The sequence below is a fragment of the Streptomyces sp. NPDC091281 genome, from assembly GCF_044757425.1.
Taxonomy (GTDB): domain Bacteria; phylum Actinomycetota; class Actinomycetes; order Streptomycetales; family Streptomycetaceae; genus Streptomyces.
Genome location: NZ_JBIVUY010000002.1, coordinates 551723 through 608466, shown reverse-complemented (window position 1 = coordinate 608466; position 56744 = coordinate 551723). Strand labels below are relative to the sequence as shown.

Below are 56744 nucleotides of genomic sequence, written 5' to 3'. Positions count from 1 at the left end.
CCTGGCCTCCGCGCCCGCGGCGACGCGCCGCACCCGTTGCCCGGAAGGCGGCCGACCTCCGCGTTGTTTGCCGGTGGCGGAGGCCGGTAAGTGCATAATCGCACCGAGCCGCACAACGGGAGGAACAGCACATGGCGTGGCTGCTGGTCATCGTCGCGGGACTGCTCGAGACCGGCTTCGCCGTCTGCCTGAAGCTGTCGCACGGGTTCACCCGGCTCTGGCCGACGGTCGCGTTCGCCGCGTTCGCCCTCGGCAGCTTCGGCCTGCTGACCCTCTCCCTGCGCAAACTCGACGTGGGCCCGGCCTACGCCGTCTGGACCGGCATCGGCGCGGCGGGCACCGCGATCTACGGGATGATCTTCCTCGGCGACCTGGTCTCGGTCCTGAAGATCGTCTCGATCAGCCTCGTCATCATGGGCGTCATCGGCCTCCAGCTGTCGGGTTCGGCCCACTGAGGCTTCGCGCGCCGGGCGTCAGGGCCGCCGCAGGCTCGACTCGATCCGGTCGAGCATCGCGTCGAGCGCCACTTCCAGGGGCCTGACCCGGCGTTGCAGCTGGGTGAGGAGGAGACCGCCCTGGAGGGCGGCGAGGGTGGCGAGGGCGAGGTCGTCGGGGTCGGCGGTGAGTTCTCCGCGGGCGTGCATGGCGTTCAGGCCCTCGCGGATGGCGGACTCCCACCGCAGGAACCCCGAGGCCACCGCGAGCCGCGCCTCCGGGTTCGTCTCGGCGACCTCGCTGCCCAGGGAGCCGAGCGGGCAGCCGCCGCGGCACTGCAACCGCAGCTGGTACTCCACCAGGGCGTCCCGCCACTGCCGTAGTCCCGCCAGGGTGTCGAGGCGGGGGAAGAACGGCTGCTGGAGGTCGAGCACCGCCTCCGTCTGGTACTCGATCACCGCCAGCAGCAGGGCCTGCTTGTCGGCGAAGTAGTGGTAGATCTGCGAGCCGCTGACCCCGGCCGCGGCGCGGACGTCCTCCAGCGTCGCCTCGGTGACGCCCCGCTCGTACATGAGCTGGGCGGCCGCGGCCACGATGCGCCGCCGGGTCTCCTGGCCCTTACGGGTCAGCTTCTTCTCGCCGCTGCGGGGGAGGGAGGTGGGCATGGGCCGAGCCTAACAAATTCTGGATTGGACAACCCATTTTTTGCCGAGCAGGGTGGGTCGCACAACCCATTCCGGGCGCCGTGCGCGACCGGACCTCTCGCAGGAGATCGGCATGGAATTCACTGACAAGGTCGCACTGATCACCGGTTCGACCGGCGGCATCGGCGCCGAGACGGCCCGGTTGATGGCAGCGGCGGGCGCCGAGGTCGTGGTGTCCGGGCGGAGCGCCGAGCGCGGGACCGCCGTCGTCGAGGAGATCATCGCGAACGGCGGCCGGGCGCGCTTCGTCGCGGCCGACCTCACCGAAACGGACGCCGTCCGCCGTCTCGCCGAGGCGGCGGGCCCGGTGGACGTCCTGGTCAACAACGCGGCCACCTTCCCCGTCGCGCCGACGGTGGACCAGGCCCGCGAGTCCCTCGACGCGACCCTCGCCGCCAACGTCCGAGCCCCCTACCTGCTCACCGCCGCCCTCGTCCCCGGCATGATCGCCAAGGGGTCCGGCAGCATCGTCAACGTGAGCACCATGGCGGCCCGGGTCGGAATGCCCGGCATCTCCGTCTACAGCGCCACCAAGGCGGCGCTGGAGTCGCTGACCCGCACCTGGGCGGCCGAGTTCAGCCCGGCCGGGGTCCGGGTGAACGCCGTGGCGCCGGGCCCCACCCGAACCGACATGGTGCTGGCCACCATGGGCGAGGAAGGCGCCGCGCAGATCGCCGGGACGACCCTGCTCGGGCGTCTCGCCACCCCGCGCGAGATCGCCGAGGCGATTGTCTTCCTCGCCTCGGACCGGGCGAGCTACCTCACGGGCGCGACCCTGGCGGCGGACGCCGGACGCACCGCCGCCTGACCGGCGCCGCCCCCACGCCGACGTACGGCCCAGCGAACACCGATCCCCCTGGCCCGCTCCGGCGACCGGCCGGGCCGCTAGCTGGGCCGCGGAAGGATGCCGTACAGGACGGTGTCGACCATGGTGGTCAGTTCGGCGGTGAGGTCGAACGGGGCCGGGTCCTCCACGGCCCACGCGGTGAGGATGACGTAGTACGAGGCCGAGAGGTACAGGCCGGCGCGGTCGGCGTCGATGTGCGGTTCCAGTTCGCCCGTGTCCTTGGCGGCGCGGACGAACTCGGCCAGTTCGGCGGCGATGGGCGACCTCCGCCAGATGTCGGTCGTGTGCACCGAGCCGATGATGACGGCGACGCTGACGTCCCGTGAGCCGTCGGCGAGCCGGCCCATCTCCGTGAAGTAGCGGAGCAGGACGTCCCGCAGGGACGAGGCGGACGGATCGCCGGAGCGGGCGGCCGTGGTCGCCCGCTCGCGGCGCCGGACGGCCCACTCCTGGAGGAAGGCGACCTTCCGGGGGAAGTAGTTGAACACCGTCGCCCGTGCCACATCCGCCCGCTCGGCGATGTCCTCCATGGTCGTCCCGTCGAAGGTCTTCTCGACGAACAGTTCGATCGCGACCTCGTACAACTCGGCCCGCCGCCGCTCGCGTTGACGTGAGCGGCGGTCCGTGCCGGGCGTGCCGGCCTGCGAAGTGGTGGGGGCGGGGCCGGACACGCTGGGGCGATCGATCATTACCGGTTCTTTACTTCCCGAGGTCGAGGGGTGTGCTCTACTTTCGCTGGACGCGGGTCCAGAAATTCTACCCGGATACAAAGTTTGGACTCGCGTCTACCCTATTGCCCCCCTGCCCGCCGTGCCCTCTCCTGCGAGGGCAGGCCTCCCCCGAGGAGAAACCCGTGACCCATGATGCGCCGTCCCACTCCGGAGGCACCAGTTCCTCACGCGCGGCCGACGTCTCCCACCTGGACATCGACGGCGGACGCATCGCCTACGAGTCGACGGGCCGGGGGCCGCTGATCGTCCTCTCGCACGGCATCGGGGACCTGCGGCAGTCCTACCGCTTCCTCGCCCCCCTGCTGGCGGAGGCGGGCTACCGCGTGGTCTCCGCCGACCTGCGCGGACACGGGGAATCCAGTACCGGATGGCCGTCGATCTCCAGATCCGACGTCGCCTCCGACCTGATCGCCCTGATCCGCCACCTCGGCGGTCCGGCCGTCGTCGTCGGTCAGTCGCTCTCCGGCGGGGCGGCCACGATCGCCGCCGCCCAGGCCCCCGAGCTGGTCACCGCGGTCGTGGAACTGAACCCCTTCACCCGCGTGCCCAAGACCGACGTCGGCGCCATGCTGCGCGTCGGCCGCTACCGGCGCGGCGGCCTGCTGATGGGGGCCACCGTGGGCCTGCGCAGTCTGCGCATGTGGCTGCGCTACCTCGACGTGGCGTACCCGACCAAGCCCGCCGACTGGGCCGCGTACACGGAACTGCTGCGCGCCAAGCTGTCCGAGCCCGAGCGGATGGCGCAGTTCCTGCTGACCATGAAGACCGACGGCTCGGACGCGGAGGCGCACCTGCCCCGCGTCACCGCGCCGACCCTGATCGTCATGGGTTCGGCCGACCCCGACTTCCCCGACCCCGTGGCGGAGGGCGAGGCGATCGTCGCCGCCCTGCCCGCGGGCATCGGCACCCTGAAGGTCGTCGAAGGCGCCGGGCACTACCTGCACGCGGAGACTCCCGCCGAGGTCGCCGCCCTCGTCACGCGCTTCCTCGCGGACCACGCCGATGCCTGACCACGCCCCCGGCGCGGCCAAGCCGGGTCACGACTACGTCCGCGGCGGCCTGCGCTTCGCCACCGAGCTGATCGCCTGGGTGGCGACCCCGTGGGCCCTGTGGTCCCACTCCGTCCTGCTCGCGATCCTGGCCGACGTCCTGCTGATCGGCCTGCCCGCCGTCTTCTCCACGCCGGGCGACCGGCCCGGCGGCGACGCGCCCGTGGCGGTTCCGGGCATCGTCACCATCCTCCTGCTGGTGATCCAGCTCGTGGCGGCGACGGTGTCCGCGTGGGTGCTGTGGCCGACCTGGATCGCCCTGGCGGTGACCGTCCTGTGCCTGATCGTCCCGGTGACCGAACTGCCCCGCTGGCGCTCCCTGCTGCGCGCGACCGCCGGGTGACGGCTGCCGCCCGGACGCGGACGGCCACGGATCGGCGTGGCCCGTGGCGCCGGGCGGCCGTCAGGGAGAGGAGGGGCGTGTCTCGGTCCAGTCGACCATCAGCCGGCGCTCGGCGAAGAGCCACGTCCCGCCGGGCTGCCTGACGAACTCGTCGAGATAGCGGATGGAGGCGACCATCAGCGTGCGCCGGCCCCCCGCGTCGACCGCTATGTGGTGGGCCAGGCAGTAGCTCTCGCCGTGCGCCCGGTCTCCGTCCAGCGAGACGCTGCTCTGCCCGTTGAAGTGCGTCGTCGTGCGATAGGTGCGGAGATTGTCGAACACGGGAGCGAGCGCCGCCCGGCCGTGCAGCACCTGGGTCGGCTCGACCGCGGCGGCGTCCATGAACACCAGGAACCGGGTGTCCTCGGTGAACAGCGCCATCTGCCCCGCGGCGTCGCGCCGGTCGGCGCAGAACGCGTAGGCGTCGATCAGCTCACGGATCGCCAGCCGGTCGGCGGCCTCCTGGGGCGAGACCGCGGTATGGGGACTCATCACGTACACCCTTCCATCTATTTGACAGGTGTATAGAAACACCGGGTCGATCGTGACGCAACATGGGAGGGAGACGGGGCCGACGGGCGCGCCCGGAGAGGGCGGGCGTCGGCCCGCCGACAGGAGGGCGGCACCTTGACCGGCAGGACGGACCCCCGTGTGGCCCGGACCGTCCGGGCGTTCGAGCAGGCGGTCGTGGAGCTGGCCTCGCAGCGGCCGGTGTCCCGGATCAGCGTGGCCGAGCTGGCCGACCGCGCCGGGGTCACCCGGGCGACCTTCTACAACCGCTACAGCACGCCGCTGGACCCGCTCGTCCAGGTCCTGCGCGCCGACCTGAAGCGTCGGCAGGGTTTGGCGGAACACCGGGTGCGCGAGGGCCACCCGCCCGCGGAACTGCTGCGTCTCGCCACGGCGGAGATCGCGGACCACGTCGAGGACTTCCGCCCCGTCTACGAACTGTCGCTCCAGGACCCCGCCGACAGCGGCGTCTACGGCGCGCTGGTGCGCCACTTCGACGACTACGCCAGGGCGTTCATGGAGGACCGCGCCCCCGTGGGCCTGCCCGAGGCCAACCGCCATGTGATCGCCCAGTTCGTGGCGCACGGCTTCGCCGGAGCCATCAGGGCCTGGCTCGGGGACCCGGCGATCTCCAAGGACGAGATGGTCGAGGCCGCCGTGGCCTGCGCGCCCGCCTGGTGGACCACCCGCCACCGCCCCCGGACCGGTTCCGGCGGCTGAGGCCTCGCGCCCGGCCCGCGACCGACGTGCCGGGCCCGGCCCCGCTCCGGCGGCTGACACGGCGGCCGACGCGCCGCCCGGCCGACGTCGCGTACCCGGCCGGTGCCGCTCACGCGGGCCAGCGGTACAGGGCGCCCCGCACCAGATCGGCCGCTCCCCCCTCCCCCGGCGGGGGCGCGGCGACGCAGGAGAGCGCGAGGCGGGCGGTCAGTTCGCAGACGCGAGCCAATTCGCCGTTGTCGGCGGGGGTGCCGGGGCCGGAGAGTGCCGCCACGGCCCGGTCGCGGACCCCGGCCACCAGGTCGGCCGGTGAGGGCAGCGGCCCGTCGGCCCGCCGTTGGGCGGGCGCCGAGGTGGAGGAGGACACCGCCGCCAGCGGGGGCGCGGGGAGCCGATCGTTCCAGCAGCCGGTGAGGGCGGCCCGTACGAGCGCGTTGCCGCGGGCCACGGACGCGGTCCACTCGGCCGTGGCGGCCAGCCGGTCGCGGGCGTCGCCGTGCAGGGACAGCGCCCGTTCGATCCCGGCGAGATAGGCGTCGGTCTCCCGGCGGACCAGGGCGCGGGCGAGGCCGTCCTTGCTGCCGAACTCGTTGTAGAGGGTCTGCCGGGAGACCCCGGCCGCCGAGGCGACGTCGACCATCCGGACCGCCGACCAGGACCGGCGCGCGAGCGCGGCGAAGGCGGCGTCCAGCAGGGATTCCCGCGCTCCAGGCATCATCGCCTCCGGGGACGAGCGGCTGTCCGCCCAGATTTGACGCGCCCGCCCGCACTGTCAAGGGGTCGCGGGGCCCCGGCCGCCGTCGGCGGGCGTCCCGTCCCTCGGTCCGCTGTGGCCCCACCGCCACCTCGGCCGATACGGTTCGTCCCATGCCGGACTACCTCGACGACCTCCGCCTCGCGCACGTCCTCGCGGACGCCGCCGACGCCGCGACCATGGACCGTTTCAAGGCCCTCGACCTCAAGGTCGAGACCAAACCGGACATGACGCCGGTGAGCGAGGCCGACAAGGCGGCCGAGGAGCTGATCCGCGGCCAGCTCCAGCGGGCCCGCCCCCGGGACGCGGTGCTGGGCGAGGAGTACGGCATCCAGGGCACCGGCCCGCGCCGCTGGGTGATCGACCCGATCGACGGCACCAAGAACTACGTCCGGGGCGTCCCCGTCTGGGCCACGCTGATCTCGCTCATGGAGGCCGCCGAGGGCGGCTACCAGCCGGTGGTCGGCCTGGTCTCGGCCCCGGCGCTGGGGCGGCGCTGGTGGGCCGCGAAGGGGCACGGCGCGTTCAGCGGGCGCAGTCTCTCCTCGGCGTCCCGGCTGCACGTGTCGCGCGTGTCCCGGCTGTCGGACGCCTCGTTCGCGTACTCGTCGCTGGGCGGCTGGGAGGAGCAGGGGCGGCTGAACGGCTTCCTCGACCTGACCCGGGACGTGTGGCGCACGCGCGCGTACGGCGACTTCTGGCCGTACATGATGGTCGCCGAGGGCGCGGTCGACCTGTGCGCGGAGCCGGAGCTGTCGCTGTGGGACATGGCGGCGACGGCGATCGTGGTGACGGAGGCGGGCGGCACCTTCACCGGGCTGGACGGCCGCCCCGGCCCGCACAGCGGCAACGCCGCCGCGTCGAACGGTCTCCTCCACGACGAGCTGCTCGGGTACCTGAACGACCGCCGCTGAGGGGCCACGACCGCGCAGGGCAGCCAGGGCGTGCACGGATGAGCGCATGCGCCCTCAATTGGTGACGCGCGCCCCTTGTTGACCCGCCTTTTACCTGCCACTCTGGGAGCAGCCCCGACTTGTGAACATGTGAATCCCCGCACGAGCGGTCGCGCGCCCCGCGGCCGCCGGCGGATTCCCAGGAGGTGCTCCAGCCCATGCTCGTCCGCGACGCCATGAGCACGGTGGTCCTCACCATCGGCCCCGCCCACACCCTCCGACAGGCCGCCGCCCTGATGTCCGCCCGCCGCGTCGGCGCGGCCGTGGTCCACGACCCGGACGCCGTCACCATCGGCATCCTCACCGAACGGGACATCCTCAACTCCGTGGGTCTGGGCCAGAACCCGGACACGGAACGCGCCCACGCCCACACCACCCACGACGTCGTCTTCGCCGCCCCCACCTGGACCCTCGACGAGGCGGCCCGCGCCATGGCGCACGGCGGCTTCCGCCATCTGGTCGTCCTCGACCGGGGCGAGCCGGCTGGCATCGTCTCGGTCCGCGACATCATCCGCTGCTGGGCCCCGGTACGGCAGCCCGCCCCCGCCCTCTGACCCGGACCACCCGGCCGGTGACGCGGGGACGGGCACGGCCCGCCGGTCCCCGCGTACGGCCACCGGCCGCTCAGCCGCGCAGGGCCCGGACCGCGACCTCCAGCCGCTTGCCGAAGTCCTCGTCCGCGCGCCGGAAGTTCATGATCGCGCGCGCGGCGATGTCCTCGCGGGTCACCTTGGCGATGAAGCCCGCCAGGTTGGCGACGAGCCGCTCCTTCTCGTCCTCCGCCATCAGCCGGTAGAGGGCGCCCGCCTGCCCGAAGTCGTCGTCCTCGGCGTGCGCCGGGGCCTCGTGGTTGCCGGTGCCGCCGCTCACCGCCGTCGCGGACCAGAGCGGGCGGCCGGTCTGCGCGGGCCCGCCGAAGCTGTTGGGCTCGTAGTTCCGGGCCCGCCCGTGGCGGCCGTCGTACAGGGCGCCGTCGCGGGAGTGGGTGCGCGCCTCGGTGGCGTGCGGGCGGTTGACGGGCAGGTGGTCGGCGTTGACGCCGACGCGGTAGCGGTGGGCGTCGCCGTAGGCGAAGAGGCGGCCCTGGAGCATCTTGTCCGGCGAGGGGCCGATGCCCGGCACGAAGTGGGCGGGGCTGAAGACGCTCTGCTCGACCTCGGCGAACACGTTCTCGGGGTTGCGGTTCAGCTCCAGGCGGCCGATCTCGACCGGCGGGTAGTCCTCGTGCGGCCAGACCTTGGTGAGGTCGAACGGGTTGAAGCGGTACGTCGCCGCGTCCGCCTCCGGCATGATCTGCACCTGCACGGTCCAGGTCGGGAAGTCACCGCGCTCGATGGACTCGCGCAGGTCCCGCTGGTGCGAGTCGGGGTCGGCACCGGCGAGCCGGTCGGCCTCGGCCTGGGTGAGGCTGCGGATGCCCTGGTCGGTCTTGAAGTGGTACTTGACCCAGAAGACCTCGCCGGCCTCGTTGTTCCACTGGTAGGTGTGCGAGCCGTAGCCGTTCATGTGCCGGTAGGAGGCCGGGATGCCGCGGTCGCCGAAGAGCCAGGTCACCTGGTGGGTGCTCTCCGGGCTCAGCCCCCAGAAGTCCCAGACGTTGTCGGCCTCCTGGCTGCCCGTGTACGGGTCGCGCTTCTGGGTGTGGATGAAGTCGGGGAACTTGACGGCGTCCTTGACGAAGAAGACCGGGGTGTTGTTGCCGACGAGATCGTAGTTGCCCTCCTCGGTGTAGAACTTCAGGGCCCAGCCGCGCGGGTCCCGCACGGCGTCCGCCGACCCGAGGCTGCCCGCCACGGTCGAGAACCGCAGGAACGTCTCGGTCCGCTTCCCCACCTCGGACAGGAACGCCGCCCTGGTGTACGGCGTCACGTCGGCGGTGACGGTGAAGGTCCCGTAGGCCCCGGCGCCGCGGGCGTGCACCACCCGCTCCGGGATGCGCTCACGGTTGAAGTGGGCGAGCTTCTCCAGCAGCAGCTGATCCTGGACGAGCACGGGCCCGCCGGGGCCCGCGGTCTCGCTGTTCTGGTTGTCGGCCACCGGCGCACCGGCCTCCGTGGTGAGCGGCCCCTGCGTCACGTGCGTCTCCTGCGTCATTCCCGACCCTCTCCTACCCCCGAACCAAACTTGTCTCCGATCCTACATTGGACTCAATCCAATTCAAGCGGGGCTCCAAAGTCACACCTGTTCGGGATTCGGTCGTTCCTGCTGTTAGGCTGGTGCGCATGAGTGACCTTCTGGAACGGCTGCGCGGACGCGGATGGCGGATGACCGCGCAGCGGCGTGTGGTGGCCGAGGTCCTCGACGGCGAACACGTCCACCTGACGGCCGACGAGGTCCACGCGCGGGCTGTCGCCAAGCTGCCCGAGATCTCCCGGGCGACCGTCTACAACACCCTGGGCGAGCTGGTCTCCCTCGGCGAGGTGCTGGAAGTCGCGACGGACAAGCGCGCCAAGCGCTACGACCCCAACGCGCACCGCCCGCACCACCACCTGGTCTGCGCCCGGTGCGGCGCGATCCGCGACGTCCACCCGAGCGGCAACCCGCTGTCCGACCTCCCCGACTCGGAGCGCTTCGGCTTCACGGTGTCGGACGTGGAGGTCACCTACCGCGGCGTCTGTCCCGACTGCGCGAAGGCCTGACGCGGCACAGACGGAAGCCCTGACACACACCGCCCGACACACACCAAGGGCCGGAACCCTCTTCAGGATTCCGGCCCTTGGCCTTGAGTAGCGGGGACAGGATTTGAACCTGCGACCTCTGGGTTATGAGCCCAGCGAGCTACCGAGCTGCTCCACCCCGCGTCGGTGAACCAGACACTACGCGAGGGCAACGCCCCCAAGCAAATCGATTACCCACACCCCACACCAACCAGCCCGTCTGGGGGTCCCCCCTCTGGGGGAGCTTGAGGACGAGGCCCGTCCAGGGCCGAAGCGGGGGTCCGGGGGCGGCAGCCCCCAGGTTCGGGACGGGAAGGTGGCGGCGGGGGCGACCACCCTGGCCGGATCCCACCAGCACCCCACACCGGACACCCCACCCCCGCCCAAGCGCCGCAGGCTCACGCCGACAACTCCTCCCGCAGAGCGTCCCGCAACCGGGCCGCCCGCTCCGCCACCTCCCCCGGCCCGAGCGCGACCGCCCGATCCGCCCACCGCTTCCCCTCCGCCAGCTCCCCGCGCCGCGCGTACACGAGGGCCAGCCGCAGCGCCGCCCGCCCGTGCCCCGCGTCGGCGGCCCGCGTCCACCACACGGCGGCCTCGGGCTCGCTTCCCTCGCGGGCGAGGAGCAGCCCGAGGTTGAAGGCGCCGTTGCGGGACCCTGCCTCGGCGGCCGCCCGGTACCAGCGCGCGGCCTCGACCACGTCACCGCGGGCGGCGGCGAGCATGCCGACGCGGACCTGGGCGCGCCGGTGCCCTTGCCCCGCCGCCCGCTCGTACCAGGCCTCGCACTCGGTCTTCTCGTGCGTGATCTCGCCCAGTTCGTGCGCGGGCTGCGGCGGGCGGCGCGCGTCGAGGACGGCCGCGAGCCGGTACGCCGCCTCGGCGCTGCCTCCGCCCGCGGCGCACCGCAGGTGCCGTTCGGCCTCCTGCTCGTCGCCGTCGCGCAGCCGGGCGATGCCGACCTGGAGGGCCGCCTCGGTGTGTCCGGCGGCGGCGGCCCGCTCGTACCAGCGCAGCGCGACGGGCTCCTCGCCGCGTCCGGCGAAGAGGATGCCGAGGTTGAACGCGGCGTCGACGCTGCCCGCTTCGGCGGCCTTGGAGAACCAGGGCTCGGCCCCGGCCGCGTCGCCGACCTGGAGGAGCAGGACGGCGAGCGCGTTGGCGGCCTCGCGGTGCCCGGCGTAGGCGGCGCGGCGGTACCACTGCTCGGCCTGCGGCGTGCGGCCCTGTTCGGCGCAGAGCAGCCCCAGGTTGTAGGCGCCGTTGTCGTCCCCGGCGTCCATGGCGGCCCGGTACCAGCGCTCGGCGGTCTGGGTCTGGCCGCGCTCGGCGTAGAGCGCGCCGAGGGCGTTGGCGGCGTTGCCGTCGCCGTCCTGGGCGGCGCGCAGCCACCACACGGCGGCGTTCTCGGTGTCACCGGCGTCGCGCAGCAGGAAGCCGAGGGCGCAGGCGGCTCGGGCCTCGCCGTCCTTGGCGGACGTCAGGTACCAGCGCCCGGCCTCCTTGAGGTCGCCGCGCCGCTCCAGGATGGCCCCGAGTTGCAGGGCGGCCCGGCGGTGCCCGCGCGCGGCGGCCTGCCGGTACCACTGCTCGGCCTCCGGGGACACAGGGCCGCCGAGGCCGAGGGCCGCGCGGCGGCCGGTCTCGCCGCCGTCGGCGCCGTCGCGGTCGCCGCCGTCGACGGAGCGGGTGCGGCTGCGGTCCAGCGCGCGGGCGAGGCGGTACGCCGCCTCACGGTGCCCGCGTTCGGCGGCGGCCCGCATCCAGCGGGCGGCGGCGGGGTCGCCGCGGTGCTCCAGCAGGTCGGCGAGGGCGTAGGCGCCCAGGGCGTGGCCCTGTTCGGCGGACTGGCACAGCCAGTACTCGGCGGCGGGCTCGTCGCCGCGCTCGCGGTGGTGGCGGCCGAGGGCGTGCGCGGCGGCGGCGGACCCGGCGACGGCGGCGACCCGCCACCAGCCGGCCGCCTCGTCGGGGTAGCCGCGCTGGTGGAGCAGGACGCCGAGGTTGTTGGCGGCGGCGCGGTCACCGGCGGCGGTGGCGGCCCGCAGGTGGGGCTCGGCGCCGTCGAGGTCGCCGCGGCGCAGCAGGAGCGCGCCGAGGACACTCATCGCCTCGACGTCGCCGCTCTCGGCGGCACGTCGGCGGCGGGCCTCCTCGACGGCCTCTCCGGCCTCGACACCCTCTACCGTCTCCCCCGCCTCTCCCGTCTCGTCCCGGCGCGCGGCCGAGGACCCGGCCGCGCGTACGGCGGGGTACAGGGCCGCCGACGCCGCTGCGGACGTCTGGGCCGGGGTCGCCTCCCCATGGGAAGGCTGCACAAATCGCCCTGTCTCGAACAGAGTTGCCTTGTCCCCCATAACGTCCATCGTCGCACCACCTGCAACCCGGGTACACCTGGTATACCGCAGCCCGTGAAGTCACTTCGGCGTTTTGTCGACATGCCCACAGAGAGACAAGTCAAACACAGTTCGGCCCAACTGCCGTAGGCGGCACGGCCGTCCACCCCGCAGGTACATGCGTTCGCACACACGAAGGCCCGGATTCCTGATAGGAATCCGGGCCTTCGTCTTCAGTAGCGGGGACAGGATTTGAACCTGCGACCTCTGGGTTATGAGCCCAGCGAGCTACCGAGCTGCTCCACCCCGCGTCGTGTTCCACAACCGTACCACGACGCGGGGTGGGCCTTGATCACGGACCGACTCAGCCGCTGGGACTGGCACTTGGTGTGCCGCTCGGGGGCGCGCTCGCGCCGGACCCCGGCTTGGCGCTGGCGGCCGGGCTGGGGCTGCTGCCCGGACTCGGCGTGCCGCCACCGGACTTGCCCGCCTGCTCCTGCGCCGTCTCGGCCCGCTTCAGCGCGGCCTCCAGGTCGGCCTGCGCCTTGGCGTACGCCTCCCAGTCGGGCTTCTTGAGGGCCTCCTGGCCGGCGGTGAAGGCCTTCTGGGCGTCCTGGAGGGCTTCCTGGACCGTCGGGTTGCTCGACGTCGGTGGCGGTGTGGTGCCCCCGTCGTCCGCAGGTGGCGGTGTCTCCCCGTTGGCGCCGAACACCTTGTTGAGCGCCTGGTCGAGGGTGTCCTCGAAGGCGGTGACGCCGCCGTACGACACCAGGACCTTGCGCAGCAGCGGGTACTTGAGGCCGCCGCCGCGGACGTAGACCGGCTCGACGTAGAGCAGGCCGCCGTCGAGGGGCACCGTGAGGAGGTTGCCGTACTCGACCTCGGAGTCGCCGCCTCTCAGGAGCCTGATCGATTCGGCGATGTCCTGTTCGGAGTTGAACTGGCTCTGGACCTGTTTGGGTCCGTCGACCGTCGTGCTGGTCGGCAGCTTGAGCACTCTGATCTTGCCGTAGTCGGCGGTGCCCGCCTCGGAGTCGACCGCCATGAACGCGCTCAGGTTGTCACGGCCGTTGGGCGTGAACGTCGTCGTGAGCGAGAACGCCTGGTCCTGCTGGTCGGGCATCTTCATGCTCAGGTAGTACGGCGGCACCGCGTCGCCCGACTTGTTGGTCGGGTCGTCCGGCACCTGCCAGACCTCGCTGCCGCTGAGGAACGTCGTGGCGTCCTTCACGTGGTAGCGGGTGAGCAGTTCGCGCTGGACCTTGAACAGGTCCTGCGGGTAGCGCAGGTGGGCCATCAGGTCGGCGGAGATCTCGGACTTCTTCTCCACCGTGCCGGGGAACGCCTTCATCCAGGTCTTGAGGACCGGGTCCTTGGTGTCCCACTGGTACAGCTTCACCTCGCCGGTGTAGGCGTCGACGGTCGCCTTCACCGAGTTGCGGATGTAGTTGACCTGGTTCTGCTGGGCCACCACCGCGCGGTTGTTGTTGGTGGCGGTCAGCGAGTCGGCCGTCGTGTCGCCGAGGGTGGTGCGGGAGGCGTACGGGTAGCCGTTGGTGGTCGTGTAGGCGTCGACGATCCACTGGATCCTGCCGTTCACGACCGCCGGGTAGGCGTCGCCGTCGATCGTCAGCCAGGGGGCGACCGCCTCGACGCGGTCCTTCGGGGTGCGGTTGTAGAGAATCCGCGAACCCTCGCCGATCGCGCCCGAGTAGAGGATCTGCGGCTCGCCGAACGCCACCGCGTACGCGGCCCGGTTGACCGGGTTGGAGAGGTTGACCCCGCTGTCGCCCTTGTAGCTGGTGGTCTTCTCGCCCGCGTCGTCGGAGTAGTCGATCTCCTTCTGGGGACCGCCGACGATCGAGTACGTCGTCGTGCGCTCGCCGTAGTAGATCCGCTGCTCGTACTTCCCGAGCACGCCCTCGGAGGGCAGGTTGGACTCGGTGAACGCCGGGCGGCCGTCGGGGTCGGCCGTGGTGCCCTTGGCGGCGACCACGCCGTAGCCGTGGGTGTAGCGGAAGTGGTTGTTGATCCAGTTCTGCTTGTCGACGCCCGCGAGGTTCAGCTCGCGCAGACCGATGACCGTGTCCTGGTCCTTGCCGTCGACCTTGTAGCGGTCCACGTCCAGGTTGGCCGGGAAGGCGTAGTACTTCCGGATCTGCTGGAGCTGCTGGAACGTCGGGGACACGATGTTCGGGTCCATGATGCGGATGCTGGCCGTGGCGTCGACGTCGTCGCGGAGCGTCTTCTTGTCCGCGGTCTTGCTCGTCCCCGAGTACTCGGTGACCTGCGCGTCGTCGATGCCGTACGCGTCACGCGTCGCCGCGAGGTTCTTCTCGACGTACGGCGCCTCCTTGGCCTGCTCGTTCGGCTGGACCTGGAACTTCTGGACGATGGCCGGGTAGAGGCCGCCGATCAGGATCGCGGAGAGGACCATCAGGCCGAAGCCGATGACGGGCAGCTGCCAGGTGCGCCGCCACAGGGTGGCGAAGAAGAGCACGGCGCAGATGACCGCGATGCAGAACAGGATCGTCTTGGCCGGGAGGTAGGCGTTGGCGTCCACGTACCGCAGGCCGGTCCAGTTGTCGGTGGCCTTGAAGTCGCTGGACTTCACGGCCAGGCCGTACCGGTCGAGCCAGTAGGCGACCGCCTTGAGCGCGACGAACACGCCCAGCAGGACGGACAGGTGGCCGGTGGCGGCGGCGGTGGCGCGCGCGCCGGGGCTGGTGACGCGCAGTCCGCCGTAGAGGTAGTGGGTGAGCGCGGCGGCGATCAGGGAGAGGATCGTGGCGGCGAAGCCGAAGCCGAGCAGGAACCGGTACCAGGGCAGGTCGAAGGCGTAGAACGACACGTCGAGGTGGAACTGCGGGTCCTTCTGGCCGAAGGAGACGCCGTTGACCCACATCAGCCAGGTCCGCCACTGGCCGGACGCCGAGGCGCCCGCGATCAGTCCGACGAGCGCGGTGATCCCGAGGAGCAGCCACTTCTTGTAGGGCGCGATGCCCATGCGGTAGCGGTCGAGGCTCTGCTGCTCCATCGACATGGCGCTCAGCGGCGGGCGCAGCCGGTGGGCCAGCCAGATGTTGAACCCGACCGCCAGGGCCATGAGCAGGCCGAAGACGAAGAAGAGTCCGATCTTGGTCCACAGGGTGGTCGTGAACACGGAGGAGTAGTTCACCGACCGGTACCACAGCCAGTCCGTCCAGAACCCCGCGAACATGGTGAACGCCATGCCGAGCACGGCAAGGACGCCCAACGTCATGAGCAGGGTGCGGACACGCCGGGACGGGCGGCCCACTCTGATCCGCGGCCCTGTCGGGCCTCCGCCGCGGTCCGGCATCTGGAAAGCCAAGGTGCGCACCTCGAAAGTCGCTGTTGATCCGTCAGGCCCGCGTGTTCGTGGACCGTGGGTGGCCCCCCGTGATCGCGGGCCCACACCTATGCAACTTACTCACCGCTTACTCGGTTCCCGATTCCGGTCGGGAACGAGGCAGGATTGTGACCATGTCCAACACTCCCATGGCGGCGAACCCGCTCACCCGGGCCGTACTAGAGATCGACGAGTACGCCTCCGGCCTCGGCTGGGACCAGCCCGCACGCCTCTTCGCCCTCGTCGACACCGCACAACTGCGGGCTCAGGAACCCGCGCTCGCCGCCCAGCTCGGCCTGGAGGGCGAGTCCGAGACCACCGGCCTCACCCCGATCGAGCAGGACGAAGTGCCAACGGACAAGCCGCTCGACGAGTTCCTGGCGACGATCGCCTGGCCCGACGCGGTGGTCGGCTGCGCGCTGACCGTGGAGCGGCTGATGCTGCCGCCGTCGGCGGAGGCGCAGGTCCCGCAGGGACTGAGCGAGGCGAAGCTGACCCGCTGGGTGGCCGACCACCCGGACCGCCAGGAGGTCAGGATGACGGTGGCGGTGCTGCGCGACGGCGCCCGGGACGCGGCCGTACGGCTGCGGGAGAAGGACACCCCGACCGAGGTCCTCACCGGCGCGGCGCTGGTGCCGGGCCTGGCGGAGGCGCTGACGGCGACGTTCGCGGAGTAGCCGCCCCGCAGCCGCGACGGCCGCGGCACACGGCTCCGTCCGCGGCTATCCGGTCGTGCACTTCGGCAGGGCGTCGGTGTCGCCGCTGCGGATGTCCTTGAGGGCGCCGAGAGCGTCGTCGATGGTCTTCACCTTGACGAGGGTGAGCCCGCCCGGGACGTCCTTGGCGGCGGCCGCGCAGTTGTCGGCGGGCGTGAGGAAGTACTGGGCTCCCTTGTCGCGCGCGCCGACCGTCTTCATCTCGATGCCACCGATCGGGCCGACCTCGCCCGCGTCGTCGATGGTGCCGGTGCCCGCGACGAACTTCCCGCCCGTGAGGTCGCCCGGAGTGAGCTTGTCGTAGATGCCGAGGGCGAACATCAGGCCGGCACTGGGGCCGCCGACGTCGGCGAGCTTGATGTCGATGGTGAAGGGGAACGTGTGGTCGGTCCCGGCGGAGATCCCGACGACGGCCCGCTTCGCGCCGCCGTCGTCGGAGGCGGCCGTGGTGATCGAGACCTTCTCGGTCGTCGTCGGCGTCCGGCGCTCCTTCTCGGCGGCGGCCTGCTCCTTCGCCGGGACGATGGTGAAGACGACGGCCTGGCCGGGGGTGTGCTCGGTGACCAGCTTCGCCACGTCGGAGGGCTCCTTGACGGCCTTGCCGTCCACGGCCTTGATCACGTCACCGGCGTGCAGCCGGCCCTCGGCGGGCGAGCCCTTCACCACGGTCGAGACGATCACCCAGGACTGCACGGGCAGCTTCAGCGCCTTCAGGGCGGCGACCTTGGCGCTCTCCTGGGACTGGCTGAACTCCTCGGCGTTCTCCTGGGTGGACTGCTCCTCCGTCTTGCCGTCCGGGTACAGCGTGTCGTGCGGGACGACCTTGCTGTCGTGCGCGAGCCAGCCGTAGACCGCCTCGACCAGGTTCATCCGGTAGTCGGCGCTGGTGACGCGGACGGTGGTCATGTTGAGGTGGCCGGACGCGGGATACGTCTTGTGGCCGGAGATCTGGAGCACCGGCTCGCCGCCGTGCTCGCCCAGGGTGTTCACCGTCGGCCCGGGTGACATCTCCGAGTAGGGCGCGCGGATCAGCACGCCCGCGCACAGGAGCGCGATCAGGATCAGGGTGGAGGCGAGCATCGTCGCGGTGCGGCGTGGCATGAGTCGACAGTACGGGACGGGCCTGTCTGCGCACCGTCAGGGCCACCGCCCGGGTCACGTACCGGAGGGCGGCCTCTCCATGGCCGCGCGGAAGCGGGCGTATCCGTCCAGTTCGGGGCCGTCGCCGCGGATGTTGCGCGTGCGGGTGGCCCAGCTCCCCCAGAGACCGGCGCCGATCGCGGCCACCAGCGGGATGAGCAACCAGGCGAGGGCTGCCATGCCGACCTCCCTACCCCGTGCGTGACCGCGACTGACTGATCAGCGGATTAACCGTCCGCACGGACAACGCTCACGGCAGCGCCGGGGTTACGCAACCGGACGTCCGGCCCGGCGGGCCGGTGCCGGTGCCGGAGTCGATGTCGGAGTCGATGTCGGAGTCGAAGTCGGCGGGCGCCCTGGGTCAGCAGGCGCCGACCCACTCCTCGGTGCCGTCGGAGAACTTCTGGTGCTTCCAGATCGGCACCTCGTGCTTGAGGTCGTCGATCAGCTTCCGGCACGCCGCGAAGGCCTCGCTGCGGTGCGGGCAGGACACGGCGACGACGACGGCGAGATCACCGACCGCCAGTTCGCCCACCCGGTGGACGGCGGCCAGCGCGCGCACGGGGAACTCGGCGGCGACCTTCTCGGCGACGCGCCGCATCTCGGTCTCGGCGGACGGATGGCAGGAGTACCCGAGCGCGTCCACGTCGGCGCCCCCGTCGTGATCGCGCACGGTCCCGACGAACAGCGCCGTCCCCCCGGCCGCGTCGTCCCCGACCGCCCGGAACACCTCGTCCACGGAGAGCGGGGTGTCCCGTATCGCGATCAGCCTGACGGGGTCCTGAAGCGACTCCCGCCCAGCACCGGCTCCCCTGCGTCCCACACCATCTGCCATACCTTCATCGTGCCGCACGCGCGCGCGTGCGGGACACTCAGGCTGTCTTCCCAGCCCGTCCGGCCCTTTAGGACGAGGCCCGTCCAGGGCCGAAGCGGGCGTCCAAGGGCGGCAGCCCCCAGGTACGGGACGGAAAGGGGCGGCGGGTGCGAGCCACCCCCGGCGACTACCGCCGCCGTGCCTTCCGGGCCCGCCGCACCACAGCGGCGGCGCCCAGCAGAGCCACCGTCGCCCCCGCGGCCCCCGCGGCCGTCGCGTCCTTCCGCCCCAGCCGCCGCCCGGCGACCGTGTGCCGCCCGGCCACCTCCTCCAGCAGCTCCGCGAGCACCTCCTCGTTGGTCCAGCCGGGCCGCCATCCCGCGTCGTGCAGCCGGCTCCCGCTGACCACCCACGGGTACATCGTGTAGGCGAGGTCCCCGGCCGGGGACGGCGTGAGCCCGATCCGGTGCAGGCGGGCCGCCGCGCCGAGCGCGACCGCCGAGGGCAGCTCCATCCGCCGGATGCCGCTCAGTTCCTCGACCTCCTCCTGCTCCAGCCACCCGTCGCAGCCGACGGCGAGTTCCCCGTCGACCTTCTCCAGGACGGCGTACTCCAGGGCCGCGCACAGGTCCTCGACGTGGCAGAACTGCCAGGCGGGCCGCGACCCGGCGACCACGAGCAGCCGGGGCGACTCGAAGTAGCGGGTCAGCGCGGTGTCCGTGCCGCCGCCGACCAGTACGGCGGGGCGTACGACGGTGACGTTGAGCCCGGGGTGCGCGCGGGGCGCGCGCCGCGCGAGCCGTTCGATCTCCAGCAGGTCGCCGACGCCGGTCGCCTCCGCGGTCGCCTTCAGCTCGGCGTCCTCCGACAGGGGCAGCTCGTTGTCCGGGAGCGCGCCGTAGACCATGGCGGAGGTGCACAGGACGACGCGGTGCACCCCGGCGGCCGCGGCGGCGGTCAGCACGGTCTGGGTGCCGCGCACGTTGTAGGCCGTACGGGCGGCGTCCTCGCTCCCCAGGTCGAGGTCGAGGGCCAGGTGGACGACGGCGTCCGCGCCGCGCAGCTTCTCGGCGATGGCCGGATCGCGCACGTCGAGGATGTGCCACTGTGCCGCGTCGCACTCGCCCCGCCGCTCGTCGATCGCGACGACCTGCTTGATCTCCTCGGACGCGGCGAGCCGCTCGGTCAGCAGCGCGCCGACCCCGGTGGCGGCACCGGTGACGGCGACGACCGGCCCGCGCGAGGCGCCCGTGGTCGAGTGGTTTCGCGCTGCGCGAACCTGCGGATCTGGGGAACTCACCAGGTGTCTCCAGCGGTTGTTTTCCATACGGGCGCGAGTGACGCGTACGTACCAGGTGGCATCCATCCTGCCGCAGCCCGCCGGTGGGCGAAGCACCGAGGCCCGATCGGGCCCGGGTGTCTACGCTGGGTGGTGTCGCAGGGCAGCCGCGCCGCCGGACGAGAGCCGGTGGCCTAACCAGCCGAGGAACCCCGTGAGTGACACCCCATTCGGATTCGGCCTTCCGCCGGAGGAGCCGGACGACGGCGACGAGGGCAAGAAGAAGGACCCGCAGAGCGGCGGTGGTCAGGGACCGGCCAACCCGTTCGGTTTTGGAGGCCTGCCCGGTGCGGGCGGCTTCGGCGGCCCCGGTGCGGACAATCCGCTCGCAGCCATGTTCGGTTCGCTGAACCCCACCGACCTGGGCGCCGCGTTCCAGCAGCTCGGCCAGATGCTCTCCTACGAGGGCGGCCCGGTGAACTGGGACATGGCGAAGCAGATCGCCCGCCAGACGGTGTCCCAGGGCACGTCGGACGGCGTGAAGGACGCCAGCGTCGGTCCCGCCGAGCGGACGGCGGTCCAGGAGGCCGTGCGCCTGGCCGACCTGTGGCTGGACGACGCCACCTCGCTGCCCTCCGGGGCGCACACGTCGGTCGCCTGGTCGCGCGCGGAGTGGGTCGAGGCGACCCTGCCCGCGTGGAAGGAGCTGGTCGACCCGGTAGCCGAGCGGGTCGGCGCGGCCATGGGCGATGTGCTGCCGGAGGAGATGCAGGCCATGGCGGGCCCGCTGATCGGCATGATGCGGTCGATGGGCGGCGCCATGTTCGGCTCGCAGATCGGGCAGGCCGTGGGCGTGCTCGCGGGCGAGGTCGTCGGCTCGACCGACATCGGGCTGCCGCTCGGTCCGGCCGGGAAGGCGGCACTGCTGCCGCTGAACGTGGAGGCGTTCGGCAAGGACCTGGGCGTGCCCCAGGAGGAGGTGCGGCTCTACCTCGCCCTGCGCGAGGCCGCCCACCAGCGGCTCTTCGCCCACGTGCCCTGGCTGCGCTCGCACCTGTTCGGCGCCGTCGACGGGTACGCGCGCGGCATCAAGGTCGACACCGCCAAGCTGGAGGATGTGGTCGGCCAGTTCGACCCGCAGAACCCCGAGCAGCTTCAGGACGCGCTCCAGCAGGGCATGTTCCAGCCGGAGGACACCCCGCAGCAGAAGGCCGCCCTGGCCCGGCTGGAGACGGCGCTTGCGCTGGTCGAGGGCTGGGTGGACGCGGTCGTGCACGCGGCGGCGAAGCCCCGGCTGTCGTCGGCGGACGCGCTGCGCGAGACGCTGCGCCGCCGCCGTGCCTCGGGCGGTCCGGCGGAGCAGACGTTCGCCACGCTGATCGGTCTGGAGCTGCGTCCGCGCCGTCTGCGGGACGCGTCGCGTCTGTGGGCGTCGCTGACGGACGCGCGCGGCGTCGACGGCCGGGACGCCCTGTGGGCGCATCCGGACATGCTGCCGACGGCGGGCGACCTGGACGACCCGGACGGGTTCGTGCACCGGGAGCACATGGACTTCTCCGAGTGGGACAAGATGCTCGGCGAGGCCGCGAGCGGTACGGCGGGCCCGACCGACCTGACGAAGGGCCCCGGCGCGGGCGGCGCGGCCGGCACCGAGGACCGTGCCGACGGCGAGGGCGGGAGCCCCGAGGACGGCAAGGACGACCGGAAGGGCGACGGCGCCGAGTGAGCCTGCACGACGACGCGGTCCTCGTCCTCAAGGGTCTGGAGGGGGGCGAGGGCCAGGAAGAGCTGCGCCTGGCGTATCTCGACCATCTCGCGACCCATCCGGACGGCGTGTGGAAGGCCTGCACGGCCGGACACCTCACGGCGAGCGCGCTGGTGATCGACCCGGAGCGCGGGCGGGTCCTGCTCACACTGCACCGGAAGCTGCGGATGTGGCTCCAGATGGGCGGCCACTGCGAGCCGCAGGACGGCTCCCTCGCGGCGGCGGCCCTGCGCGAGGCCGGCGAGGAGTCGGGCGTCGCGGGGCTGACGCTGCTGCCGGGCGGCCCGGTGCTGCTGGACCGGCACCGCATCCCGCCGCCCTGCCACTGGCACCTCGACGTGCAGTACGCGGCGGTCGCCCCGCCCGGCGCCGTCGAGGCGATCAGCGACGAGTCCCTGGACCTGCGCTGGTTCCCCTACGCCGAGGTCGCGGAGGTGGCGGACGGGTCGGTGGTCCGGCTGCTGGAGGCGACCCGGGCGCGGCTCTGACCGACCCGCGCGCGCTCGGGGACGTACGTCCGGCGGTGCGCCGTAGGCGGGCAGCGGTAAGGGGCGACCTCCAGGACGGCCGCCCCTTACACACCGTGACGGAGCCCGGTGTCCGGGTCCTGTCGGGAGCGGTCAGCTCCAGGCGTTGCCCTGGTTCTGCGCGCGCACGCCCTGCTGTCCCATGCCGTACTGCCCGGCGAGGCCGCCGCCGATCTGGGCGTTCTGCGGCGGGAGCAGTTCACTCGGCTGGACCAGTGCGAAGCCGCTGCCCATGAAGCTCAGCTCCCAGCCCTCACCGGTGCTGCCCCGGCGGCGCCACACCCCGGAGGAGTGCGTCTGGGCCTGCATCTGCACCCGCAGCCCGGTGGACCAGGCGACGATCGCGTCGGCGTCGCAGTTGACGTACTTGTCGGGCGTCACCTGCAGCATCAGGGGCGCGCCCGAGGTCATCAGGGCGACCCGGCCGCGACCGGTGATGTTGAGCTGGTACTTCCCGGAGCCGGAGATGCCGTAGAGGCTGTCCACGGCGATGACCTCGTGGTGCAGCCCGGAGTCCATGGCGAGGACGTAGCTGCTGTCGACGGTGAGACCGTCCTGGTCGACGTCGACGACGTGGAGGTGCTGGGCGAGGTTGGCGAGGTAGACGGTGCCCTGCCCGTGACAGCGCATCAGGTCCAGGCCCTCGCCGGTGCGGGCCCGCGCGCGGGACTGGTTGCGGCTCTGGTACTCGGCGTCGAACTCGACGAGCCCCTGGTAGGCGACCATCGTGCCCTTGCGGGCGAGGATGTCGTCGTGGCCGTCCAGGGTGACGCGGAGCATCTGCTTGTTCTGGAGGCTCCAGCGTTCCTGGGTCTGCTGGTCGTTGTAGGCGAAGAGCGAACTCTGCATGGTGTTTCCCGTTCCCCCTCAGCCCCGGACCCGGAGGCGGTCGGTGCTGTCCTCGCTGGGCTGGACGACGACGATGCCCTCACCGGAGAAGGCCATCTGGTAGGCCTCGCCGCTGCCCCTGCCGATCAGCGACTGCGCCTTGAAGCTGCGCTTGCCCTTGACCTTGAGGTTCGGGGACCAGGCGACGAGCGCGTCGGGGTCGACGTAGGTCTCGTTCTCGCCGCCGCCGCAGTCCACGACGATCGGCTTGCCGCGGGAGGTCAGCGCGACCCAGCCCTGGCCGGAGATCTTCGTGTTCCACAGGCCCTGTCCGGCGAACTTGGCCAGGCCCTTGACCCGCTCGACACCCCAGGTGAGGTGGGCGTCGAAGGCGAGGAGGTTGGTGGCGTTGACGGAGATGCCGTCGCCGTTGAGGTTGATCACGACGACGTTGGCGCCGTAGTCGGCGAGGTAGAGCAGGCCGTCGCCGGAGCACTTCATCAGCGGCGCGCCCTCCCCGGTCATCCAGTCGCGCGCGACCTGGCGCACGGCGGGCGGGTTGGGCTCGTACTGGACGAAGCCCTCGTAGGCGACCATCGAGCCCACGCGCGCGAGGAGGTCGTTCCCGGTCTGGAGGGCGACCTTCAGCATGTGGTTGCCGTGGTTCTCCATGCGGGCGGTGACGGGTGCGGGGGCGTAGCCCGCGAGCGGCTGGTTCATGACGGGCTCCCTCAGACCTCGTACGGCTGGACGACGATGAAGTTGCCGGGCGCGGCCCGGAACTGGAGGTTGACGCTCTCGCCGGTGTCGCCGGGGTAGGCGTTGCGCCGCATCCGGACCTGGCTGGAGACGACGACCTGGGCGGCGGCCGACCAGGCGACGACGGCGTTGCAGTCGGCGAAGGTGGTCGGGGTGACCGGGAGGACGACGGGCGCGCCGTGCGTCTTCACGACGATCGTGCCGGTGCCCGTGAACTGCATGGTGAACAGGGCGCCGCCGGGGATGCCGTGCCCTTCGATGCGGCGGACCTCGTACTGGAGGCTCTCGTCGAAGGCGAGGACGTTCTCCGCGGAGACGCAGATGCCGTCCCCCTGGAGTTCGATGGGGTGCAGCATCGTGGAGTTGTCGGCGAGGAAGACCTGGCCCTGGCCGGTGCAGCGCATGAGCTGCATCTCCTGGCCGGTGGCGTTGCCGACGATCCGGCCGGCGAAACCGGCGCCCTTGTAGCTGAAGTCGACCTTGCCCTGGTAGAGCACCATGCTGCCCTGGCGGGCGAGCACGGGCTGGCCGCCGATGCCGAGGTCGACGCGGACCAGCTTGCGGTTCTGCTGGGTCCAGCGCTGTCCGGTGGGCGTCTCCTTGAACTGCTGGAGCGCGGCGCCGACGCCCGCGCCGCCCGCGGGCGCGCCCTGCGGCACGCCGTACGCCTGCTGGCCGGGGATGCCCGGAGCGCCGGGAGCGCCGGGCGGCTGCTGGCCGTAGCCGGGCGGCGGGGTCGGCTGGCCGTAACCGGGGGGCGGCGGGGGTGCCTGCGGCGACTGCGGGGCCGGGGGCTGGCCGTAGCCGGGCGGGGCGGTCGGGGCGCCCTGGCCGTACGAGGGCTGGGGCGGCTGGCCGTACGGCGGCTGCTGGCCGGGCTGGCCGTAGGGCGCGGGGGCCGGGGCGGGCGGCGGGACCTGGACGCCGCCGGGCGGGGTCATCGGCGCGACGATGGTCGGCGCGGAGTGCACGGCGGGCGCGGGCGGGGCGGGCGGCGTGGGAGCCGACGGGGCCGGGGGCGCGAAGGCCTGGGCGGCGGCGGGCTGCGGCTGCTGCGGTGCGGCCGGAGCGGGCGCGGGTGCCGACGGCGCGCCGAAGGCGGGGGGCGCGGCGGCCTGGGCGGGCGGGGCGAAGCCGGGGGTGGCGCCGGTCGGGGCCTGCTGCGGGGGCGCGGCGGGCGCCTCCTCCTCGGCGACCTCGCCGCCGAAGTTCTTCAGCAGGGCGTCCAGGCCGCCGTCGAAGCCCTGTCCGACGGCCGCGAAGCGCCAGACGTCCTTGAAGTAGAAGTCGCCGAGCATGACTGCGCGCTCGGTGGAGAACTCCGAGCCGTCGAAGGAGTAGCGGGCGACCTCCTCGCCGCCCGCGACGATGCGCAGGTAGCCGGGGGCGATCTGGGACATCTGACCGGCGCCGTCGAGGGTGGCGGTGAAGGAGAGCTTCCGGATCTGCTGCGGAATCCGGTCGAGGGTGACGCGGAAGGACTCGGTGTCGCCCGCCTGGGCGCCCAGGAGCTGGATGGACTCCTCGGGGGACTTCTGCTGGTTGAAGAAGACGAAGTACCGGTCGTCGGAGAGCCGCTCGTCGGCGTCGAGGCCGAAGCAACTGATGTCGAACGTCAGTCCGGGAGCCGAGATCTGCACGCCTACGTACAGATCCGTGCCCGCGGTCAGGTCACTGATCTTGGCCTTGTGGCCACGCTGGAATTCCCTGGGCATGCGTAACGACCGTCCCCCATCCGGATTGCGAGTGCGTCGCGTCAGGCTAACGGCAAACCCTGACATCGGACGATGTCGGTACAGAGCCGGTACACAACGCTCGCGCGCGGGAGACACGCGGCGCGCGCGGGGTGGGACGGGTGACCGGAGGTGGTCGGCACGGCTTGCCGCGCGGGGGCCGGGGAGTTCGGGCGCGGGGTCGGCGCGCGTGTGGAGCGGGCGGGGCAGGCGATGTGCGGGCGTGTGCGGAAGGTCTCATTCCGCCGGGTCGGTCGACGGGCGGGGCAGGCGGTCGGCGGCCACCACGCCCTCCAGGTAGCCGCGGGCCCGCTCGGTGCGCGGATAGGCCTCCAGCAGCCGCCAGAAGTCGGGGCCGTGGCCGGGCACGAGGAGATGGGCGAGTTCGTGCAGCAGGACGTAGTCGATGACGTACTCGGGCATGCCCTTCAGCCGGTGGGACAGGCGGATGCTGCCCTCGGCCGGGGTGCAGGAGCCCCAGCGGGTGTTCTGGTTGGTGACCCAGCGGACCGTGGCGGGCCTGGCCCGGCCGTCGAAGTACTGGCCCGACAGCCGCTCGGCGCGCTCGGCCAGCTCGGCGTCACCGGGCACCCGCCTGCTCTCCTGGGCGGCGAGCTTGTCGAGCATCACGCTCACCCAGCGCTGCTCCTCGGCCTCGGACATGCGGGCGGGGATGAGCACGACGGTGCGGTCGCCCTCGCGGTAGGCGGAGACCGTCCGGCGTCGGCGGGTACTCCTGCGGACCTCGATCGCGCTCGCCCGTGAGCCGCTCGGCGGCTGGCTCGTCGGCTTGCGCTGTGGCGTTCCGGCGCGGGGCGGTGGGTCGGCGGGCACGCCTCGACGTTACCCGCTGCACCTGGGGGAAGTCCCGACTCGGGGACGGGCGGGTTCCGATCCGCCGCCCCCGAGATGCCTCGTACGACGGATTTGTATGACTAATTTCGTTACCTGTGGACAACTCTCGACGCGTCCTCGGCCCGGTCCGGCATGCTGGCGTCGCCGGTCGAGAGCAGGGTCGCTGCCGCACCCCGCCCCGCCGGTTTCGGAGGATTCCGGGGCTCCCCGGGGTCCCGGAGATTCATGGCGGACGGGGGTCCTCGATGCATCCGACGGTGAAACCCGCGTTGCGGCGCGGCTGGCGTGACCTGACCACCGTGCAGTTCGGTCTGACACCGGCGCACGCCCTCACCCTGGGCCCGGTGGACCCGGCGACGGGCGGCCTGCTGGACCTGCTGGACGGCACCCGGGGGCTGCCTCTCCTGCGGGAGGAGGGGCGCCGTTCGGGCCTGCCGGACGGACAGGTCGACCGGGTGGTGGAGCGGCTGGCGCGGGCCGGACTGCTCGACGACGCGCGCGGCGGCGGCCCGGAGGCGGACGCGCTCCGCCTGCGGGCGGACCTGCTCGACCGGCTGCGCCCGGACCTCGCGTCGCTCTCCCTCACCACCACCCGGCCTGGTGAGCCCCTGGCCAGACTCGCCGCGCGGCGCCGGTCGCGGGTGCAGGTACGGGGCGCGGGCCGGGTCGGCGCGCTGGTGGCGGCGCTGCTGTCGGGCGCGGGGGTCGGCGAGGTCGACGTGCGCGACGGCGGCCGGGTGGAGCCGGGGGACGTGGCGCCGGGCGGGCTGCCCGCCGAGGCGATCGGCACCCGCCGGGAGGAGGCCGCGCGGCGCATGGTGCGCCGCGCCGCTCCCGGCCGCCCGCCCCGCCGGGGCGCCGGAGCGGCGGACGGGCCTGGTCCGGCGGGCTTCGCCCTGGTGATCCTCACGCCGCGGGACGACGTGGCGGTGCACGCCCCGGACCCCTCCGCGGCCGAACCCCTGGTCACCGCCGGGACACCGCATCTGACGGCCGGGGTCGTGGAGGCGACGGGTGTGGTGGGCCCGCTGGTGCTGCCCGGCGAGACGGCCTGCACGGGCTGTCTGCACGAGGCCCGCACCGACCGGGACCCGGCCTGGCCCCGGCTGGTCGCCCAGTGGCACTCGGGCTCCCGGCCCGGGGTCCGGGCCTGCGACCTGACCCTGGCCGCGGCGGTCGCGGGACTGACGGCGGCCCACGCCCTGGCCTTCCTCGACGGCGGCCTCCCGTCCAGCGCGGGCGCCCGCTGCGAGATCTCGGTCCCCACCCTCCAGTGGCACGCCCGGCCCGTGGCCCCGCATCCGGCGTGCCCGTGCGGGGCGGCGGAGAGAGACCGGGAGGCGCTGGGCACGACCGGCGGCGACAAGGTGGGGGACGCGCCCGCCGAGGACGCCGGGCCGCGCGCGACAATGGCTGGGCAACGGCATTCGAAGGAGTTACGCCGTACGGCAGACGCGGCGCGGCTTGCTGGGACCTGGAGGGCGCATGTCTGATCTTCCCCGGAAGGCGGTCACCCGGACCGCCAAGCTCGCCGCGCTCCCGCTCGGCTTCGCGGGCCGGGCGACCTGGGGCCTGGGCAAGCGGATCGTCGGCGAGTCCGCGGAGATCGTCGGTCGCGAGCTGCAGCAGCGCACGGCCGAGCAGTTGTTCAAGGTCCTCGGTGAGCTGAAGGGCGGCGCGATGAAGTTCGGGCAGGCCCTGTCCGTCTTCGAGTCGGCTCTCCCGGAGGAGGTCGCCGGGCCCTACCGGGCGGCGCTGACCAAGCTCCAGGAGGCGGCGCCCCCGATGCCGACGCGCACCGTGCACGCGGTGCTCACGGAGCGGCTGGGCGAGGACTGGCGCGACCTGTTCGCCGAGTTCGACGAGAAGCCTGCCGCGGCGGCCTCGATCGGTCAGGTGCACCGGGCGGTGTGGCACGACGGGCGGGAGGTCGCCGTCAAGATCCAGTATCCCGGCGCGGGCGACGCCCTACTCTCCGACCTGACCCAACTCAGCCGTTTCGCAAGGCTGTTGGGGCCGCTGATTCCCGGCATGGACGTCAAGCCGCTGATCACCGAGCTGCGCGACCGCGTCTCGGAGGAACTGGACTACGCGCTGGAGGCGGAGGCCCAGCAGGCCCACGCGGTGGAGTTCGAGGACGATCCCGACGTGGTCGTCCCGGCCGTGGTCCACCAGTGCGACCAGATCCTGGTCACGGAGTGGATCGACGGCGTCCCGCTCTCCGAGGTGATCTCCGGCGGCTCCCCGGAGCAGCGTGACCGGGCGGGTCAGCTGCTGTCCCGGTTCCTGTTCTCGGGTCCGGCGCGGACCGGCCTGCTGCACGCCGACCCGCACCCCGGGAACTTCCGTCTGCTGCCCGGCGGTCCGGAGGGGGAGGACGACTGGCGGCTCGGCGTCCTGGACTTCGGCACCGTCGACCGGCTGCCCGGCGGCCTGCCGGAGACGATCGGCCACTCGCTCCGCCTCACCCTCGAAGGGGACGCCGACGCGGTGTACGAGCTGCTGCGCGAGGAGGGCTTCGTCAAGGAGTCGATCGAGCTGGAGCCCGGGGCCGTCCTGGACTATCTGCTGCCGATCATCGAGCCCGCCGTGGTGGACGAGTTCGCCTTCAGCCGGGACTGGATGCGCAACCAGGCGGCGCGCATCGCCGACCCCCGCTCCCCCGCGCACCAGCTGGGCCGACAGCTCAACCTGCCCCCGGCGTACCTGCTGATCCACCGGGTCACGCTCAGCACCATCGGCGTGCTCTGTCAGCTCGGCGCGACCGTCCGGCTGCGCGAGGAGCTGAAGGCGTGGCTGCCGGGGTTCGTCGTGGAGACGGCCGAGGAGGAGTTCTACGAGGACGAGGCCGGGGAGCGGGCGGCCGAGGAGGAGTTCGACGAGGTCGAGGACGAGGGAGAGCCTGAGGAGCGCGCGGCCGGGGCGTGATCCCGCCGCCGGGGCCGACGGATTCTCCCGCGTCGCCGCGCCGAGGCCCTCCACGGCGTGGCGCTTTCCGGAGTGACGCTTCCCGGCACACGGCAGGGGCGGTCCGTGGTGACGGACCGCCCCCTAGGGCACTGCCTGGGCTTCTGCTCTTCTGTGGTTACCGCATGACGGCCATGCTCACGGCATGACGGTCTTGCTTACTGCATGACGGCCATGGCGAGCGCTCGCCGGGCACGCAGCGAGGCGCGCTCGGCACGGCGCTGCATTCGGCGGGCGGTCACCAGGCGGATCGCCCGGCGCTCCTGCTCGGCCTCGTGCAGCCGGTCGTGCATATGCGCACGAGCCAGGGCTTCTGGGATGAGTTGCATTTCACGGGTCCTGTTCTGACGCGAGTCGTTCGCTCGCGGAGTGGTGGTGTCTTCGATCGCGGAGCCGGCGGGCTCGCTGGTGGACGGCTTCATCGGGGCCTGCTTCTGGGGGTCGAGCGTGCGTGGGCGGTCGATCGTTCCTGCGAGGGTGTTCATGCCGTGACCGGGTTCTTGCGCGGACGGCCACGCGGCCGCTTCCGGGCGACGACGACGCCCTGGACGAACAGCTCGCCGCCCCAGACGCCCCACGGCTCACGCCGCTCCTTGGCACCGGCGAGGCAGGCCTCCATCAGCGGGCAGGTGCGGCAGAGGGACTTCGCGTACTCCACGTCCGCGGGCGACTCGGCGAAGAAGACCTCCGGGTCGTAGGAGCGGCAGGGGACGGGTACGCCGAGGTTCTCGATGGCGTCGTCGAGCGCGGTGAGCGCGGTGAGGGGGGTCAAGGTGGAGTCCTCCGTGAGGCCGGGCGGGGAGATCGTTTCGGAAGGCGGTACGGACGGGGCGTGCGCTTCGAGTTGCACGGTTCGTCTTCCTCGTCTGTTCGTTCCGGTCCGGTGGGACCGAGTGGCGGCTGGTGTACCGGGTTCGTTGCCTGTCCCGAGGCCCCTTCGCTCTGTCGTCCCCGGTCGGGGACAAACAGAAGGGCCGCGGATCCCGGGTGGGGTTCCGCGGCCCTGAAGGCGCCGGCCTGATTCGATCAGGCTGGATCACTCCAGGGTTCTGGCCCACGGAAGGCCCACATCAGGTGGTGCTGCGTCTGCTTGGTGAATCCGGCACCGGTCGCCGTGAAGGCATAGGCCTGAGCCTGTGCCTCTACTGCTGCTTCCAGTGCCTTGGTCGGTCGCTCACTGCGCTCACGGACGGGCAGGTCCGCGAAGGCGAGGGAGATGGTGGAGAGCGACGCGCGCCGGTCGGTCCGCAGACCGGACAGACCGGTGCCCGGGTTCGAGGCGCCGAGGATGCACGTGGAGACGACAGAGCGATCGGTCAGTTTGACGGTGCTGGTGAAGCCGGTGTTGTTGATGATCACTGGAATCGCCTCCTCTCGGCGTCTCGGGGGACCGGGGGGTGAGGCCGGTCCGTCGGATATGCAAGTACAGCACGGGTTCGGGGCCTTCGAAAAGGCCGCCGTTTCCGTGTCTAAGAACCTATGGGGATCGCCGGGGCATGCGCAAACTATTTTTCCGACGAGTTCTCAAGAGTCTCCGCCGTCCCGTTCTCCTGGGCGCCTTCGGGTTCCTGGCCTGCGCAGATGGCCAGGACGTCGGTGCCGTAGCGGTGGAGCTTGCGGGTGCCGACGCCGGGGATGCGGGCGAGGGTGCCCGGCTCCTCGGGGACGGTCTCCGCGATCGCGATGAGGGTCTTGTCGGTGAAGACGCAGAAGGCGGGCTGCCCCGCCCTGCTCGCCTGCACCGCGCGCCACGAGCGGAGGCGCTCGTAGAGTCCCTCGTCCATGTCGGAGGGGCAGTCCTCGCAGCGCATCAGCTTCATCTCACCGGCGTCGGTGAGGGTACGCCCGCAGACGCGGCAGCGGGCCGGGGTGCGCTGCGACCGCCGGGGCACGGCCGTCGGTCCCGCTGTGAGGCTTCCGGCGCCCCGCTCGACGCCTCCGGTGCCGCCCGCTCCGCCCCGTGCGGGGCCTCCGGCGGTGCCGGGGCGCAGGCCGTCCAGGAAGCGGCTGGGGCGCCGGTTGGGTCGGCCGCCGGGTGAGCGGGAGAGCGCCCAGGAGACGTGCAGCCGTTCGCGGGCGCGGGTGACGCCGACGTAGAGCAGGCGGCGCTCCTCCTCGATCTGTTCGTCGGTGCGGGCGTAGGTGATCGGCATCATGCCCTCGGCGACGCCGACGAGGAACACGACGTCCCACTCCAGGCCCTTGGCGGAGTGCAGGGAGGCGAGGGTGACGCCCTGGACGGTCGGCGCGTGCTGGGCCCCGGCCCGCTCGTCCAGTTCGGTGACCAGGTCGGCGAGGGTGGCCGCGGCTCCGGTCCCGGCCGTGGCGGCGGCGAAGTCCTGGGCGAGGTTGGCGAGCGCGGCCAGCGACTCCCAGCGCTCCCGGACGGCTCCGGAGCCCGCGGGGGGCTGCGGGGTCCAGCCCTCGCCGGAGAGGACGGCCCGCACCTGCGAGGGCAGGTCGATGGCGTCCTCCAGCAGGGAGTCGTTGCCGCCGAACCGTGCGGCGGCGCGCAGCGCGAGGATCGCCTTGCGCACCTCGGGCCGGTCGAAGAACCGTTCGGCGCCGCGGAGCTGGTAGGGGATGCCCGCGTCGGCGAGGGCCTGCTCGTAGATCTCGGACTGGGCGTTGGTGCGGAACAGGACGGCGATCTCGGCGGCCTGGACGCCCGCGCCGAGCAGTTCGCGGATTCTGCGGGCGGCGCCTTCGGCCTCGGCGGGTTCGTCGCCGTACTCGGTGTAGGCGGGCTCGGGGCCGGGGGCGCGCTGGGAGATCAGCTCCAGGCGGTGGTCGGCGGCCCGGCCGCGGGCCTGGCCGAGGAGTCCGTTGGCGAGATGGACGACCTGGGGGGTGGAGCGGTAGTCGCGGACCAGTTTCACGACCGTCGCGCCGGGGTGGCGGACGCGGAAGTCGAGGAGGTGGTCGGGGGTGGCGCCGGTGAAGGAGTAGATCGTCTGGCTGGCGTCGCCGACGACGCACAGGGTGTCCCGGTCGCCGAGCCAGAGTTCGAGCAGCCGCTGCTGGAGGGGGCTGACGTCCTGGTACTCGTCGACGACGAAGTGCTGGTACTGGGCGCGGACCTGGTCGGCGATGTCGCGCCGGTCCTGGAGGACGGCCACGGTCAGCAGGAGGACGTCCTCGAAGTCGATGACGCCGCGCTGCCGTTTGAGGTCTTCGTAGGCGGCGTAGAGCTGGGCGATCTCGGCGGGGTCGCGGGGGGTGTCGCGGCCCGCCTCGGCGGCGGCCGGCGCGTAGTCGGCGGGGATGGTCTGGGTGACCTTGGACCACTCGATCTCGGCGGTGGCGTCGCGCAGCTCGCCCCGGTCGAGGCGGATGCGGCAGGCAGCGGCTGCGTCGGCGACGAGCTGGATCTTGCGGTCGACGAGCCGGGGCAGCGCACCACCGATCGCTTTCGGCCAGAAGTACTGGAGCTGGCGGAGGGCGGCGGAGTGGAAGGTGCGGGCCTGCACGCCCTGCGCGCCGAGCTGGCGGAGCCGTCCGCGCATCTCCCCCGCGGCCCGGTTGGTGAAGGTGACGGCGAGCACGCTGGAGGGCTGGAGGACGCCCGCGCGGACCCCGTAGGCGATGCGGTGGGTGATGGCGCGGGTCTTGCCGGTCCCGGCTCCGGCCAGCACGCACACCGGCCCGTGCAGGGCGGTCGCGACCTCGCGCTGCTCGGGGTCGAGCCCGTCGAGCACCGCGTCGGCCGAGTCCGGTACCCGCGGGAAGAGGGAGGAGTGCGTTGCTGCTGTCACACGGCCATGCTGCCAGGTCGCGGGAGACGGGTGAGCCGGTTGTCCACAGGCGGGCAGCCGCGGTCGTACTAATGCGGCCGGGGTCACGGGTTCCGGTCGGCCCCGCCGGGGGCGGCGACGGCATGGCCTGTCCGCGAACCCCGGTGCGGCGGGGCGGGAATGGCGGCGGCGTCCCGCGCGTTCCCCCAGCGGACGCCATCCGCGAGTCGCCGAGGGAGCGCGAGAGACATGCCGGGCACTGTGACGATGTACAGCACCACGTGGTGCGGCTACTGCCGCAGGCTGAAGAGCCAGATGGACCGCGAGGGCATCACGTACGACGAGATCAACATCGAGCAGGACCCGGACTCCGCGGCCTTCGTGGAGAAGGCGAATGGCGGGAATCAGACGGTCCCGACCGTGCTCTTCCCGGACGGCACGACCCTCACGAACCCGTCGCTCGCCCAGGTGAAGCAGAAGATCGGCGCCTGATCCGCCGCCGCGGGTCGCGCGGCGCGTACGGCAGAGGGCGGCCCCCGGTGTTCCGGTGGGCCGCCCTTCGTGTGTCCGCGGCGCGTGTCCCCCTCGGGCGGCTGCGCGCTGGGGGCTAGAAGGAGCCGCGGGTCGGCAGGGGCTTGCCGTACCAGAGTTCGATGAGGCGGGCCGCGATCGAGATGCCGTACGGGGGCAGGACCTCGCCGGACTCGAAGGCGGCGCCGAGTTCGTCGCGGGAGAACCAGCGGGCCTCGTGGATCTCGTCGCCGTCCACGTCGATGGCGGTGGAGGTGGCGCGGGCCATGAAGCCCAGCATGAGGCTGGACGGGAAGGGCCACGGCTGGCTGGCGATGTACTCGACCGGGCCGACGGTCACGCCGACCTCCTCGAAGACCTCCCGGCGCACGGCGTGCTCGATGGACTCGCCGGGCTCGACGAAACCGGCGAGCGTGGAGAAGCGGCCCTCGGGCCAGTGCACCTGGCGGCCCAGGAGGACGCGGTCGTCCTCGTCGGTGACCGCCATGATGACCGCGGGGTCGGTGCGCGGGTAGTGCTCGGCGCCGCACGCCGGGCAGCGGCGGATGTGCCCGGCCGCGGCGATGACGGTGCGTTCGCCGCAGCGGGAGCAGAAGCGGTGGGTGCGCTGCCAGTTCTCCAGGCCGACCGCGTGCACCATGAGGCCGATGTCGCGCGCCGACAGCAGCAGGCCCGCCTCGCGCAGCCCGGCGGGGCGCGCGGACTGGTCGATACGGCCGGGCAGGGCGTCCTTCTGGAGCGCGAAGTAGCTGACCCCGTCGGCGTCGGTGCCCAGGAAGTAGCGGTGCGCCTCGGTGAGCGGCGCCTCGAAGGACGGCGTCATGACCAGTTCGGTCCGGCCGTCGGGGGTCTCGTCGATGAGGACCTGACCGCCGGACACGACGAAGCAGCGCGTCGTGGGGTGGCTCCACGCGGCGGCGAGCCAGGCCTCGTCGAGCCGGTGGTGCGCGGCGCGGTCGATCCCGCTCGGCGCGGTGAGCGAGACGGGTCGTTCGGGGTTCTGATCGGTCCAGGTGGTCACGGGTGCTTCCAACTCCCCCGGTGGAACGGTTGTTTCGGCGGGCGGTTCAGCGGGATGTGCGGCGGGCGGCGGCCGGGCCGGGAGCGCCGCGGCCGTACGGGGCGACCCCTCCGGTGTGCCCCGCGCGCGCCGCGGCCGTGGACCGGGCGGGGACGTCAGGGCGCATGACGCCAGTTCGCCGCGAGGTCGCCCCAGAGGTAGGCGGTGGTCTCGACGCCCTTGAGGAGGAGGTCGAGTTCCACCTTCTCGTCGGGCGCGTGCCAGCCGTCGGAGGGGACGGAGATGCCCAGGAAGAGCACGGGCGCGTCCAGTACCTCCTGGAGGTCGGCGGCCGGTCCGGAGCCGCCCTCGCGGGTGAAGCGGACGGGGCTGTCGAAGGCGCGGCTCATGGCGCGTACGACGGACTGGAGGGCGGGGTGGTCCAGGGGGGTCAGGCAGGGGCGGGTGGCCGGGCCGAAGGTGATCTCGTGGCGGATGCCGTCGGGGACCTGGTCGGCGGCCCAGGTGAGGAACGCCTTGCGGACGTGCTCGGGGTCCTGTCCCGCGACCAGCCGGAAGGAGAGCTTCACGAAGGCGGAGGACGGGATGATCGTCTTGCTGCCGGGGCCCTGGTAGCCGCCGCCGATGCCGTTGACCTCGGCGGTGGGGCGGGCCCAGACGCGCTCCAGGGTGGTGTGTCCGGCCTCGCCGTGGACCGCGCGCGAGTGCGCTCCGTCGAGCCAGCCGCGTTCGTCGAAGGGCAGCTCGGCGAAGAGTTCGCGCTCGCGGTCGGTGAGTTCGACGACGCCGTCGTAGAAGCCGGGGACGGCCACGCGCGCGTGCTCGTCGTGCAGGGCGGCGACGAGGCGGGCGACGGCGGTGGCCGGGTTGGGCACGGCGCCGCCGAAGGAGCCGGAGTGGATGTCCTGGTCGGGCCCGTACAGCCGGATCTCGCACTCGGCGAGGCCGCGCATACCGGTGCACACGGTCGGCGTGGTCTCGGACCACATGCCGGTGTCGGAGACGATCACGGCGTCGGCGGCGAGCCGCTCGGCACGCTCCTCGACCAGGGCGCGGAAGTGCGGGGAGCCGGACTCCTCCTCGCCCTCGACGAGCAGCTTGAGGTGGACGGCGGGCGCGGTGCGCCCGGTGGCGGCGAGGTGCGCGCGCACGCCCAGGGTGTGGAAGAAGACCTGGCCCTTGTCGTCGGCGGCGCCGCGCGCGTAGAGGCGGTTGCCGCGGACGACGGGCTCGAAGGGGTCGCTGTGCCAGCCGTCCTCGCGTGCGGCGGGCTGGACGTCGTGGTGGCCGTAGACCAGCACGGTGGGTGCCGCGGGGTCGTCGGAGGGCCACTCGGCGTAGACGGCGGGGGCGCCGGGCGTCGGCCAGACCTCGGCGGTCGGGAAGCCGGTCTCCCGGAGCTTGGCGGCGAGCCAGTCGGCGCTGCGGCGCACGTCGGGCGCGTGGTCGGGCTGGGCCGACACCGACGGGATGCGCAGCCACTCGGCGAGGTCGTCGAGGAAGGCCGCGCGGTGATCCGCGAGGTAGGTGCGGACGGCGCTGACGTCGCTGTCAACGGGATGGCTCATGGTCACGAGCCTATCCGGCCGCGCGGACATCCACGGCGGACGGTCACGCGCTGTTCATCTGCGGCACGGGCCCGCCCGGACCGTCGGGAGAGGCGTCCTCCCCGGTCAACAGGCGCTCCAGCGCGGGCCGGTCCGGCAGGTTCCGAGGGCGGACGACCTCGCCGGTGCGCACGTGGAGGAACGCCGCTGTGACGGATTCCACGGGCACACCCTGCTGCTCGGCCCACCCGAGCCGGTACAGAGCGAGCTGCAAGGGGTCCGCCGCGCGTCCCCGGCCGGTCTTCCAGTCGACGATCTCGTACGTCGCGTGCGCGTCCTCGCCCGAGCGGTACACGGCGTCGATCCGGCCGCGGACGACGCGGCCCGCGAGGGCGATCTGGAAGGGGACCTCGACCCGGTAGGGGGTGCGCCGGGCGTACTCGGTGCGCTCGAAGGCCTCCTTGAGCGCCTCCAGGTCGTGCTCGTCGGCGATCTCGGTGTCCTCGGCGTCGGCCCCGGGGAGGTCGTCCGGCTCCAGCAGGGGCAGCGTGAGTTCCTCGTAGCGTGCCTCGACCCACGCGTGGAAGCGGGTGCCCCGGCGGGCCGCGGGCTGCGGAGGGCGCGGCATGGGCCGCGCCAGTTCCTGCGCCAGCCCGTCGGGGTCGGCGGCCAGCCGCATCACCTGGGTCGCGGTCAGCGTCGCGGGCAGCGGTACGTCGGTGACGCTCCGGCGCGCGCGCAGCAGTTCCCCGGTGAGCGCGTCCAGGTCACGGTCCCAGGAGGCCACGGTCCGGGCCTCCTCGGGCGTGAGACGCGTGCCGGGCGACTCGGGCGCGCGCGTGGCCTGCGGTTCGGGGGCGGACGCCTGGTGGGGGACGGCGGGACGGAGACCGGGGGCGGAGCCGTACCCGGTGGGGCCGGACGCGTCGGGCGCGCGTGACGCGTCGGAGGGGTCGGACCCGTCGTAGGGGCCCGGAGCTTCGTACGGGTCCGTGGCCTCGGGCGGCTCCAGGGCGTCGTACGGGTCTCGCGCGTCGTTCGGACCCTCGGCGTCGTTCGGACCCTCGGCGTCGTACGGGTCCTCGGCGTCGTACGGGTCGAAGTCGTCGTACGGGTCGGGCTCCTCGTGGGGGTCCGGTTCCTCGGTGGGCCAGTCGGGGTCGTCGTGCGGGCCGGGGGCGGGCGGGGTGGCGTCCGGCTCGGTCGGGGCGAGGCGGTCCAGGTGGGCGAGGACGGTGGCGGCGGCGGCGCGGCGGCGGCGGAGGGCGTCGTCGTCCAGGGGCAGCGGCCAGGCCTGGCCGGCGTCGGAGCGGTGCAGGAGGGGGTTCTCGGCGCCGTCCTCCGGTGCGTCCGCCCAGACCTCGATCTCGCCGTGTCCCGCGGCGCAGTGGGCGTAGAGGGCCTGGAGGAAGTCGGAGGGGCCGCGGGGCTTCTTCTGGGTGGGGCCCCACCAGTGGCCCGAGCCGAGGAGGAGTGAGCGGGGGCGGGTGAAGGTGACGTAGCCGAGGCGTAGTTCCTCGGTGTGCTGGTGGTCCTTCATGGCCTCCTGGAAGGCCTTCATGCCCCGGGAGTCCCAGGACTCGGCGTCGGGGAGGGTGTCGGCGTCACCGCGCAGCGCGTGCGGCAGCACCTTGGCCTGCGCGGTCCACTTCTCGCGGCCCTGGGCGCTCGGGAAGGTGCCGGTGACCAGGCCGGGGACGACGACGACGTCCCACTCCAGGCCCTTGGAGCGGTGCGCGGTGAGTACCTTGACGGTGTTCTCGCCGCCGGGCAGCGCGTTGTCCAGGCCCTTCTCGTACTGGGCGGCGGTGCGCAGGAAGGCGAGGAAGGCGAGGAGGCTCGCCTGGCTCTCCCCCGCGGCGAAGGAGGCGGCCACGTCCAGGAAGTTGGACAGGGTCTCGCGGCGGCGTGCGGCCAGCGCGTGCGGGGACGCCGACAGTTCGACCTCCAGGCCGGTGACGGCGAGGACGCGGTGCAGGACGTCCATGAGCGGGTCGGCCAGGGAGCGGCGCAGGTCGCGCAGTTCGGTGGCGAGCCGGGCGAAGCGCACGCGCGCGTCGGCCGAGAACGGCAGTCCGTCGTCGTCGCCGGTGCCGTCCAGGGGTGTCTCCAGGAAGGTGTCCAGGGCGTCCGCGAGCGATATCACCTCGGACGGGTCGACGCCCTCGACGGCCTGGGCGAGCCGCCGGTCCGGGTCGTCGCCGTCACCGCGCGCGTGGGCGACGAGAAGGCGGGCGCGCCGTCCCAGGAGGGCGAGGTCGCGGGGGCCGACGCGCCAGCGCGGGCCGGTGAGGAGCCGGACCAGGGAGGCGTTGGCGCCGGGGTCCTGGAGGACTTCGCAGACGGCGACCAGGTCGGCCACCTCGGGCAGGTGGAGCAGCCCGGACAGGCCGACCACCTCGACGGGCACGTCCCGGGCGACGAGCGCGCCCTGGATCTCCGCGAAGTCGCCCGCCGTGCGGCACAGGACGGCGATCTCGCCGGGTGCCGTGCCGGTGGCGACGAGGTGGGCGACGTTGTCGGCGATCCAGGCGATCTCCTCGGTGTGGGTGGCCAGGAGGGCGCAGCGGACGACGCCGTCGCGTTCGGCGCCGGGGGCGGGCCGGAGGGCCTCCACGCCCGCGTGCATGGCGCGCAGGGGGGCGGCGAGGCCGTTGGCGAGGTCGAGGAGGCGTCCGCCGCTGCGGCGGTTCTCGCTGAGCGCCTGGCGGGTGGCGGGGGCGCCGTCGGCGCGCGGGAAGTGCTCGGGGAAGTCGTCGAGGTTGGCGACGGAGGCGCCGCGCCAGCCGTAGATCGCCTGGCAGGGGTCGCCGACGGCGGTCACGGGGTGGCCGGTGCCCCCGCCGAAGAGCCCGGCCAGCAGGACGCGCTGGGCGACGGAGGTGTCCTGGTACTCGTCGAGGAGGACCACCCGGAACTCGTCCCTCAGGATGCGGCCCGCCTCCGGGAGCCCCGCGAGGCGGGCCGCTAGGGCGATCTGATCGCCGAAGTCGAGCAGGTCGCGCTCGCGTTTGGCGGCCCGGTAGCGCTGGACGAGGTCGGTCAGCTCGCGGCGCGCGGCGGCCGTCTCGGGGACCTTGCGCAGGGCGTCGTTGCTGAGCTTGACGCCTGCCAGGGAGTGCAGCAGTTCGGTGTCCCACGCGCGCAGGTCCTCGGGGCGCACCAGGTGCTCGGACAGCTCGGAGTCGAGGGTCAGCAGGTCGCTCACGAGGTCGGCGAAGGAGCGGGTGAGCGCCGGATAGGGGCCGGGCGCCTCGCGCAGCACGCGCGCGGCGAGCTGGTAGCGGGTGGCGTCGGCGAGGAGCCTGGCGGTCGGTTCCAGGCCGATGCGCAGACCGTGGTCGGTCAGCAGCCGCCCGGCGAAGGCGTGGTACGTGGAGATCACGGGCTCGCCGGGCGGGTTGTCCGGGTCGATCACGTCCGGGTCGGTGACCCCGGCCCGGACCAGGGCCTTGCGGACGCGTTCGGCGAGTTCACCGGCGGCCTTGTTGGTGAAGGTCAGGCCGAGGACCTGCTCGGGCGCGACCTGGCCGGTGCCGACCAGCCACACCACGCGCGCGGCCATCACGGTCGTCTTGCCGGACCCGGCTCCGGCCACGATCACCTGCGGGGCGGGCGGCGCGACGATGCAGGCCGTCTGCTCCGGGGTGAACGGAATCCCGAGGAGCTCCTTGAGCTGCTCGGGATCGGTGATGCGGGCGGGCATGGGGAGAGGCTAGCGGCGGGCACTGACACTCGGTGACAAATCGCCTGCGGTGGCGCGGGAGGCGCAGGTCAGGGCGGGTGGTGCGGTCCGTCACACCGAGGCCACGCGGACCGCGCCGGGGAACCGGACGGCCTCACTCCACCACCTGCCGTCCCTCAAGCCCACCCCACCACCTGCCGTTCCTCGGTCACTCCACCACCTGCCGTCCCTCGGGCCGTGCGCTGCACGAGGCGCGGAAGGAGCAGTGCGCGCAGTGCTGTCCGGCGCTGGGCGTGAAGCGTTCTTCGAGGACCTTGCCGGCCGCGGTGGCGAGCAGGTCGCCGACCCACTCCCCCTCCAGGGGTTCCTGGGCCTGCACCTTGGGCAGGGTGTCACCCCCGTCGCGCCGGGCGGCCCCTTGGCGGAGCTGGACGAGTTCGGCGCCGCCGGGTTCCGGGCGTACGCCGTCGAAGGCCTCGTCGACGGCGCCTTCGCGCACCGCGAGCTGGTAGACGGCGAGCTGGGGGTGGTGCTCGACCTCGCGCGCGGTGGGCGCCTGTTTGCCGGTCTTGAAGTCGACGACGTACGCGCGCCCCTGTCCGTCGGCCTCCACGCGGTCCATCTGGCCGCGGATGCGCACCTCGTAGTCGCCCGCGCCCAGGGTGACGTCGAAGTCGTGCTCGCTGGCGACGGGGGTGCGTCCGGCGCGGTCCATGACGTGCCACTGGAGGAACCGTTCGAGCGCCGCGCGCGCGTGCTCCTTCTCCTGCGCCGACTTCCAGGGCGCGTCGAAGGCGAGCGCGTTCCACACGGAGTCGAGGCGCTCCATGAGGACGGCGAGGTCGGCCGGGGTGCGCCCGGAGGCGACCTCGTCGGCCAGGACGTGCACGACGTTGCCGAAGCCCTGGGCGACGGTCGCGGGGGCGTCGGCCTTCACCTCCCGGCCGAGGAACCACTGGAGGGCGCAGGTGTTGGCGAGCTGGTCGAGGGCGCTGCCGGAAAGCACCACGGGCTGGTCGCGGTCGCGCAGCGGCACCTTGCTCTCGGTGGGGTCGAACATGCCCCACCAGCGGTAGGGGTGGGCCGACGGCACCAGGGGCCGCTCGTCCTCGTCGGAGAGCGCGGCGAGGCGGGCGAGGCGCTGGGCGGCGGCCTCCCGGAGCGGCTCCGACACCCGGGGGTCGACGGTGGTGAAGCGGAGTTCGGCGACCAGCGCGGCCACGGACAGGGGGCGGCGGGGGCGGCCGGTGACGTCCCGGGGTTCGACGCCGAGTTCGGTGAGGAAGCGGGACGGCTGGTCGCCGTCGTCGGCGGGCGCCTTGACGGCGGTCACGACGAGCCGGTCGCGCGCGCGTGTGGCGGCGACGTAGAACAGGCGGCGCTCCTCCGCGAGCAGGGCGCCCGGGGTGAGGGGTTCGGCGAGTCCGTCGCGGCCGATGCGGTCGGCCTCCAGGAGGGAGCCGCGGCGGCGCAGGTCCGGCCACAGGCCCTCCTGGACGCCCGCCACGACGACGAGGCGCCATTCCAGGCCCTTGGCGCGGTGCGCGGTCATCAGGCGGACGGCGTCGGGGCGGACGGCGCGGCCGGTGAGGGTGTCGGCGGCGATGTCCTCGGCCTCGATCTCGGACAGGAAGTTCAGGGCGCCGCGTCCGCCGGTGCGCTGCTCGGCGCGCGCGGCGGTGGCGAACAGCGCGCACACGGCGTCCAGGTCGCGGTCGGCGTTGCGTCCGGCCGCGCCGCCGCGGCGGGCGGCCCGTTCCAGCCGGGTGGGCCACGGGGTGCCTTCCCAGAGGTCCCAGAGCGCCTCCTCGGCGGTGCCGCCGCCCGCGAGGCGTGCGCGCGCCTTGCCGAGCAGCGCGCCGAGCCGCTGGGCGCCACGCGCGTAGGCCGGGTCGTGGACGACGAGGCGTTCCGGTTCGGCCAGCGCGCGCGTGAGCAGTTCGTCCGAGGGGGGCGGCAGGGTGTTCCCGGCCGCGCGCTCCTCGTCGCGCAGGGCGCGTCCGAGGCGGCGCAGGTCGGCGGCGTCCATCCCGGCCAGGGGCGAGGCGAGGAGGGTGAGGGCGGTCTCGGTGTCGAGCCAGCAGGGCTCGGGCCGCGGCTCCTGGGCCGTCACGGGCGTGGCGGTCGTGTCGTCGGTGCCCGGCGCTGCGGCCGTGCTCTCGGCGCCCTCGTCCGTGGCCGTCTCCTCGTCCGTGGACGTCTCCTCGACCGTCGGCCCCGCGGCCGACGGTCGGGCGTCGGGAGCCGTCTCCGCCGTCTCCGGCGCCCGCTCGGGGCGCTCCTCCGCGCCCGGGGTCACCTCCCCCGTGGCCGCCGCGGCGACGGCGCGCAGGGCCGTCAGCAGCGGCGCCACCGCCGGTTCGTGGCGCAGGGGCAGGTCGTCGCCGTCGATGTCGAGCGGGACACCGGCGGCCGTGAGCGCGCGGCGGACGGTCGGGATCGTGCGGGAGCCCGCGCGCACGAGGACGGCCATGTCGCCCCACGGCATCCCGTCCTCCAGGTGGGCCCGGCGCAGGATGTCGGCGATGTTGTCCGTCTCGGTGCCGGGCGTCGGGTAGGTGTACACCTCCACCCGGCCGCCGTCGCGCGCGGCGGCGAGATCGCGGTGGGCGCGGACCTTGTCGGCGGGGAGCCGGGTGAGGGGCATGCGCTGGGTCAGCAGCCGGGTGGCGGCGAGCAGACCGGCGCCGGAGCGGCGCCCGGTGCGCAGGACGGCCACGGGAGCCGGGCGGCCGTCCACGCGCGCGAAGGCGTCCGGGAACTCCAGGATGCCGTTCACGTCGGCGCCGCGGAACGTGTAGATCGACTGGTCGGGATCGCCGAAGGCGACCAGGGTGCGGCCGCCGCCCGCGAGCGCGCGCAGCAGCCTTACCTGCGCGGGGTCGGTGTCCTGGTACTCGTCGACGTAGACGGCGTCGTACTGCGCGGCGAGCCGTTCGGCGACGTCCGGGCGGTGGGCGAGGAGGACCGCGCGGTGGACGAGTTCGGCGTAGTCGATCACGCCGTGCAGGTCGAGGACGTCTAGGTACTCGGCGAGGAAGGCGGCCGCGGCACGCCAGTCGGGGCGGCCGATGCGGCCGGCGAAGGCGTCCAGGGCGTCGGGGGCGAGGCCCAGCTCTCGGCTGCGGGCGAGGACCGCGCGAACCTCGTCGGCGAAGCCGCGGGTGGTGAGGCAGGCGCGGAGGTCGTCGGGCCAGCGTACGTGCGCGAGGCCGAGCCGGCGCAGTTCGGCCTGGCCCGCGAGCAGGTCGCGGACGGCCACGTCCTGCTCGGGTCCGGAGAGCAGCCGCAGCGGTTCCACGAACAGGTCGCTGTCCTGGTGGCCGCGGACGAGGGCGTAACAGTACGAGTGGAAGGTGGTGGCGCGCGGCGCGCGGGCGGCGCCCATGCGCAGCGCCATGCGGTCGCGCAGTTCGACGGCGGCCTTGCGGCTGAAGGTGAGCACCAGGATGCGCGCGGGGTCGCCGCCGCGCGCGACGCGGGCGGCCACCGACTCGACCAGGGTGGTCGTCTTCCCCGTGCCCGGCCCGGCGAGGACGAGCAACGGGCCGGTGGCGTGGTCAACCACGGAACGCTGGGCGGCGTCCAGACGAGGGGGCTCCCTCCGCACCGGCGGGGTGCGCACCAGCCGGTACGCGCCGCGGCTCCCCTGCCGCCCCTGGGGGTGCGGCGGGCGCCTGGTGGAGAAAGAGGAACTCACGTGGTTCGCCGGTCCTGGTGGGTGTACAGGTCGTCACTGCGGGGGCGGGTCGCCGTCGGCGCCTTCGCCGAGGGGCGGCACGCGTGTCACGCGAGTCCCCCGCCCCTCGAACGTACGGCATGCCGCGGACGTGCCTCGTCGGCGCCGTGTCGCCCGGACGGACCACGGGCTCCCGCCGGGCGGGGCCGATGGCGGAAGCTGTCAGGTGTGACGTTCCGCATGCTCGCCCCCGTCCCAGCGCGCGCGTCTCATGTCGAGGCGCGGCAGATGGCCCTCGGCGGCCCGGCTGGCCTCCTTCAGCGGCGTGCCCTCGGCGCGGTACCGGTCCAGGGCGCGCAGCTCGTGGCCCGGCAGGAGGGTCCCGTCGGCGCGCACGACACGCCACCAGGGGACAGCTCCCCCGTAGAGGGCCATCGCGCGGCCGACCTGCCGGGGGCCGCCCTCCTCCAGCCATTCGGCCACGTCGCCGTAGGTCATGACCCGGCCGCGCGGAATCAGCTCCGCGACCTGGAGGACCCGCTCGGCGTACTCCGGAAGCGCGTCCTCCGTGTACTCCGGGCGGGCGTCGTCCGGAAGGCTCTGGTCGCTCATCCGCCCCATCCTGCACCACCCCACCGACAATGCGACGGGTCCGCGCCCCTGTGTGACCCTCGCCCCCGACGAGGTGCTTCGGGCAGACCGCGCGCCCCGCGTTTGCACCCTGATGCCCCTGTGTGTCGGTGCGGCATGCCACCATCGTGCAGGCGGTGACCGGTGATACGAGATCAAGAAGAGACGATGAAGCAGCAGGGTGTGCATCCCGAGGACGCGGAGGGCACCTCTGACGCTGCGTCGCGCCCGGCGGCCTCCGTACCGTCCGAACAGGACGAGAGTCTGGTCGAGGTGACGGACATCGACGAGGTGGAGGGCGACGAACCGCTCCTCCCCGCGCGCGTGCACCGGCCTTCCGATCTGATGCGGCTGCTGGTGGGGGTGCTCGCCGTCGTCGTGCTGCTGGCCGTCGCCGCCTTTGCGCACGGAACGACGTCCGGCCTGGAACAGGACATCAACAAGGGCACCGGACAGGCGCCCGACCTGCTGATCAAGATCGCGGGACTCGCGTCGAGCATCGCGATCCTGCTGGTCCCGGTGGCGTTCGCCATCGAGCGGCTCATCAAGCGCGACGGCCTGCGGATCGCCGACGGCGTGCTCGCGGCGGTCCTGGCGCACGGCGTGACGCTCGCCACCGACCTGTGGGTCGCCAAGGCGGCCCCCGACTCCATCCAGGAGGCGCTGACCCAGCCCTCCCCCGGCGACATCCACGCCCTCACCGACCCCGTGCACGGCTATCTGGCACCCGTGATCGCCTATATGACGGCCGTCGGCATGTCCCGGCGCCCCCGCTGGCGGGCGGTGCTGTGGATCGTGCTGATGCTCGACGCGTTCTCCATGCTGGTCACCGGCTACACGACGCCGTTCTCGATCATCCTCACCGTGCTGATCGGCTGGACGGTCGCCTACGGCACGCTGTACGCGGTCGGCTCGCCGAACGTACGGCCCACGGGACGCACGCTGATGGCGGGTCTGCGGCACGTCGGGTTCCGCCCGGTGAGCGCCGCGCGCGAGGACGTCTCCGAGAACCAGGAGACCGGGGACCGGGGCCGACGGTACTTCGTCACCCTGGAGGACGGTCCGCCGCTGGACGTGACGGTCGTCGACCGGGAGCAGCAGGCGCAGGGGTTCTTCTACCGCACCTGGCGCAACCTGACCCTGCGCGGCTTCGCGACCCGCAGCAGCCTCCAGTCGCTGCGCCAGGCGCTGGAGCAGGAGGCCCTTCTGGCGTACGCGGCGATCGCGGCCGGGGCCAACGCGCCCAAGCTGATCGCGACCTCGGAGCTGGGCCCCGACGCCGTCATGCTCGTCTACGAGCACACCGGGGGCCGGACGCTGGACTCGCTGACGGACGAGGAGATCACCGACGAGCTGCTGCATGACACGTGGCACCAGGTGCGCGCGTTGCAGTCCCGGCGCATCGCGCACCGCAGGCTGGTCGGCGACGCGATCCTGGTGGATCGTTCCGGCACGGTGATCCTCACCGATCTGCGGGTCGGTGAGATCGCGGCGGGTGACCTGCTGCTCCGCATGGACGTGTCGCAACTGCTCGTCACACTGGGCCTGCGGGTGGGGGCCGAGCGGGCGGCGTCCTCGGCGGTGAACGTGCTGGGGCCGGACGCCGTGGCGGACTGCCTGCCGATGCTCCAGCCCATCGCGTTGAGCCGTTCCACGCGCGCGACGCTGCGCAGGCTGGCCAGGGAGCGCGCGCAGCGCGAGCGCGACGCGGTCCTGGAGGCGTCCCGGCAGGCCAAGCAGGCCCGCCACGAGGCCGCCGAGGAGTCGGCCGGGACCGGGCCCGACGGTCTCGGCAGCCCCGTACGCCTCGACAAGCCCGAGAAGATCGACAAGAAGGCCGTACGCGCGGAGTCCCGGGCGCAGAAGCGGGCGATCGACGAGGCGCTGGACGAGGCCCGCGAGGAGGATCTGCTGACCCAGATCCGGCACGAGGTGCTCCGTATCCGGCCGCAGGCGCCGGTGGAACCGGCCCGGCTGGAGCGCATCCGGCCGCGCACCCTGATCAGTTTCATCGCGGGCGCGTTCGGCGCGTACTTCCTGCTGACGCAGCTCACGCACATCGAGTTCGGCCCGCTGATCGCCAACGCCGAGTGGGGCTGGGTGGCGGCGGCGGTGCTGTTCTCGGCGGTCAGCTACGTGGCGGCGGCGATGAGCCTGCTGGGGTTCGTGCCGGAGCGGGTGCCGTTCGTGCGGACCGTGGCGGCGCAGGTCGCAGGGTCGTTCGTGAAGATCGTGGCGCCCGCGGCGGTCGGCGGGGTCGCGCTCAACACGCGCTTCCTCCAGCGGGCGGGGGTGCGGCCCGGACTGGCGGTGGCCAGTGTGGGCGCCTCGCAGCTGTTCGGCCTGGGCTGTCACATCCTGATGCTGCTGTCGTTCGGCTATCTGACCGGCACGGAGAAGACGCCGTCGCTGTCGCCGTCCCGGACGGTCATCGCGGGTCTGCTGACGGTGGCGGTGCTCGTACTGGTCGTGACGTCGGTGCCGTTCCTGCGGAAGTTCGTCGTCACGCGCGTACGGTCGCTCTTCGCTGGCGTGGTGCCGCGCATGCTGGACGTGCTCCAGCGGCCGCAGAAGCTGGTCACCGGCATCGGCGGGATGCTGCTGCTGACGGCCTGCTTCGTGATGTGCCTGGACGCGTCGATCCGCGCGTTCGGCGACGAGAACACCTCGATCAGCATCGCCAGCGTCGCCGTCGTGTTCCTCGCCGGGAACGCGCTCGGGTCGGCGGCGCCGACGCCGGGCGGAGTCGGCGCCGTGGAGGCGACCCTGACGGTCGGCCTGATCGCCGTGGGCCTGCCCAAGGAGGTCGCGGCGCCCGCGGTGCTGCTGTACCGCCTGCTGACGCTGTGGCTGCCCGTCCTGCCGGGCTGGCTGGCGTTCAACCATCTGAGTCGCAAGGGCGCGCTGTAGGCGCGGCCGCCGGGCGGCCCGTTCGACGGGACGCCTGGCGGCCGTGCTCGGACGGCCGTACCTCGTACGGACCGTGGCCCGCGCGCGTGCGCGGGGCCGACCGCAGGATGGGGTCATGCCGAACCCCTTCCGCCCCCGCTCCGCCGTGCTCGCCGCGACCGCCGCCGCAGTGCTGTCCTCGCTCCTGGCGGGCTGCGGCGACGGCTCCCGGACACCCGGTGACGAGGATCTGACGGCGCAGAAGCTGAGCTGGAAGGCGTGTCCGGCGCCCTCGCAGGCGGAGGGCGGCGGGAGTGCGCCGCCGCCGCTGCCGGACGGCACGCCGTGGCAGTGCGCGACCATGAAGGCGCCGCTGAGCTGGGACGACCCCGAGGGCGACACGATCGGGATCGCCCTGATCCGGGCCCGTACGAGCGGACCCGGCGACCGGCGGATCGGGTCGCTGCTGTTCAACTTCGGCGGGCCCGGCGGCTCGGGCGTGACCACGCTGCCCGCGTTCGGCGCGGACTACGCGACCCTGCGCACCCGCTACGACCTGGTGAGCTTCGATCCGCGCGGGGTGGGCCGCAGCGCGGGCGTGCGCTGCGAGGACGACCAGCAGCTCGACGCCTACTTCGAGCAGGACACCACTCCCGACGACGCAGCGGAGCGCACGACGCTCCTGGACAACACGAAGCAGTTCAACGCGGCCTGCGAGGAGAACTCCGGGAAGGTCCTGCCGCACGTACGGACCACCGACGCGGCCCGCGACATGGACCTCATGCGCCAGGTCCTCGGCGACGACCGGCTGTACTACTTCGGCATCTCCTACGGCACCGAACTCGGCGGGGTGTACGCCCACCTCTTCCCGAAGAAGGTGGGCCGGGCCGTGTTCGACGCGGTCGTCGACCCGACACAGACCCCCGAGCAGGGGTCGCTGGGGCAGGCCAGGGGCTTTCAGCTGGCGCTCGACAACTACGCCGAGAACTGCACGTCGCAGACGGAGGACTGCCCGGTCGGGGACACCCCGCAGGACGTCAAGGACCGGATCGCCAAGCTGCTGAAGGACCTCGACCGCAAGCCGATCCCCGGCGCCTTCCCCCGCGAACTGACCCAGAGCCTGGCCACCACCGGCATCGCCCAGGCGCTGTACTCGCAGGACTTCTGGGAGTACCTGACCGAGGGCCTCGAACAGGCCTACGACGGTGACGGCCGCGTCCTGATGCTGCTGGCCGACTCGATGAACGGCCGCGGCGAGAACGGCGAGTACAGCAACCTGACCGCGGCCAACGTCTCCATCAACTGTGCCGACGACAAGCCCCGGTACACGGTCGCCGACGTCGAGCGGAGGCTGCCCGAGTTCCGGTCGGCCTCGCCCCTGTTCGGGGACTTCCTGGCCTGGGGCATGATCGGCTGCACCGACTGGGCGGTCCCGGGCGCGGCCGACCACCCGGACGTGAGCGCCCCCGGTTCGGCGCCGATCCTCGTCGTCGGCAACACCGGCGACCCGGCGACCCCGTACGAGGGGGCGCGCAAGATGGTGGACGCGCTGGGCGACGGCGTCGGCATCGAACTGACCTACCGGGGGCAGGGCCACGGCGCCTACGACAGCAAGGACCGGTGTGTGCGCACGGCGGTGGACGGATACCTGCTGAACGGGCGGAACCCGGCCGCCGGCACCGTCTGCCCCTGACCGTCGGCACCGTCTGCCCCTGACCGCCGACGCCGTCCACCGCACCCGAAGGCCGGGTGAATCCACAGGTCACAGCGTTTTCCACAGCCCCCGACGGCCTTTTCGTGATCCGCCTACCATGGCCTGACAGCCGGGCGCCGCTCATGGGCGACGGCTCACACGAGGGGGACGGGCACATGGCACGACTCGTACGGTGGACGGCGGCGGGCGCCGCCGCGGCACTGCTCATGACGGGGTGCGGCGACGGGGCGGACGGCGGCGACGACAAGGGACCGGCCAAGGACCGGCGGGCCCCGGCGAGCACCCCGCAGCAGCGGGAGACACCGTCGGCCCCGGCCCTGGCCCTGCCGTCTTCGCTGACCGGGCAGCGGCTGGACTGGGGGGCCTGCAAGAGCACGAAGGACTCGCCCGCGCCGAGCGGCGAGTGGCGGTGCGCGACGCTGAAAGCGCCCCTGGACTGGGCGAAGCCCGCGGGGAAGACGATCGATCTCGCGCTGATCCGCGCGCAGTCCCGGGGCACGGGGGAAGAACGGCTCGGCTCCCTGCTGTTCAACTTCGGCGGCCCCGGCGGCTCGGGGGTCGACACGATGCCGGCCTTCGGCTCCACGTTCTCCTCGCTGCGCGAGCGGTACGACCTGGTGAGCTGGGACCCGCGGGCGGTCGGCGGCAGCGAGGGGGTGCGCTGCCGCGGCGACAAGGCGATCCAGGCCGCCGAGTCCGTCGACGCCACCCCGGACACCCCGGCCGAGGAGCGGGCCTACTTCCAGGACGCCACCGACTTCGGGGAGGGCTGCCGCAAGGACGCCGGTGACCTGCTGGCGCACGCCTCGACCACCGACACCGCGCGGGACATGGACCTGATGCGCCAGGTCCTCGGCGACGACAAGTTGCACTACTTCGGCATCTCCTACGGCACCGAACTCGGCGGGGTGTACGCCCACCTCTTCCCGAAGAAGGTGAGCCGCGTCGTCCTGGACGCGGTGGTCGACCCGACCGCCGACACGGTGGGCCACGCGCGCAATCAGACCAAGGGCTTCCAACTGGCCCTCGACAACTACCTCAAGTCGACCGGCCAGGACCCGAAGCGGGGCAGTGAGAAGATCGCCGCCCTGCTGCGGCGGATCGACGGCAAGCCCCTGCCGACCTCGTCGGGACGGGAACTGACCCAGTCGCTCGCCGTCATCGGCATCTTCCTGCCCCTGTACAGCCAGGACAGCTGGCCAGTGCTCACCGACGCCCTGAAATCGGCGGAGAAGGGCGACGGCACCGGGCTGCTGGCCCTAGCCGACGGCTACAACGACCGCGACCCCGAAGGGCGATACGGCACGACGACCCACGCCCAACGGGTCATATCGTGCTCGGACGACAAGCAGCGGCCGACGGCCGAGGACGTCAGGAAGCTGCTGCCGGAGTTCGAGAAGCTGTCGCCCGTGTTCGGCCCGTTCCTGGCCTGGGACGCGTCCGGCTGGTGCCACGACTGGCCGGTGGCCGGGCAGTTCGACACCCCGGAGACCGACGCGGCCGGTGCCGCCCCGATCCTGCTGGTCGGCAACACCGGCGACCCGGCGACACCGTACGAGGGCACGCGCCGGATGGCGGACGAGCTGGGCGAGGGGGTCGGTGTGGTGCTCACCTGGAAGGGCGAGGGACACCGTGCCTACGGCAGCGGGAGCGACTGCGTCGACTCGACCGTGGACCGCTATCTCCTGGACGGCGATGTGCCGCGGGACGGCAAGGTCTGCTCCTGACGCCGACGGGGGCCCCGCGCACCCTCGGCGCGCGGAGCCCCCGTCGTCCGGGCGGGCCCGTCGGATCAGTAGACGGGCTTGCTCGGCTCGATCTGGTGGACCCAGCCGATGACACCGCCACCCACGTGGACGGCGTCGGCGAAGCCCGCCGACTTGAGCACCGCGAGGACCTCCGCGCTGCGCACGCCGGTCTTGCAGTGCAGGACGATCTTCTTGTCCTGCGGCAGGCCCTCCAGGGCGGTGCCGAGCAGGAACTCGTTCTTCGGGATCAGCTTGGCGCCCGGGATGGAGACGATCTCGTACTCGTTCGGCTCGCGGACGTCGATGATCTCGATGTTCTCGCCGTCGTCGATCCACTCCTTGAGCTGCTTGGGAGTGATCGTCGAACCGGCGGCCGCCTCCTGGGCCTCCTCGGAGACGACGCCGCAGAAGGCCTCGTAGTCGATGAGTTCGGTGACGGTCGGATTCTCGCCGCAGACCGCGCAGTCGGGGTCCTTGCGGACCTTGACCTGGCGGTACTGCATCTCCAGGGCGTCGTAGATCATCAGACGGCCGACCAGCGGCTCGCCGGTGCCGGTGAGGAGCTTGATGGCCTCGGTGACCTGGATGGAGCCGATCGACGCGCACAGCACGCCGAGGACGCCGCCCTCGGCGCAGGACGGGACCATGCCGGGCGGCGGGGGCTCCGGGTACAGGCACCGGTAGCAGGGGCCGTGCTCGGACCAGAAGACCGAGGCCTGGCCGTCGAAGCGGTAGATCGAGCCCCACACGTACGGCTTGTTGAGCAGGACGGCGGCGTCGTTGACCAGGTAGCGGGTCGCGAAGTTGTCCGTGCCGTCGACGATCAGGTCGTACTCGCGGAAGATGTCGAGGACGTTCTCGGCCTCCAGCCGCTCCTCGTGCAGCACCACGTTCACGTACGGGTTGATGCCGAGGACGGAGTCGCGGGCGGACTCCGCCTTGGAGCGGCCGATGTCGGCCTGGCTGTGGATGATCTGCCGCTGGAGGTTCGACTCGTCGACCTCGTCGAACTCGACGATGCCGAGGGTGCCCACACCGGCCGCGGCCAGGTACATCAGCGCCGGCGAGCCCAGGCCGCCGGCGCCGACACAGAGCACCTTGGCGTTCTTCAGCCGCTTCTGCCCGTCCATCCCCACGTCCGGGATGATCAGGTGGCGGGAGTACCTGCGGACCTCGTCTACGGTGAGCTCGGCGGCCGGCTCGACCAGGGGTGGCAGCGACACGGGGACTCCGTTGGTCGGTCTATCACTACGGTTGTTCTCTCCGTAACACTGCCATGGGCTTCTTCATTCCGAGACACCCGTCCCGACCCGCGAGACGATCTCGTCCCAGTAGCCGGGCATGGTCGTCCAGGGGTCGAGGTGCCCGCACGGGTCGTGGCGGTCGGTGAACCAGATGGTGGCCGCTCCCTGCCAACGGGCGAGGCGCAAAGCCTCATCGAGATGGCCGCGGGGCACGCCGTGCACGAAGTGGCAGAAACGCTCGGGCGGGTAGTCCGCCGTCCACTCGGCCGCCTGGGACCAGCGGTAGTCGCTCCAGGGGCCGGAGAAGGTGACGAGCTGGTCGGCGGTCTCGGCGTAGCTGGGGTGCGGGTGGGCGCCGTGGCCGAGCACGACGTGGGGCGCGTCCCGCAGGGTCCGCAGCGTGTCGACGGTGCGGCGGACCTGCGGGAGGGAGCCGCGTTCGGTGGGGCAGCGGTCGAGGAGGAAGCCGTCGACCCGGTACCAGTCGGCGTACCGCCGGGCCTCGTCGAGGACGTCGGCGGCGGCGCGGGCGCCGTGGACGGCGTCGAGACGGCCAAGGACGCGGACGCCCGCGTTGCGCAGCCGCCCGGCCGCCGCCAGGCAGTGCGGGTCGGGGCGGACACCGGGGCCGTCGGCGACGTCGAGGACGACCCAGTGCAAGGGAGGTCCGGGGCGGGTGAGTTCGCCCCACTCGGCGGGCGCGAGGAGGGGGTGCGCGAAGCCCGGCACCCCGAACCCGGTGCCCGTGTCGGTACCGGTGGCGGCCGGCCGGACACGGCTCAGATACGACACGCCGCCTCCATCCAGATGTCGGCGAGGGACTCCTCCAGGCCGATCCGGGGCCGCCAGCCCAGCCGGTCGCGGGCCGTGCGCACGTCGGCCTGCTGCCAGCTGCCGCAGCCGTCGGGGTACGGGTACGCGACGGGCGCCGCGTGGTCGGATTCGCTCCGGGGGTGGCCGATGGTCGCGCGGAGGTGGGGGCCGGGCGGGCCGTCGAGTTCGTGGAGGGCGCCGCCGTATCCGGCGACCCGGGCGAGGACGGAGGCGGCGTCGCGGAGCCGGACGGCACGGCCGGAGCCGATGTTGATGACGCCCTGCGCGGCGGAGAGCGAGGCCGCGTGCACGGCGCGCGCCACGTCGCGGACGTCGACGAAGTCGCGCTGGGCGCCGAGTCCGGCGAGTTTGAGTTCGCCGTCGCCGGACTGCATGGCGCGGCGCATCGCCTCGGCGAGCCGGCCCAGCGGCGAACCGGCGGGGGTGCCGGGACCGGCCGGGGAGAAGACGCGCAGGACGACCGCGTCCAGGCCGGAACCGAGGACGAGTTCGGTGGCGGCGAGTTTGCTGACGCCGTACGGGCCGCCGGGGCGGGGGACGGCGTCCTCGGCCGTGGAGGAGCCCGGCTGGCTCGGGCCGTACTCGGCGCCGCAGCCGATCTGGACGAGACGGGCGCCGCAGCCGCTGCGGCGCAGCGCCTCGCAGACGGTGGCGACGGCGACGGTGTTGTGCCGGGTGAGTTCGCGGGCGCCGCCGCGGGTGGCGCCCGCGCAGTTGACGACGACCTGGGGGTGCACCGCGTCGAGGAAGCGGGTGAGCGCGCCGGGGCTGCCGCTCGCGAGGTCGAAGCGGACGTCGGCGTCGTCGCCGCGGCCGAGCGCGGTGAGCTGGACGGCCGGGTCGGCGAGCAGACGGTCGGCGACGAAGCGCCCGATGTAGCCGTTGGCTCCGATCAGCAGGACCCTCATCGCGCGCCTCCCCGGGTGCGCGTCGCGGCCGCGCCTGGGGCCGCGGGGGCTCCGGCGACCGCGGGTGCCCCGGCGGCCCCGGTGGCTCCGGATCGGGAGGTGGTCATCTGTTCTCTCCTTAGGGGGTGGTGCGCAGGTCGGGGAGCGCGTGCGTCGTGCGGTGCGTGGGTGCGGGGCACGGTGGGGGTGGCGCGGCGCGGTGGTCGGGGGCGGAGGTCCGCGGCGGGACGGCTCCGGGTCAGTACGGCGGTCCGGTGCGCGCGTGGGCCGAGGCCCGGGTGAGCGCGCGGGTCGCGTGGACGAGCAGGGCCAGGGCGGCCGCGCCGCAGGCGAGGGCGGGCAGGGCGCCCGGCCCCCACGCGGTGACCAGGCGGTCGACGGGTTCGGCGAGGAGGCCGCAGCCGGGCAGTCGGCCCGCGAGGACGGTGGCCGGTCCGAGGGCCACGGCCGCGCCGGACAGGCGGAGGGCCAGCGCCGGGGCACGGCTGTGGCCGTGGACGGTGAGGAGGCGGGCGAGCAGGAGGAGGGCGCCGAGGGTGATCGTCTGCGCGTAGGCGGCGGGCTCGTCCAGGGCCGCCGCGCAGAGGCCCGTCAGGGCGGCGACGGCGCCCAGGAACAGGGCGACGGTGCCGAGAAGGAGGGGGCGTACGGAGGCGGCGAACTCGTCCAGGCCCCGGCTGCCGTGCAGTGCGCGCCGGGCGCGTACGGAGAGGAGGTGGGCGCACCCGGCGGCGGGCGCGACGGCGAGGCCCAGGGTGAGCAGGGCGGCAGGGGCGAGCGGCCAGGCGCCGTCGGCGGTGCCGGTGGGCAGTCCGTCGGGGCCGCCGTCGACGGCGGCGCGCAGGAGACCGTCGCCGAGGGCCGCGTAGGCGAGGAGCCAGCAGGTCCAGCCGCCGGCGCCGGGCGCGGTGGGGTGCGGGGTGCGGCCGGGGGCGGCGAGCGGGCCCCGGCGCAGCACGGCGCGCAGGGCGAGGGCCACGGCCAGGACGCCCGCCCCGGCGGTCAGGAAGCGGGCCCGGCCGTGGGTCAGGGGCAGGGCGACGACGGCCGCGGCGCACAGGACGCCGGGCAGCAGGGTGAGGAGCGCCCGGTCCAGGCGGGCCCGGGGGGCCGGGGCGGTCGTGGGGCGTGGGGGCGGGTCGCCGTCGCGGGGCACGCGGGCGTACATCTCCTCCGCGAGGGAGAAGACGTCCCGGTGCCGGAAGCGGGCGGCGGTGCGGTCGGTGACGCCGTGCGCCTCCAGTCCGGCGGCGATCTCCAGGGGGTCGACGGCGCGTTCGCAGAGGTCGCGGTGACGGTGCATCAGTGCCTTGACCGGGTCGGCGGCGCCACGACGGGACGGGCCTACCACCGGGGCACCACCGGCCGGGACGCCCCCGCGGCGGGGGCGCGCGGCGGAGTCCGGGGGCGCGGGTCTCGGCGGTTCGGCACAAGACGACTCGGGGCGTGGAGACGCGGCGCCTGGCGAGTTGTCGCCCGCCGATGCCGGTGCCAGTGGCGGGTGCGCGGCGTCGGCGGCCTTGCAAAGGTCGGGGTCGGGGCCGTGGGCGAGGTCGTTCGCGAGCCATTCCTCCGAGCGCTCGTCCCAGGGGCCGGAGCTGACCGGGGCGCCGGGCCGGTCCAGTTCGCCCAGGCCGCTCATCGGGCCCCCTCCGTGACGACGGCCGGACCGGCCGCCTCCTGCGGACCCGGCCCTCCGGGACCGTCGGGGCCGCGCCACGGGGAGGTACGTCCGCCGAGGCGGGTCCAGCGGCCGGGCAGCCATGCCTCGGTCGGGACCGCGAAGGGCCGTGGGTCACCGGCCGCGTCCACGAGGACCCTGCGGACAGGGCTCCGGGCGACGACGTCGAGGTAAATGCTGTGAAATGCCGCGATGTTCTGCTCGACGGAGAAGAGTTCGAGCGCGCGGGCGCGGGCTGCCGCGCCCAGGCGCGCACGGCGCCCGGGGTCGCGCAGCAGGGCCACGCACGCCTCCGCGAGCGCCCGGGGGTTGCGTGGCGGGACGACGAGTCCGGTGCCGCCGACGACCTCGACGACCGCGCCGACGTCGGTCGACACGGTCGCGCGCCCACAGAACATCGCCTCGACCAGTCCCACCGGGAAGCCCTCGACGACGCTGGACAGCACGACGACGGAACTCTCGGCGTAGGCGTCAGCGAGGGTCGGCGCCTCCGGCCCGCCGACCTCCTCGAAGGAGACCGGGTTCTCCCCGACGGCGTGCGGTCCCGCGGCCTCGTCCGGGAAGAGCTGGGCCGCCAGCATCCGGCAGTGTCCGAGATACGCGGCGCCCTCGCTGGTCCCGGCCGGTGCGCCGACGATCCGCAGGCGCGTTCCGGGCCGGGCGCGCCGGACATCGGCGAAGGCGTGCAGCAGGGACACCAGGTCCTTCGCCGGTTCCACCCGGCCGACCCACACCAGCGTGTCCGGACCGGCACCCCGCACCGGCTCACCGGCGCCACCGGCCTCACGGTCGTCACCGACCCCACCGAGCCCACCCGCCGCCCCACCGGCGCCATCGACATCGGCGGCTTCCGCAACGTCGGCGGCCTCCGCAACGTCGGCGGCCTCCGCGACCTCGGCCGCCTCCGCGGCTGCGGCGAACCGCGTGGCGTCCATGCCCGGATAGACGGTGCGCAGCTTGGCGCGGTCGGCGCCGCAGCGCTCCTGCCAGCGGCGGGTGTGCGCGTTGCCAGGCGTCACGCAGGCCGCCTTGAGATACACCTCGGCGGCGAGTCGGCCGTGGAACGCGGCGAGCAGGGCCCTTACGGCCGGGGCGTCCGCGGCGGCGAAGCCGGAGCCTGCATCAGAGCCGGAGCCGGTGCCAGTACCGGAGCCCGAACCCGAACCCGGTACCGAGGCAGCGTCGGGGGCGAGATAGTGCGTCCGCAGCCGCACCCCGTACTCCGTGACCACGAGCGGGACGTCGAAGAAGTGGCGGGCCAGGAGGCCGGGGAGGGCCGCTGCGCCGCCGGAGGTGGCGTGGCAGAGGTCCACGGAGCCGAGCCCGCTGTCCGCGTCGTCCTCGTACCAGTCGAACGAGAGGGGGCGCAGGGCGCGTTCGAGGTGCGCGGCGACGGCAAGCAGCTCCGGCACCCGCGCCTCGCGCGCCGTGCGGAGTGCGCCGGGGGCGCGACAGGCTCGCTCTAGGGCGCGTACGGCGCACTCCGCGCGGAGTGCGCCCACCAGTCCGCCCTCGTCGCGGGCCAGCTCGGCGAGGCCGTACAGCGCGTAGCCGAAACGGTCCGCCTCGGCGGCGGAGCGGCTTCTGCCGAAGTCGGCCGGGCGTCCCTCGCAGAGGGCGGCGACCAGATGGCCGTAGTACTCGGTGAAGCGCCGGCGCGCGCGCCGCCCGTACACCACCCCGTCGTGCGGGGCGGTCCACAGGGGGGCGGTGCGGACCCGGCCGACCTGCGGCGGGAGGTCGACCCGGCCGCCGGACTCCTGGTGCTCGTCGCGGCTGAGCGCGTAGAGGTCGAACTCGTGCCGCGCGAGCCCGCGTACGAGCCGGTCGCACCAGAGTGCGGCGTCACCGTTCACATACGGATAGCCACCCTCCGTAAGCAGTCCGATGCGCACGAGTGCACCCCCGATCTCCCTTTCGGTGAGCCGCCGTTGACCCGGCGGCTCGCAGCGGGACGAACGTATGCGGACGAGACGGTGGCGGGGGGGGGGGGGGGGGGGGGGGGCGCCCCCCCCGGGGGGGCCGGGGGGGGGCGGGGGGGGGGGGGGGGGGGCGGGGGCGGGCGAGA

The 56744-nt window shown here is 73.3% G+C and carries 46 protein-coding genes and 2 tRNA genes; 17 read left to right on the top strand and 31 right to left on the bottom strand.

Annotation, left to right across the window (positions count from 1 at the left end; translation table 11 throughout):
• Nucleotides 1–131 precede the first annotated feature (131 nt).
• Complete coding sequence (locus ACIQPQ_RS07210; protein ID WP_383777974.1) at nt 132–455, top strand: DMT family transporter; 324 nt, start codon at nt 132–134, stop codon at nt 453–455.
• Nucleotides 456–473: 18 nt separating this feature from the next.
• On the opposite strand, the gene ACIQPQ_RS07205 is transcribed toward ACIQPQ_RS07210, so the two are convergent.
• Nucleotides 474–1100 (bottom strand): TetR/AcrR family transcriptional regulator, encoded by a 627-nt coding sequence (locus tag ACIQPQ_RS07205; RefSeq protein WP_401300759.1) that lies wholly within the window; start codon nt 1098–1100, stop codon nt 474–476.
• Nucleotides 1101–1212: 112 nt separating this feature from the next.
• On the opposite strand from ACIQPQ_RS07205, the gene ACIQPQ_RS07200 reads away from it, so the two are divergent.
• Nucleotides 1213–1947 carry an SDR family NAD(P)-dependent oxidoreductase gene (locus tag ACIQPQ_RS07200; protein WP_401300757.1) on the top strand — a complete coding sequence of 245 codons (735 nt, stop codon included), beginning with the start codon at nt 1213–1215 and terminating at the stop codon, nt 1945–1947.
• 77 nt (nt 1948–2024) lie between these two features.
• Here ACIQPQ_RS07200 and ACIQPQ_RS07195 read toward each other — a convergent pair whose 3' ends face one another.
• Nucleotides 2025–2675 (bottom strand): TetR/AcrR family transcriptional regulator, encoded by a 651-nt coding sequence (locus ACIQPQ_RS07195; protein ID WP_401300754.1) that lies wholly within the window; start codon nt 2673–2675, stop codon nt 2025–2027.
• Nucleotides 2676–2905: 230 nt separating this feature from the next.
• On the opposite strand from ACIQPQ_RS07195, the gene ACIQPQ_RS07190 reads away from it, so the two are divergent.
• Together ACIQPQ_RS07190 and ACIQPQ_RS07185 are read left to right on the top strand one after the other, a co-directional pair.
• A complete protein-coding gene (locus tag ACIQPQ_RS07190) occupies nt 2906–3727 on the top strand; it encodes an alpha/beta fold hydrolase (protein ID WP_401301551.1) in 822 nt (273 codons plus the stop codon).
• Nucleotides 3720–4109, top strand: a complete 390-nt coding sequence (locus ACIQPQ_RS07185) for a hypothetical protein (RefSeq protein ID WP_401300751.1) — start codon at nt 3720–3722, stop codon at nt 4107–4109. The genes ACIQPQ_RS07190 and ACIQPQ_RS07185 overlap by 8 nt, the downstream gene beginning before the upstream one ends.
• 60 nt (nt 4110–4169) lie before the next feature.
• Here ACIQPQ_RS07185 and ACIQPQ_RS07180 read toward each other — a convergent pair whose 3' ends face one another.
• On the bottom strand, nt 4170–4640 hold the full coding sequence (locus ACIQPQ_RS07180) for a nuclear transport factor 2 family protein (protein ID WP_401300748.1): 471 nt from the start codon (nt 4638–4640) through the stop codon (nt 4170–4172).
• 135 nt (nt 4641–4775) lie between these two features.
• Here ACIQPQ_RS07180 and ACIQPQ_RS07175 point away from each other — a divergent pair, with 135 nt between their 5' ends.
• Entirely contained in the window at nt 4776–5378 is a 603-nt protein-coding gene (locus tag ACIQPQ_RS07175; RefSeq protein WP_401300745.1) for a TetR/AcrR family transcriptional regulator, read from the top strand.
• Nucleotides 5379–5487: 109 nt separating this feature from the next.
• Here the strand turns inward: ACIQPQ_RS07175 and ACIQPQ_RS07170 are convergent, their stop codons facing one another.
• Nucleotides 5488–6096: a TetR/AcrR family transcriptional regulator gene (locus ACIQPQ_RS07170; RefSeq protein ID WP_383777972.1), complete on the bottom strand. Its 609-nt coding sequence runs from the start codon at nt 6094–6096 to the stop codon at nt 5488–5490.
• 149 nt (nt 6097–6245) lie between these two features.
• Here ACIQPQ_RS07170 and hisN point away from each other — a divergent pair, with 149 nt between their 5' ends.
• Nucleotides 6246–7046 (top strand): histidinol-phosphatase, encoded by an 801-nt coding sequence (gene hisN, locus ACIQPQ_RS07165; protein WP_383777971.1) that lies wholly within the window; start codon nt 6246–6248, stop codon nt 7044–7046.
• Nucleotides 7047–7243: 197 nt separating this feature from the next.
• The gene (locus tag ACIQPQ_RS07160) at nt 7244–7639 is read left to right on the top strand and encodes a cyclic nucleotide-binding/CBS domain-containing protein (RefSeq protein WP_383777969.1); all 396 of its coding nucleotides are present in this window, start codon (nt 7244–7246) and stop codon (nt 7637–7639) included.
• A 70-nt stretch (nt 7640–7709) separates the two neighbouring features.
• Here the strand turns inward: ACIQPQ_RS07160 and ACIQPQ_RS07155 are convergent, their stop codons facing one another.
• A complete protein-coding gene (locus tag ACIQPQ_RS07155) occupies nt 7710–9179 on the bottom strand; it encodes a catalase (RefSeq protein WP_401300740.1) in 1470 nt (489 codons plus the stop codon).
• 128 nt (nt 9180–9307) lie between these two features.
• Between ACIQPQ_RS07155 and ACIQPQ_RS07150 the strand changes: the two genes are divergently transcribed.
• The gene (locus ACIQPQ_RS07150; protein ID WP_383777965.1) at nt 9308–9724 is read left to right on the top strand and encodes a Fur family transcriptional regulator; all 417 of its coding nucleotides are present in this window, start codon (nt 9308–9310) and stop codon (nt 9722–9724) included.
• 88 nt (nt 9725–9812) lie between these two features.
• Here ACIQPQ_RS07150 and ACIQPQ_RS07145 read toward each other — a convergent pair.
• From ACIQPQ_RS07145 to ACIQPQ_RS07130, 4 genes are all read right to left on the bottom strand, one after another.
• Nucleotides 9813–9886: transfer RNA gene (locus tag ACIQPQ_RS07145), tRNA-Met, on the bottom strand.
• A gap of 254 nt (nt 9887–10140) precedes the next feature.
• On the bottom strand, nt 10141–12108 hold the full coding sequence (locus ACIQPQ_RS07140) for a sel1 repeat family protein (protein ID WP_401300737.1): 1968 nt from the start codon (nt 12106–12108) through the stop codon (nt 10141–10143).
• Between the two features lie 207 nt (nt 12109–12315).
• Nucleotides 12316–12389, bottom strand: a tRNA-Met gene (locus ACIQPQ_RS07135).
• A 53-nt stretch (nt 12390–12442) separates the two neighbouring features.
• Nucleotides 12443–15418, bottom strand: a complete 2976-nt coding sequence (locus ACIQPQ_RS07130) for a UPF0182 family protein (protein ID WP_401301548.1) — start codon at nt 15416–15418, stop codon at nt 12443–12445.
• Between the two features lie 164 nt (nt 15419–15582).
• On the opposite strand from ACIQPQ_RS07130, the gene ACIQPQ_RS07125 reads away from it, so the two are divergent.
• Nucleotides 15583–16125 carry a PPA1309 family protein gene (locus ACIQPQ_RS07125; RefSeq protein ID WP_401300734.1) on the top strand — a complete coding sequence of 181 codons (543 nt, stop codon included), beginning with the start codon at nt 15583–15585 and terminating at the stop codon, nt 16123–16125.
• A 45-nt stretch (nt 16126–16170) separates the two neighbouring features.
• Here ACIQPQ_RS07125 and ACIQPQ_RS07120 read toward each other — a convergent pair whose 3' ends face one another.
• The 4 genes from ACIQPQ_RS07120 to ACIQPQ_RS07105 form a co-directional block, all read right to left on the bottom strand.
• Nucleotides 16171–17265 carry a PDZ domain-containing protein gene (locus tag ACIQPQ_RS07120; RefSeq protein WP_401300731.1) on the bottom strand — a complete coding sequence of 365 codons (1095 nt, stop codon included), beginning with the start codon at nt 17263–17265 and terminating at the stop codon, nt 16171–16173.
• A gap of 54 nt (nt 17266–17319) precedes the next feature.
• On the bottom strand, nt 17320–17484 hold the full coding sequence (locus ACIQPQ_RS07115; protein WP_401300729.1) for a hypothetical protein: 165 nt from the start codon (nt 17482–17484) through the stop codon (nt 17320–17322).
• A gap of 181 nt (nt 17485–17665) precedes the next feature.
• Entirely contained in the window at nt 17666–18139 is a 474-nt protein-coding gene (locus ACIQPQ_RS07110; protein ID WP_401300726.1) for a molybdenum cofactor biosynthesis protein MoaE, read from the bottom strand.
• Between the two features lie 166 nt (nt 18140–18305).
• Nucleotides 18306–19418, bottom strand: a complete 1113-nt coding sequence (locus ACIQPQ_RS07105; protein WP_401300723.1) for an SDR family oxidoreductase — start codon at nt 19416–19418, stop codon at nt 18306–18308.
• A gap of 193 nt (nt 19419–19611) precedes the next feature.
• Between ACIQPQ_RS07105 and ACIQPQ_RS07100 the strand changes: the two genes are divergently transcribed.
• Both ACIQPQ_RS07100 and ACIQPQ_RS07095 read left to right on the top strand, forming a co-directional pair.
• Nucleotides 19612–21123, top strand: coding sequence for a zinc-dependent metalloprotease (locus ACIQPQ_RS07100; protein WP_401300720.1), 1512 nt, complete (start codon nt 19612–19614; stop codon nt 21121–21123).
• Nucleotides 21120–21650, top strand: a complete 531-nt coding sequence (locus ACIQPQ_RS07095; protein WP_401300717.1) for an NUDIX hydrolase — start codon at nt 21120–21122, stop codon at nt 21648–21650. The genes ACIQPQ_RS07100 and ACIQPQ_RS07095 overlap by 4 nt, the downstream gene beginning before the upstream one ends.
• A 132-nt stretch (nt 21651–21782) precedes the next feature.
• On the opposite strand, the gene ACIQPQ_RS07090 is transcribed toward ACIQPQ_RS07095, so the two are convergent.
• From ACIQPQ_RS07090 to ACIQPQ_RS07075, 4 genes are all read right to left on the bottom strand, one after another.
• Nucleotides 21783–22538 (bottom strand): AIM24 family protein, encoded by a 756-nt coding sequence (locus ACIQPQ_RS07090; RefSeq protein WP_383777949.1) that lies wholly within the window; start codon nt 22536–22538, stop codon nt 21783–21785.
• Between the two features lie 18 nt (nt 22539–22556).
• Nucleotides 22557–23237: an AIM24 family protein gene (locus ACIQPQ_RS07085; protein WP_383777947.1), complete on the bottom strand. Its 681-nt coding sequence runs from the start codon at nt 23235–23237 to the stop codon at nt 22557–22559.
• An 11-nt stretch (nt 23238–23248) separates the two neighbouring features.
• Entirely contained in the window at nt 23249–24991 is a 1743-nt protein-coding gene (locus tag ACIQPQ_RS07080) for a TerD family protein (protein ID WP_401300713.1), read from the bottom strand.
• 255 nt (nt 24992–25246) lie between these two features.
• Complete coding sequence (locus ACIQPQ_RS07075) at nt 25247–25843, bottom strand: M48 family metallopeptidase (RefSeq protein WP_401300711.1); 597 nt, start codon at nt 25841–25843, stop codon at nt 25247–25249.
• Nucleotides 25844–26109: 266 nt separating this feature from the next.
• Between ACIQPQ_RS07075 and ACIQPQ_RS07070 the strand changes: the two genes are divergently transcribed.
• Both ACIQPQ_RS07070 and ACIQPQ_RS07065 read left to right on the top strand, forming a co-directional pair.
• A complete protein-coding gene (locus ACIQPQ_RS07070) occupies nt 26110–27357 on the top strand; it encodes a TOMM precursor leader peptide-binding protein (protein WP_401300708.1) in 1248 nt (415 codons plus the stop codon).
• Nucleotides 27350–28792, top strand: coding sequence for an ABC1 kinase family protein (locus ACIQPQ_RS07065; protein ID WP_401300705.1), 1443 nt, complete (start codon nt 27350–27352; stop codon nt 28790–28792). Before ACIQPQ_RS07070 ends, ACIQPQ_RS07065 begins: the two co-directional genes overlap by 8 nt.
• Before the next feature lie 197 nt (nt 28793–28989).
• On the opposite strand, the gene ACIQPQ_RS07060 is transcribed toward ACIQPQ_RS07065, so the two are convergent.
• From ACIQPQ_RS07060 to ACIQPQ_RS07045, 4 genes are all read right to left on the bottom strand, one after another.
• Nucleotides 28990–29316, bottom strand: a complete 327-nt coding sequence (locus ACIQPQ_RS07060) for a hypothetical protein (protein ID WP_383777595.1) — start codon at nt 29314–29316, stop codon at nt 28990–28992.
• Nucleotides 29313–29681 carry a WhiB family transcriptional regulator gene (locus ACIQPQ_RS07055; RefSeq protein ID WP_037695023.1) on the bottom strand — a complete coding sequence of 123 codons (369 nt, stop codon included), beginning with the start codon at nt 29679–29681 and terminating at the stop codon, nt 29313–29315. The genes ACIQPQ_RS07060 and ACIQPQ_RS07055 overlap by 4 nt, the downstream gene beginning before the upstream one ends.
• A gap of 176 nt (nt 29682–29857) precedes the next feature.
• Nucleotides 29858–30190, bottom strand: a complete 333-nt coding sequence (locus ACIQPQ_RS07050; protein ID WP_401300701.1) for a hypothetical protein — start codon at nt 30188–30190, stop codon at nt 29858–29860.
• Between the two features lie 146 nt (nt 30191–30336).
• A complete protein-coding gene (locus ACIQPQ_RS07045; RefSeq protein WP_401300698.1) occupies nt 30337–32586 on the bottom strand; it encodes an ATP-dependent DNA helicase UvrD2 in 2250 nt (749 codons plus the stop codon).
• Nucleotides 32587–32814: 228 nt separating this feature from the next.
• On the opposite strand from ACIQPQ_RS07045, the gene ACIQPQ_RS07040 reads away from it, so the two are divergent.
• Entirely contained in the window at nt 32815–33057 is a 243-nt protein-coding gene (locus tag ACIQPQ_RS07040) for a mycoredoxin (RefSeq protein WP_383777600.1), read from the top strand.
• Nucleotides 33058–33172: 115 nt separating this feature from the next.
• Here the strand turns inward: ACIQPQ_RS07040 and nudC are convergent, their stop codons facing one another.
• The 5 genes from nudC to ACIQPQ_RS07015 all read right to left on the bottom strand — a co-directional run bounded on the left by nudC (nt 33173) and on the right by ACIQPQ_RS07015 (nt 43640).
• On the bottom strand, nt 33173–34117 hold the full coding sequence (nudC, locus tag ACIQPQ_RS07035; RefSeq protein ID WP_383777601.1) for an NAD(+) diphosphatase: 945 nt from the start codon (nt 34115–34117) through the stop codon (nt 33173–33175).
• 155 nt (nt 34118–34272) lie between these two features.
• Nucleotides 34273–35685, bottom strand: coding sequence for a dipeptidase (locus tag ACIQPQ_RS07030; protein WP_401300694.1), 1413 nt, complete (start codon nt 35683–35685; stop codon nt 34273–34275).
• Nucleotides 35686–35728: 43 nt separating this feature from the next.
• Entirely contained in the window at nt 35729–39370 is a 3642-nt protein-coding gene (locus tag ACIQPQ_RS07025) for a UvrD-helicase domain-containing protein (protein ID WP_401300691.1), read from the bottom strand.
• 187 nt (nt 39371–39557) lie between these two features.
• A complete protein-coding gene (locus ACIQPQ_RS07020) occupies nt 39558–43049 on the bottom strand; it encodes an ATP-dependent helicase (RefSeq protein WP_401300688.1) in 3492 nt (1163 codons plus the stop codon).
• 201 nt (nt 43050–43250) lie between these two features.
• On the bottom strand, nt 43251–43640 hold the full coding sequence (locus ACIQPQ_RS07015; protein ID WP_383777607.1) for an MGMT family protein: 390 nt from the start codon (nt 43638–43640) through the stop codon (nt 43251–43253).
• A gap of 186 nt (nt 43641–43826) precedes the next feature.
• Here ACIQPQ_RS07015 and ACIQPQ_RS07010 point away from each other — a divergent pair, with 186 nt between their 5' ends.
• The 3 genes from ACIQPQ_RS07010 to ACIQPQ_RS07000 all read left to right on the top strand — a co-directional run bounded on the left by ACIQPQ_RS07010 (nt 43827) and on the right by ACIQPQ_RS07000 (nt 49988).
• Complete coding sequence (locus ACIQPQ_RS07010) at nt 43827–46568, top strand: lysylphosphatidylglycerol synthase domain-containing protein (RefSeq protein WP_401300685.1); 2742 nt, start codon at nt 43827–43829, stop codon at nt 46566–46568.
• A 115-nt stretch (nt 46569–46683) separates the two neighbouring features.
• The gene (locus tag ACIQPQ_RS07005) at nt 46684–48240 is read left to right on the top strand and encodes an alpha/beta hydrolase (RefSeq protein ID WP_401300682.1); all 1557 of its coding nucleotides are present in this window, start codon (nt 46684–46686) and stop codon (nt 48238–48240) included.
• A gap of 176 nt (nt 48241–48416) precedes the next feature.
• Nucleotides 48417–49988, top strand: coding sequence for an alpha/beta hydrolase (locus ACIQPQ_RS07000; protein WP_401300679.1), 1572 nt, complete (start codon nt 48417–48419; stop codon nt 49986–49988).
• 65 nt (nt 49989–50053) lie between these two features.
• On the opposite strand, the gene moeZ is transcribed toward ACIQPQ_RS07000, so the two are convergent.
• The 5 genes from moeZ to ACIQPQ_RS06975 form a co-directional block, all read right to left on the bottom strand.
• Nucleotides 50054–51232, bottom strand: coding sequence for an adenylyltransferase/sulfurtransferase MoeZ (moeZ, locus tag ACIQPQ_RS06995; RefSeq protein WP_383777613.1), 1179 nt, complete (start codon nt 51230–51232; stop codon nt 50054–50056).
• A gap of 63 nt (nt 51233–51295) precedes the next feature.
• Nucleotides 51296–52045, bottom strand: a complete 750-nt coding sequence (locus ACIQPQ_RS06990; RefSeq protein ID WP_401300676.1) for a spherulation-specific family 4 protein — start codon at nt 52043–52045, stop codon at nt 51296–51298.
• On the bottom strand, nt 52033–52995 hold the full coding sequence (locus ACIQPQ_RS06985; RefSeq protein WP_383777617.1) for an NAD-dependent epimerase/dehydratase family protein: 963 nt from the start codon (nt 52993–52995) through the stop codon (nt 52033–52035). The genes ACIQPQ_RS06990 and ACIQPQ_RS06985 overlap by 13 nt, the downstream gene beginning before the upstream one ends.
• Before the next feature lie 238 nt (nt 52996–53233).
• A complete protein-coding gene (locus tag ACIQPQ_RS06980) occupies nt 53234–54637 on the bottom strand; it encodes a hypothetical protein (protein ID WP_401300672.1) in 1404 nt (467 codons plus the stop codon).
• On the bottom strand, nt 54634–56571 hold the full coding sequence (locus tag ACIQPQ_RS06975) for a DUF3492 domain-containing protein (protein ID WP_401300669.1): 1938 nt from the start codon (nt 56569–56571) through the stop codon (nt 54634–54636). The genes ACIQPQ_RS06980 and ACIQPQ_RS06975 overlap by 4 nt, the downstream gene beginning before the upstream one ends.
• Between the last annotated feature and the right edge of the window lie 173 nt (nt 56572–56744).

What these genes read in the sequence shown, in the direction of transcription:
- ACIQPQ_RS07085 (WP_383777947.1), bottom strand. Translation starts at nt 23,237, where the DNA reads ATGAACCAGCCGCTCGCGGGCTACGCCCCCGCACCCGTCACCGCCCGC.
- ACIQPQ_RS07115 (WP_401300729.1), bottom strand. Translation starts at nt 17,484, where the DNA reads ATGGCAGCCCTCGCCTGGTTGCTCATCCCGCTGGTGGCCGCGATCGGC.
- ACIQPQ_RS07185 (WP_401300751.1), top strand. Translation starts at nt 3,720, where the DNA reads ATGCCTGACCACGCCCCCGGCGCGGCCAAGCCGGGTCACGACTACGTC.
- ACIQPQ_RS06980 (WP_401300672.1), bottom strand. Translation starts at nt 54,637, where the DNA reads ATGAGCGGCCTGGGCGAACTGGACCGGCCCGGCGCCCCGGTCAGCTCC.
- ACIQPQ_RS07000 (WP_401300679.1), top strand. Translation starts at nt 48,417, where the DNA reads ATGGCACGACTCGTACGGTGGACGGCGGCGGGCGCCGCCGCGGCACTG.
- ACIQPQ_RS07155 (WP_401300740.1), bottom strand. Translation starts at nt 9,179, where the DNA reads ATGACGCAGGAGACGCACGTGACGCAGGGGCCGCTCACCACGGAGGCC.
- ACIQPQ_RS07210 (WP_383777974.1), top strand. Translation starts at nt 132, where the DNA reads ATGGCGTGGCTGCTGGTCATCGTCGCGGGACTGCTCGAGACCGGCTTC.
- ACIQPQ_RS07065 (WP_401300705.1), top strand. Translation starts at nt 27,350, where the DNA reads ATGTCTGATCTTCCCCGGAAGGCGGTCACCCGGACCGCCAAGCTCGCC.
- ACIQPQ_RS07040 (WP_383777600.1), top strand. Translation starts at nt 32,815, where the DNA reads ATGCCGGGCACTGTGACGATGTACAGCACCACGTGGTGCGGCTACTGC.
- ACIQPQ_RS07030 (WP_401300694.1), bottom strand. Translation starts at nt 35,685, where the DNA reads ATGAGCCATCCCGTTGACAGCGACGTCAGCGCCGTCCGCACCTACCTC.
- ACIQPQ_RS07025 (WP_401300691.1), bottom strand. Translation starts at nt 39,370, where the DNA reads ATGCCCGCCCGCATCACCGATCCCGAGCAGCTCAAGGAGCTCCTCGGG.
- ACIQPQ_RS07160 (WP_383777969.1), top strand. Translation starts at nt 7,244, where the DNA reads ATGCTCGTCCGCGACGCCATGAGCACGGTGGTCCTCACCATCGGCCCC.
- ACIQPQ_RS07120 (WP_401300731.1), bottom strand. Translation starts at nt 17,265, where the DNA reads ATGCCACGCCGCACCGCGACGATGCTCGCCTCCACCCTGATCCTGATC.
- ACIQPQ_RS07140 (WP_401300737.1), bottom strand. Translation starts at nt 12,108, where the DNA reads ATGGACGTTATGGGGGACAAGGCAACTCTGTTCGAGACAGGGCGATTT.
- ACIQPQ_RS07130 (WP_401301548.1), bottom strand. Translation starts at nt 15,418, where the DNA reads ATGCCGGACCGCGGCGGAGGCCCGACAGGGCCGCGGATCAGAGTGGGC.
- ACIQPQ_RS07200 (WP_401300757.1), top strand. Translation starts at nt 1,213, where the DNA reads ATGGAATTCACTGACAAGGTCGCACTGATCACCGGTTCGACCGGCGGC.
- hisN (WP_383777971.1), top strand. Translation starts at nt 6,246, where the DNA reads ATGCCGGACTACCTCGACGACCTCCGCCTCGCGCACGTCCTCGCGGAC.
- ACIQPQ_RS07150 (WP_383777965.1), top strand. Translation starts at nt 9,308, where the DNA reads ATGAGTGACCTTCTGGAACGGCTGCGCGGACGCGGATGGCGGATGACC.
- ACIQPQ_RS07015 (WP_383777607.1), bottom strand. Translation starts at nt 43,640, where the DNA reads ATGAGCGACCAGAGCCTTCCGGACGACGCCCGCCCGGAGTACACGGAG.
- ACIQPQ_RS07180 (WP_401300748.1), bottom strand. Translation starts at nt 4,640, where the DNA reads ATGAGTCCCCATACCGCGGTCTCGCCCCAGGAGGCCGCCGACCGGCTG.
- ACIQPQ_RS07070 (WP_401300708.1), top strand. Translation starts at nt 26,110, where the DNA reads ATGCATCCGACGGTGAAACCCGCGTTGCGGCGCGGCTGGCGTGACCTG.
- ACIQPQ_RS07090 (WP_383777949.1), bottom strand. Translation starts at nt 22,538, where the DNA reads ATGCAGAGTTCGCTCTTCGCCTACAACGACCAGCAGACCCAGGAACGC.
- ACIQPQ_RS07005 (WP_401300682.1), top strand. Translation starts at nt 46,684, where the DNA reads ATGCCGAACCCCTTCCGCCCCCGCTCCGCCGTGCTCGCCGCGACCGCC.
- ACIQPQ_RS07205 (WP_401300759.1), bottom strand. Translation starts at nt 1,100, where the DNA reads ATGCCCACCTCCCTCCCCCGCAGCGGCGAGAAGAAGCTGACCCGTAAG.
- ACIQPQ_RS07170 (WP_383777972.1), bottom strand. Translation starts at nt 6,096, where the DNA reads ATGATGCCTGGAGCGCGGGAATCCCTGCTGGACGCCGCCTTCGCCGCG.
- ACIQPQ_RS06985 (WP_383777617.1), bottom strand. Translation starts at nt 52,995, where the DNA reads ATGAGGGTCCTGCTGATCGGAGCCAACGGCTACATCGGGCGCTTCGTC.
- ACIQPQ_RS07110 (WP_401300726.1), bottom strand. Translation starts at nt 18,139, where the DNA reads ATGGCAGATGGTGTGGGACGCAGGGGAGCCGGTGCTGGGCGGGAGTCG.
- ACIQPQ_RS07080 (WP_401300713.1), bottom strand. Translation starts at nt 24,991, where the DNA reads ATGCCCAGGGAATTCCAGCGTGGCCACAAGGCCAAGATCAGTGACCTG.
- ACIQPQ_RS07060 (WP_383777595.1), bottom strand. Translation starts at nt 29,316, where the DNA reads ATGAACACCCTCGCAGGAACGATCGACCGCCCACGCACGCTCGACCCC.
- ACIQPQ_RS07010 (WP_401300685.1), top strand. Translation starts at nt 43,827, where the DNA reads ATGAAGCAGCAGGGTGTGCATCCCGAGGACGCGGAGGGCACCTCTGAC.
- ACIQPQ_RS07125 (WP_401300734.1), top strand. Translation starts at nt 15,583, where the DNA reads ATGTCCAACACTCCCATGGCGGCGAACCCGCTCACCCGGGCCGTACTA.
- ACIQPQ_RS07195 (WP_401300754.1), bottom strand. Translation starts at nt 2,675, where the DNA reads ATGATCGATCGCCCCAGCGTGTCCGGCCCCGCCCCCACCACTTCGCAG.